Annotated in this window: 56 protein-coding genes, 1 other RNA gene and 1 pseudogene (1 of these 58 running past the window's edge); 37 read left to right on the top strand and 21 right to left on the bottom strand. The window is 66.0% G+C overall.

What is annotated here, in order from left to right; genetic code table 11:
- Positions 1-930, bottom strand: partial view of an aldo/keto reductase gene (locus tag ACGLYG10_RS09115; protein WP_073330828.1) — the 5' portion only. Its footprint begins 66 nt before the window's first position; the window shows 930 of its 996 coding nt (coding positions 1-930); it begins with the start codon at positions 928-930; the stop codon falls past the left edge of the window.
- Positions 931-1,104: 174 nt separating this feature from the next.
- Here ACGLYG10_RS09115 and ssrA point away from each other — a divergent pair.
- From ssrA to ACGLYG10_RS09100, 3 genes are all read left to right on the top strand, one after another.
- Positions 1,105-1,475: a transfer-messenger RNA gene (gene ssrA / locus ACGLYG10_RS09110) on the top strand.
- 518 nt (positions 1,476-1,993) lie between these two features.
- Positions 1,994-2,818 carry a MerR family transcriptional regulator gene (locus tag ACGLYG10_RS09105; RefSeq protein ID WP_073330825.1) on the top strand — a complete coding sequence of 275 codons (825 nt, stop codon included), beginning with the start codon at positions 1,994-1,996 and terminating at the stop codon, positions 2,816-2,818.
- 146 nt (positions 2,819-2,964) lie between these two features.
- Positions 2,965-4,026 carry a hypothetical protein gene (locus ACGLYG10_RS09100; RefSeq protein WP_139240936.1) on the top strand — a complete coding sequence of 354 codons (1,062 nt, stop codon included), beginning with the start codon at positions 2,965-2,967 and terminating at the stop codon, positions 4,024-4,026.
- Here ACGLYG10_RS09100 and ACGLYG10_RS09095 read toward each other — a convergent pair.
- Together ACGLYG10_RS09095 and ACGLYG10_RS09090 are read right to left on the bottom strand one after the other, a co-directional pair.
- On the bottom strand, positions 3,994-4,455 hold the full coding sequence (locus tag ACGLYG10_RS09095) for a hypothetical protein (RefSeq protein WP_139240935.1): 462 nt from the start codon (positions 4,453-4,455) through the stop codon (positions 3,994-3,996). The two genes, ACGLYG10_RS09100 and ACGLYG10_RS09095, sit on opposite strands and share 33 nt — an antisense overlap.
- A gap of 193 nt (positions 4,456-4,648) precedes the next feature.
- Positions 4,649-5,083 carry a hypothetical protein gene (locus tag ACGLYG10_RS09090; protein WP_139240934.1) on the bottom strand — a complete coding sequence of 145 codons (435 nt, stop codon included), beginning with the start codon at positions 5,081-5,083 and terminating at the stop codon, positions 4,649-4,651.
- A gap of 447 nt (positions 5,084-5,530) precedes the next feature.
- On the opposite strand from ACGLYG10_RS09090, the gene ACGLYG10_RS09085 reads away from it, so the two are divergent.
- Positions 5,531-5,947: a hypothetical protein gene (locus ACGLYG10_RS09085; RefSeq protein ID WP_073330814.1), complete on the top strand. Its 417-nt coding sequence runs from the start codon at positions 5,531-5,533 to the stop codon at positions 5,945-5,947.
- A gap of 91 nt (positions 5,948-6,038) precedes the next feature.
- On the opposite strand, the gene ACGLYG10_RS09080 is transcribed toward ACGLYG10_RS09085, so the two are convergent.
- Positions 6,039-6,629 carry an NAD(P)H-dependent oxidoreductase gene (locus ACGLYG10_RS09080; protein WP_073330811.1) on the bottom strand — a complete coding sequence of 197 codons (591 nt, stop codon included), beginning with the start codon at positions 6,627-6,629 and terminating at the stop codon, positions 6,039-6,041.
- 99 nt (positions 6,630-6,728) lie between these two features.
- Here ACGLYG10_RS09080 and ACGLYG10_RS09075 point away from each other — a divergent pair, with 99 nt between their 5' ends.
- Positions 6,729-7,361 (top strand): TetR/AcrR family transcriptional regulator, encoded by a 633-nt coding sequence (locus ACGLYG10_RS09075; protein WP_073330809.1) that lies wholly within the window; start codon positions 6,729-6,731, stop codon positions 7,359-7,361.
- Positions 7,362-8,188: 827 nt separating this feature from the next.
- On the opposite strand, the gene ACGLYG10_RS09070 is transcribed toward ACGLYG10_RS09075, so the two are convergent.
- Together ACGLYG10_RS09070 and ACGLYG10_RS09065 are read right to left on the bottom strand one after the other, a co-directional pair.
- Positions 8,189-8,644, bottom strand: coding sequence for a hypothetical protein (locus tag ACGLYG10_RS09070; RefSeq protein WP_073330806.1), 456 nt, complete (start codon positions 8,642-8,644; stop codon positions 8,189-8,191).
- 58 nt (positions 8,645-8,702) lie between these two features.
- Positions 8,703-9,356 (bottom strand): hypothetical protein, encoded by a 654-nt coding sequence (locus tag ACGLYG10_RS09065; RefSeq protein WP_073330804.1) that lies wholly within the window; start codon positions 9,354-9,356, stop codon positions 8,703-8,705.
- 187 nt (positions 9,357-9,543) lie between these two features.
- On the opposite strand from ACGLYG10_RS09065, the gene ACGLYG10_RS09060 reads away from it, so the two are divergent.
- Positions 9,544-10,668, top strand: coding sequence for an alpha/beta hydrolase fold domain-containing protein (locus tag ACGLYG10_RS09060; protein ID WP_073330801.1), 1,125 nt, complete (start codon positions 9,544-9,546; stop codon positions 10,666-10,668).
- A 68-nt stretch (positions 10,669-10,736) separates the two neighbouring features.
- Here the strand turns inward: ACGLYG10_RS09060 and ACGLYG10_RS09055 are convergent, their stop codons facing one another.
- A complete protein-coding gene (locus tag ACGLYG10_RS09055; RefSeq protein ID WP_073331383.1) occupies positions 10,737-11,459 on the bottom strand; it encodes a FadR/GntR family transcriptional regulator in 723 nt (240 codons plus the stop codon).
- A 202-nt stretch (positions 11,460-11,661) separates the two neighbouring features.
- Between ACGLYG10_RS09055 and ACGLYG10_RS09050 the strand changes: the two genes are divergently transcribed.
- From ACGLYG10_RS09050 to ACGLYG10_RS08970, 17 genes are all read left to right on the top strand, one after another.
- Positions 11,662-13,293 (top strand): ABC transporter substrate-binding protein, encoded by a 1,632-nt coding sequence (locus ACGLYG10_RS09050; RefSeq protein WP_073330798.1) that lies wholly within the window; start codon positions 11,662-11,664, stop codon positions 13,291-13,293.
- Positions 13,294-13,332: 39 nt separating this feature from the next.
- The gene (locus ACGLYG10_RS09045; protein WP_073330796.1) at positions 13,333-14,298 is read left to right on the top strand and encodes an ABC transporter permease; all 966 of its coding nucleotides are present in this window, start codon (positions 13,333-13,335) and stop codon (positions 14,296-14,298) included.
- Positions 14,298-16,442 carry a dipeptide/oligopeptide/nickel ABC transporter permease/ATP-binding protein gene (locus tag ACGLYG10_RS09040; protein ID WP_073330793.1) on the top strand — a complete coding sequence of 715 codons (2,145 nt, stop codon included), beginning with the start codon at positions 14,298-14,300 and terminating at the stop codon, positions 16,440-16,442. Before ACGLYG10_RS09045 ends, ACGLYG10_RS09040 begins: the two co-directional genes overlap by 1 nt.
- Entirely contained in the window at positions 16,442-17,266 is an 825-nt protein-coding gene (locus ACGLYG10_RS09035) for an ATP-binding cassette domain-containing protein (protein ID WP_073330790.1), read from the top strand. The genes ACGLYG10_RS09040 and ACGLYG10_RS09035 overlap by 1 nt, the downstream gene beginning before the upstream one ends.
- A 736-nt stretch (positions 17,267-18,002) precedes the next feature.
- The gene (locus tag ACGLYG10_RS09030) at positions 18,003-20,243 is read left to right on the top strand and encodes an exo-alpha-sialidase (protein ID WP_244542635.1); all 2,241 of its coding nucleotides are present in this window, start codon (positions 18,003-18,005) and stop codon (positions 20,241-20,243) included.
- 91 nt (positions 20,244-20,334) lie between these two features.
- Entirely contained in the window at positions 20,335-21,714 is a 1,380-nt protein-coding gene (locus ACGLYG10_RS09025; RefSeq protein ID WP_073330784.1) for an ABC transporter substrate-binding protein, read from the top strand.
- A gap of 69 nt (positions 21,715-21,783) precedes the next feature.
- On the top strand, positions 21,784-22,671 hold the full coding sequence (locus tag ACGLYG10_RS09020) for a carbohydrate ABC transporter permease (protein ID WP_073330782.1): 888 nt from the start codon (positions 21,784-21,786) through the stop codon (positions 22,669-22,671).
- A 3-nt stretch (positions 22,672-22,674) separates the two neighbouring features.
- Positions 22,675-23,511, top strand: coding sequence for a carbohydrate ABC transporter permease (locus ACGLYG10_RS09015; protein WP_073330779.1), 837 nt, complete (start codon positions 22,675-22,677; stop codon positions 23,509-23,511).
- Positions 23,512-23,667: 156 nt separating this feature from the next.
- Positions 23,668-24,585: a dihydrodipicolinate synthase family protein gene (locus ACGLYG10_RS09010; protein WP_073330776.1), complete on the top strand. Its 918-nt coding sequence runs from the start codon at positions 23,668-23,670 to the stop codon at positions 24,583-24,585.
- A 1-nt stretch (position 24,586) separates the two neighbouring features.
- Positions 24,587-25,618 carry an ROK family protein gene (locus tag ACGLYG10_RS09005; RefSeq protein WP_073330773.1) on the top strand — a complete coding sequence of 344 codons (1,032 nt, stop codon included), beginning with the start codon at positions 24,587-24,589 and terminating at the stop codon, positions 25,616-25,618.
- Between the two features lie 41 nt (positions 25,619-25,659).
- A complete protein-coding gene (locus tag ACGLYG10_RS09000) occupies positions 25,660-26,349 on the top strand; it encodes an N-acetylmannosamine-6-phosphate 2-epimerase (protein WP_073330770.1) in 690 nt (229 codons plus the stop codon).
- A gap of 196 nt (positions 26,350-26,545) precedes the next feature.
- The gene (locus tag ACGLYG10_RS08995) at positions 26,546-26,830 is read left to right on the top strand and encodes an HU family DNA-binding protein (RefSeq protein WP_073330768.1); all 285 of its coding nucleotides are present in this window, start codon (positions 26,546-26,548) and stop codon (positions 26,828-26,830) included.
- Positions 26,831-27,067: 237 nt separating this feature from the next.
- Entirely contained in the window at positions 27,068-27,880 is an 813-nt protein-coding gene (locus ACGLYG10_RS08990) for an ABC transporter ATP-binding protein (protein ID WP_073330765.1), read from the top strand.
- On the top strand, positions 27,856-29,580 hold the full coding sequence (locus ACGLYG10_RS08985) for a transporter (RefSeq protein WP_073330762.1): 1,725 nt from the start codon (positions 27,856-27,858) through the stop codon (positions 29,578-29,580). The genes ACGLYG10_RS08990 and ACGLYG10_RS08985 overlap by 25 nt, the downstream gene beginning before the upstream one ends.
- 271 nt (positions 29,581-29,851) lie before the next feature.
- Positions 29,852-30,589: a glucosamine-6-phosphate deaminase gene (gene nagB / locus ACGLYG10_RS08980; protein ID WP_073330759.1), complete on the top strand. Its 738-nt coding sequence runs from the start codon at positions 29,852-29,854 to the stop codon at positions 30,587-30,589.
- Positions 30,590-30,806: 217 nt separating this feature from the next.
- Positions 30,807-31,187, top strand: coding sequence for a DUF3039 domain-containing protein (locus ACGLYG10_RS08975; protein WP_073330756.1), 381 nt, complete (start codon positions 30,807-30,809; stop codon positions 31,185-31,187).
- A gap of 158 nt (positions 31,188-31,345) precedes the next feature.
- Positions 31,346-33,001 (top strand): DEAD/DEAH box helicase, encoded by a 1,656-nt coding sequence (locus ACGLYG10_RS08970; protein ID WP_432416225.1) that lies wholly within the window; start codon positions 31,346-31,348, stop codon positions 32,999-33,001.
- Positions 33,002-33,102: 101 nt separating this feature from the next.
- Here the strand turns inward: ACGLYG10_RS08970 and ACGLYG10_RS08965 are convergent, their stop codons facing one another.
- Positions 33,103-34,497 (bottom strand): nicotinate phosphoribosyltransferase, encoded by a 1,395-nt coding sequence (locus ACGLYG10_RS08965; RefSeq protein ID WP_073330751.1) that lies wholly within the window; start codon positions 34,495-34,497, stop codon positions 33,103-33,105.
- 76 nt (positions 34,498-34,573) lie between these two features.
- Between ACGLYG10_RS08965 and clpS the strand changes: the two genes are divergently transcribed.
- Genes clpS through ACGLYG10_RS08940 form a run of 5 tightly spaced genes read left to right on the top strand, consistent with a single transcriptional unit; the run spans position 34,574 to position 37,863 of the window.
- Positions 34,574-34,936: an ATP-dependent Clp protease adapter ClpS gene (clpS, locus tag ACGLYG10_RS08960; protein ID WP_073331380.1), complete on the top strand. Its 363-nt coding sequence runs from the start codon at positions 34,574-34,576 to the stop codon at positions 34,934-34,936.
- Positions 34,936-35,592, top strand: coding sequence for a DUF2017 family protein (locus tag ACGLYG10_RS08955; RefSeq protein ID WP_073330749.1), 657 nt, complete (start codon positions 34,936-34,938; stop codon positions 35,590-35,592). Before clpS ends, ACGLYG10_RS08955 begins: the two co-directional genes overlap by 1 nt.
- Before the next feature lie 31 nt (positions 35,593-35,623).
- Entirely contained in the window at positions 35,624-36,529 is a 906-nt protein-coding gene (murI, locus tag ACGLYG10_RS08950; RefSeq protein WP_244542654.1) for a glutamate racemase, read from the top strand.
- On the top strand, positions 36,526-37,326 hold the full coding sequence (locus tag ACGLYG10_RS08945; RefSeq protein WP_073330743.1) for an MBL fold metallo-hydrolase: 801 nt from the start codon (positions 36,526-36,528) through the stop codon (positions 37,324-37,326). The genes murI and ACGLYG10_RS08945 overlap by 4 nt, the downstream gene beginning before the upstream one ends.
- Before the next feature lie 54 nt (positions 37,327-37,380).
- On the top strand, positions 37,381-37,863 hold the full coding sequence (locus ACGLYG10_RS08940; protein WP_073331377.1) for a DUF3054 domain-containing protein: 483 nt from the start codon (positions 37,381-37,383) through the stop codon (positions 37,861-37,863).
- 45 nt (positions 37,864-37,908) lie between these two features.
- Here ACGLYG10_RS08940 and ACGLYG10_RS08935 read toward each other — a convergent pair whose 3' ends face one another.
- The 5 genes from ACGLYG10_RS08935 to ACGLYG10_RS08915 all read right to left on the bottom strand — a co-directional run bounded on the left by ACGLYG10_RS08935 (position 37,909) and on the right by ACGLYG10_RS08915 (position 42,423).
- Positions 37,909-38,226: a transcriptional regulator gene (locus ACGLYG10_RS08935; RefSeq protein WP_073330740.1), complete on the bottom strand. Its 318-nt coding sequence runs from the start codon at positions 38,224-38,226 to the stop codon at positions 37,909-37,911.
- Positions 38,219-38,665 (bottom strand): hypothetical protein, encoded by a 447-nt coding sequence (locus ACGLYG10_RS08930; RefSeq protein ID WP_139240933.1) that lies wholly within the window; start codon positions 38,663-38,665, stop codon positions 38,219-38,221. Before ACGLYG10_RS08930 ends, ACGLYG10_RS08935 begins: the two co-directional genes overlap by 8 nt.
- 834 nt (positions 38,666-39,499) lie before the next feature.
- Positions 39,500-40,210 (bottom strand): RdgB/HAM1 family non-canonical purine NTP pyrophosphatase, encoded by a 711-nt coding sequence (gene rdgB / locus ACGLYG10_RS08925; protein ID WP_073330734.1) that lies wholly within the window; start codon positions 40,208-40,210, stop codon positions 39,500-39,502.
- A 2-nt stretch (positions 40,211-40,212) separates the two neighbouring features.
- Complete coding sequence (gene rph / locus ACGLYG10_RS08920; RefSeq protein ID WP_073330731.1) at positions 40,213-41,046, bottom strand: ribonuclease PH; 834 nt, start codon at positions 41,044-41,046, stop codon at positions 40,213-40,215.
- A 411-nt stretch (positions 41,047-41,457) separates the two neighbouring features.
- A complete protein-coding gene (locus ACGLYG10_RS08915; protein ID WP_083565808.1) occupies positions 41,458-42,423 on the bottom strand; it encodes a hypothetical protein in 966 nt (321 codons plus the stop codon).
- Positions 42,424-43,050: 627 nt separating this feature from the next.
- Here ACGLYG10_RS08915 and ACGLYG10_RS08910 point away from each other — a divergent pair.
- From ACGLYG10_RS08910 to ACGLYG10_RS15970, 3 genes are all read left to right on the top strand, one after another.
- Positions 43,051-43,326, top strand: coding sequence for a helix-turn-helix domain-containing protein (locus ACGLYG10_RS08910; protein WP_244542634.1), 276 nt, complete (start codon positions 43,051-43,053; stop codon positions 43,324-43,326).
- A gap of 403 nt (positions 43,327-43,729) precedes the next feature.
- Complete coding sequence (locus tag ACGLYG10_RS15975) at positions 43,730-44,197, top strand: hypothetical protein (RefSeq protein WP_139240932.1); 468 nt, start codon at positions 43,730-43,732, stop codon at positions 44,195-44,197.
- Entirely contained in the window at positions 44,194-45,102 is a 909-nt protein-coding gene (locus ACGLYG10_RS15970; protein WP_139240931.1) for an ATP-grasp domain-containing protein, read from the top strand. Before ACGLYG10_RS15975 ends, ACGLYG10_RS15970 begins: the two co-directional genes overlap by 4 nt.
- A 22-nt stretch (positions 45,103-45,124) precedes the next feature.
- On the opposite strand, the gene ACGLYG10_RS08905 is transcribed toward ACGLYG10_RS15970, so the two are convergent.
- The gene (locus tag ACGLYG10_RS08905; RefSeq protein WP_073331368.1) at positions 45,125-45,367 is read right to left on the bottom strand and encodes a helix-turn-helix domain-containing protein; all 243 of its coding nucleotides are present in this window, start codon (positions 45,365-45,367) and stop codon (positions 45,125-45,127) included.
- Between the two features lie 112 nt (positions 45,368-45,479).
- Here ACGLYG10_RS08905 and ACGLYG10_RS08900 point away from each other — a divergent pair, with 112 nt between their 5' ends.
- Positions 45,480-45,983 carry a GNAT family N-acetyltransferase gene (locus ACGLYG10_RS08900; protein ID WP_073330728.1) on the top strand — a complete coding sequence of 168 codons (504 nt, stop codon included), beginning with the start codon at positions 45,480-45,482 and terminating at the stop codon, positions 45,981-45,983.
- Positions 45,984-46,103: 120 nt separating this feature from the next.
- Here the strand turns inward: ACGLYG10_RS08900 and ACGLYG10_RS08895 are convergent, their stop codons facing one another.
- Positions 46,104-47,150, bottom strand: a complete 1,047-nt coding sequence (locus tag ACGLYG10_RS08895; protein WP_244542633.1) for a hypothetical protein — start codon at positions 47,148-47,150, stop codon at positions 46,104-46,106.
- A 374-nt stretch (positions 47,151-47,524) separates the two neighbouring features.
- On the opposite strand from ACGLYG10_RS08895, the gene ACGLYG10_RS08890 reads away from it, so the two are divergent.
- Positions 47,525-48,028, top strand: a complete 504-nt coding sequence (locus ACGLYG10_RS08890) for a hypothetical protein (protein ID WP_139240930.1) — start codon at positions 47,525-47,527, stop codon at positions 48,026-48,028.
- A 141-nt stretch (positions 48,029-48,169) separates the two neighbouring features.
- On the opposite strand, the gene ACGLYG10_RS15965 is transcribed toward ACGLYG10_RS08890, so the two are convergent.
- On the bottom strand, positions 48,170-48,577 hold the full coding sequence (locus ACGLYG10_RS15965; RefSeq protein WP_139240929.1) for a DUF6907 domain-containing protein: 408 nt from the start codon (positions 48,575-48,577) through the stop codon (positions 48,170-48,172).
- On the opposite strand from ACGLYG10_RS15965, the gene ACGLYG10_RS08885 reads away from it, so the two are divergent.
- Positions 48,576-48,797, top strand: a complete 222-nt coding sequence (locus tag ACGLYG10_RS08885; protein WP_073330720.1) for a helix-turn-helix domain-containing protein — start codon at positions 48,576-48,578, stop codon at positions 48,795-48,797. The genes ACGLYG10_RS15965 and ACGLYG10_RS08885 overlap by 2 nt on opposite strands.
- A 66-nt stretch (positions 48,798-48,863) precedes the next feature.
- On the opposite strand, the gene ACGLYG10_RS08880 is transcribed toward ACGLYG10_RS08885, so the two are convergent.
- Entirely contained in the window at positions 48,864-49,175 is a 312-nt protein-coding gene (locus ACGLYG10_RS08880; protein WP_073330717.1) for a hypothetical protein, read from the bottom strand.
- 158 nt (positions 49,176-49,333) lie between these two features.
- Here ACGLYG10_RS08880 and ACGLYG10_RS08875 point away from each other — a divergent pair, with 158 nt between their 5' ends.
- Positions 49,334-49,606, top strand: a complete 273-nt coding sequence (locus tag ACGLYG10_RS08875) for a hypothetical protein (RefSeq protein WP_139240928.1) — start codon at positions 49,334-49,336, stop codon at positions 49,604-49,606.
- Between the two features lie 61 nt (positions 49,607-49,667).
- Here ACGLYG10_RS08875 and ACGLYG10_RS08870 read toward each other — a convergent pair whose 3' ends face one another.
- From ACGLYG10_RS08870 to ACGLYG10_RS08865, 3 genes are all read right to left on the bottom strand, one after another.
- Positions 49,668-50,405 (bottom strand): hypothetical protein, encoded by a 738-nt coding sequence (locus ACGLYG10_RS08870; protein ID WP_073330711.1) that lies wholly within the window; start codon positions 50,403-50,405, stop codon positions 49,668-49,670.
- Positions 50,398-51,810: a hypothetical protein gene (locus ACGLYG10_RS15960; protein ID WP_139240927.1), complete on the bottom strand. Its 1,413-nt coding sequence runs from the start codon at positions 51,808-51,810 to the stop codon at positions 50,398-50,400. Before ACGLYG10_RS15960 ends, ACGLYG10_RS08870 begins: the two co-directional genes overlap by 8 nt.
- A 1,274-nt stretch (positions 51,811-53,084) precedes the next feature.
- Entirely contained in the window at positions 53,085-53,549 is a 465-nt protein-coding gene (locus ACGLYG10_RS08865) for a site-specific integrase (protein WP_073330708.1), read from the bottom strand.
- Between the two features lie 159 nt (positions 53,550-53,708).
- On the opposite strand from ACGLYG10_RS08865, the gene ACGLYG10_RS08860 reads away from it, so the two are divergent.
- Together ACGLYG10_RS08860 and ACGLYG10_RS08855 are read left to right on the top strand one after the other, a co-directional pair.
- On the top strand, positions 53,709-53,903 hold the full coding sequence (locus tag ACGLYG10_RS08860) for a hypothetical protein (RefSeq protein ID WP_211483008.1): 195 nt from the start codon (positions 53,709-53,711) through the stop codon (positions 53,901-53,903).
- Between the two features lie 111 nt (positions 53,904-54,014).
- Positions 54,015-55,284: pseudogene (locus ACGLYG10_RS08855) on the top strand (IS1634 family transposase); the annotation flags it as partial.
- Between the two features lie 17 nt (positions 55,285-55,301).
- On the opposite strand, the gene ACGLYG10_RS08850 reads toward ACGLYG10_RS08855, so the two are convergent.
- Positions 55,302-55,644: IS1634 family transposase (locus ACGLYG10_RS08850; protein ID WP_432416217.1), on the bottom strand; the 343-nt coding region annotated here is incomplete at its 5' end.

The following is a 55,644-nucleotide window of genomic DNA, read 5'->3' as shown; positions in this document are numbered from 1 at the left end:
CTGCTCGCTGAGCGGGGGTAGCGCGGCGGCGGAGGCGTTGGCGCGGGCCTGCTCGGCGTTGCGCGCGCCGGGGATCACGGTGGTCACGCCCGGCTGGTCCAGGATCCAGCGCAGCGCCACCTGGGCGGGGGTGGCGCCCGCCGGGCCGAGTTCGCGGCACAGGGCGGTGAACTCCTGGGCGGCCTTGACGCCGACGTCGAAGGGTACGCCGGAGAAGGTCTCGCCGATGTCGAAGGCGGAGCCGTCGCGGTTGTAGTTGCGGTGGTCGGAGGCGGGGAAGGTGGTGTCCGCGGTGTAGCGGCCGGACAGCAGCCCGGAGGCCAGCGGCACGCGGGCGATGATTGCGGTGCTCGTGGCCTGCGCGGTGGGCAGCACCTGCTCCAGCGGCTTGCGGCGCAGGACGTTGAGGATGATCTGCACGCTGGCGCACCCGGGGCGCCGCATGGCATCCAGGGCCTGGGCGCAGGTCTCCACGCTGGCCCCGTAGGCGCGGATGCGGCCGTCCGCCACCATCTCCTCCAGCCAGTCCCAGGTGTGCTCGGCGGAGATGACCTCACTGGGCGGGCAGTGCAGCTGCACCAGGTCGATGGTATCCACGCCCAGGTTCCGCCGGGAACGGTCGTTCCAGGCCAGGAAGGCGTCGCGCGTGTAGTTCTCGGGGAGCTGCTCCACGCGCCGGCCCATCTTGGTGGCGATGGTGAGTCCGGCGTCGGGGTGGGCGGCGGCGAAGGCACCGACGAACTGCTCGGAGCGGCCGTCGCCGTAGACGTCGGCGGTGTCGATGAAGGTGACGCCGGCGTCGAGCGCCGCCTGCAGGGTGGCGGTGGCGTCATCGGCGGTGACCTCACCCCAGTCGGTGCCGAGCTGCCAGGTGCCGACGCCGACGGCGGAGATGTTGCGATCGAGGGCGGGGAGCGGGCGGGTCTCCATGACGGGCCTCCTACGAGTTTGTGCCGGTGCCGTCAGCCTAGCGGCTCCCAGTGGTCCGGCGAAACAAATCTAGTGGCGAAGGTCTCGCGGCCGCTGCAACCGGCGCTGGTATCCTTGAGTTGCTGAGGCTTCAGCGGGTTCCCGCACGGCATGCCGGGCGGGGAAAACTCAACAGGGGATGATCGGTTTCGACGACGGTCGTGGATTCAGGAGAAGCGGGTCGAGGATGCACAGTCATCTCGTCAACGCTCTGTGCGAACCAATAGGTGCCGATAACACTCGCACCGACTTCGCCCTCGCCGCCTGAGGCGAGCCTCGAAGTCCGTCAGCCCGGGGGAGCTTCCGCCCCGGTTCCTGGCGTCATCTAGGAAGCCACTGCTGGGGCCCCTCGCCATCGGGGGTCCCGGGACTTCAAGGTGGCTGAGCCCGTCGGCGTCCTTGTTCGCGTGAGACGCCGGGGCCGAGAAAAACAGCAGCGAACTGCACCCGGAGAAGTCCTGTTGCACCACCGTCGGACCGGGGTTCGATTCCCCGCATCTCCACCAAGAACCTGCTGGCGCTGACACGGTCACGCGCCAGCAGGTTCTTTGTTTTCTTGTCCGGCTTCGATCCTGCTTGTGAGAGTCGGGTCATCGGGTTATCGGTGTTGAGACGCTGCTTCACATGTGACTTGGTGTTGATCGTGGGTGCTGGAGGCGGTCTTCAGCACGACCTTGGTGACACTCCACGACCTTCGTGCCTGTTGCACGACCACCCCGGGGTCGTGCAGTACGCACCAAGGTCGTGGAACGCCGCCCGGGGTCGTGCAATCCACGGGCGGGGCAACCATTGCAGTCGCCCCAGGGATGCGGGGCGTCGCCGCCCCGCCCGTTGCAACATGCCCGAAACCGGCGGAGCCCGATCTCGACCGACCAGATCAGCCTGGCTGTGCTTGGCGTCGGCCGACGCCGGATGCACGGCGAGCTCCTCCACCCGCCGACCAGAACCGAGGTACAAGCAACGCGCTCACACCGACGACCCTGAGGGTTGACCCTGACACGGTGTGAGGGCACATGGTTGACTCATGGCCGAGACCACGAATCTCATGACGATCGGCGAGTTCAGCTCATTGACTCGCCTGTCGGTACGCATGCTGCGCCACTACGACGCTCACGGTGTGCTCGTGCCCGCCGACGTCGACCCGTGGACGGGATACCGCCGCTATGCGCCGCACCAGCTGCGCGACGCCGCGGACATCCGGAACCTGCGCGATGTCGGGTTCGGCGTCTCCGCCATCTCCGCCCTGCTCGCCGCCCGCGGCACCCCGGCATGGTCGGCCGCGCTGGAGCTCCAGCGCGAGACCGTCCTCAAGGAGACGCGCGCCGCCCAGGCTCGGCTGGCTCTCATCTCTCACCTCATCGAAGGAGAAACCAGCATGTCCATCACCGTCGAGCGCCGCACCATCGCGGCCATGACCATCGTCGCCCTGCGCGACGTCGTCCCAACCTACGCCGACGAGCATCTCCTCTGGGCCCGCATGATGCCGGAGATCGCCCGGCAGGGCATCACGCCCATCGGCCCGTGCGGAGTGATCGAGCACGACGCCGAGTTCACCGAGCGTGACGTCGACGAGGAGATCTTCCTGCCCGTCGCACCCGGAACAACGGCCGCTGCCCCGCTGCAGATCCATGAACTTCCGGCTCGAGACTGCCTCGTGGCCCACGTCGTCGGTCCGTACGACCAGCTCACCGGGGCTCACGACCGGCTGGCAACCCGAATCGCCGCCGAGGGGCTGACACCGCCGGCAGACGACTCCCTGGCGGACAAATCGTTCAACATCTACCTCACGACGCCGGACGAGGTTCCTGCCGACCAGCTCGTGACCGAGGTGTGCCTACCCCTCGGCTGAGCGTGCAGTCGTAGGGCAGTGAAGCCCCTGGAGGGATTGCGGCAATCCACCTCGCCGGTGAAGCCCGGGATGGGTGAATCATCGGCGAGGTGGATTGTCCTAGGCCGAGCCAGCGCTGCCTGGCCGGTCTGAAGTAGCCAGCTTTCGTGTCGGACATGTCCACCGGCTTCTCCGGCAACCTGGGCTTCCCGATCCCGGCGGGCTGGAACTATGACCAGTTCGCAGAGATCTCCGGCTATCGCGGCAAGTGGGACCTGGACAAGGTAGCCTACTCGGGCCGGTGGCCGGCCATTGGCAGCAGCGAATCCGGTTCCATCCAGTACCAGCGGCCCGCTGGAGCCCCCAAGGCCGAGGTCGACAAGCTGCAGAAGATCTCCGGCTTCATCCCCCTGGTCAAACAGCTTGAGGCACAGTTCAAGAACTACATCGCCGAGCACAACGCCAATGCGGGCAACAATATGTGGCTCACCCGCCCGTCTGAAGGAGTGATGTCCTACATCGGGCGCGCATACTTCAGCGAGGTGCAGTGGGTTGCGTCTGCTGGAACTGACGGGTGGCCGGGATTCGACGAGTACCTGAAGCGAAACGCCTCAAGTCTGCGCAGCCAGGTTGCCCCCTTCATCGCGCGCGATGCCCTCACCTCGGACGGCAAGGGAAGCGTGATCGACCTCGCCCACCTGGCTGCCGCGGGCTACTCCTACCTTACCGGGCAGGGAATCGCACCGCGGCACTGGACGAATTGGGGAGGGGACCTTGTCACCGGCGCATCCAATATTCACACGATCATGCAGGCCAATCCGTCGGCCGACCGCCAGGAGGCCGCCAACGGAGTCATCGGCGCCCACCACCTGAACACCGAATACCTGAGCACGCTGAACCTGCCGCTTGACGGAAGCGCCTGCTCCTTGAGTGATCTCAACAGCAACGGCGACGCAATCCGCCTTGCCGAGATGCTGACGGCCGACTCAAGCCTCTCACTGAGCGCCGCGATGACGTCCTACTACAGGACCGTGAACGGCTCGAACCGCTACTCCGCCTTCTACACCGACATCCCCCGCAGCACCTCCGTGACTACTCTGGCCGCATCCATATACAGCCTGATCCACGACTGGGCAAATTACGCCCTCGTTTACCTTAAGGCCAGAGATGTCACTAATGCGGACCTGAGGGCGGCGTCACGGGCCTTCGCGGATTTCCTGCTCGCCTGACCCCTGCTCCTCCCGCGGCGGCCGTATGACCCGGTAGATTCGGCCTACCAGTACGGTCGCCGCGGGAAACACTGCACACACCGCATACAACGCCCAGGGAGGGGTAACCGACGCATCTGCAATGGGGTTGATGGACCAGAAGTGTAGGGCGATTCCGAGCAGGTACAGTGGATACTCTCCCAGCGCCAGCAGCAGGCTCGACCACCACGTCTGGTTCACCTCGAGCTTCTTGTCGAAGTAGAGGGCGATCGAGGGAAGAACCAACGGCATGAACAACAACACCGTGTAGAGCTCGATAATGGGCGCGGGAATGGACTCGTCCCTGATCAGTGCACGGTGTCCCGATACTCCCAATACCATGCAACACGCGGCGTAGATCGCTACGACCACCCCCGAACTGAGCAATCGCCGCGCAGGTGTTCCTACCATGGTCGCTCATCCTCTCGTTCTTTCGCTATGCCGCACCGAGCGTGGCGCCGACCATGAAGTGCAGTGGTCTGGTGGCATGGGTTGCTGCGAGTCTAGCAAGCTCACCCGGTATCGGGGAGTCGTGCGAAGTTGCCGCGGGGGCCGCGCTGTTACACGCATTTAGGAGGCGTCACGGGCCTTTGCGAACTTCCTACTAGCGTGATCCTTGGGGCTCCCGCGGCGGCCGTATGACCCGATAGATACGGCCGATCATTACGGTCGCCGCGGGGAATACGGCACACACCGCGTACAACGGCCAGAGATAATCCGGGGCGTTGGTCCTGAGGATAATACATTGGAAGTGCAGAGCGATTCCGAGTAGGTACAGCGGGTATTCGGCTAGTGCCAGTAGCAGGCTGGTCCACCATGTCTGGTGCGCCTGGAGCTTCTTGTCGAAGTAGAGGGCGATTGCAGGAAGAACAAATGGCATTACGAGGAGTACCGTGTAGAGTTCGAACAGTGGGGGGAGGGAGGATTCGTCGTCGCCCATGTCGAAGTGCCCGATTATCCCAAAGACCGCGCAGCACACGATGTAGATCGCGATGACCGCCCCCGAGCTGAGCAATCGCCGTACGGGCCTTCCTGTCATGAATGCTCATCCTTTCGTGAGACCGCAGCGTTGTGTGCCCCCAAATATCAAGCGCGAGAACGCGCTGGCGTCGAATGAAGTAGATATATCAAGATCTTCCGATCTCGGAGTGGCTTTCGACGTCCATGAAGAAGTGAAGCGCTGTGCTTGCTCGTCTGGGTTATGTGAGGATTCTATTGACCTTTTTGAGAAACGTGATGGCGTCACGTAACGCCTCGGGATGGGTGCCCAGTTCGTCTGCGATCCGTTTGTCGTTCCATTGATTCTCTCCGGGAACCCGGTCGGCCTCCACGGCCTACAGGGAATCCGCTCCGGCGGCTCCTCAGAGAGTCTTCTTAGCGTACTCATAACAACGATCCTACCGTGCATTCGCGTCCATTTAACCCGCGGCGATTCGCTGATTGCCCGGTCTCCCGCTTCCACGACTACCGGGTTGGTGCGATCGCCGTGGACGTCGAGGTGTTCGACTCGGAGGAGGACTGGGAGAAGGTCCAGACGCCGATCAGCATGAAGGACTCGCCGGCAAAGAGGATGGACGAAGACCTGCCCGACGAGGTCTACATCGGCCCGCGGTTCGTCGCTAGCCCCTGGCTGTTCGCGCTCTACAGCGGTGAGGCGGGGCCGGAAGATGCCAGCCCCATCGGCATGCTTAAGGCCGTCTGCAATGAGGTGACGATCGTGACGAACCGCCTCACCGGAAATCAGTGGTATAAGGTGAACGCCGATTGCGGATTCCCCATCACGCTGGGGTTGCCTATCGACACAACACCTGCGCCGCACCCCGGGAGCGTGGTGGATGGCAAGGCGTTTCTCACGGGTACGACGGGGTTCTGGCTAGCTGACTACGAGGATCCGTACGCGTAGTGCAGCGCGCCGGCGTCGCGGGTTCTCAGGAGGCCGGGTGCGGCAGGACCTCAGACGGAGAGGACCAGGGTGGCGTCGATCGACTACCGAATTAACCGAGGTGCTTCTCGAGGTGGTTGCGGTAGGCGGCGAGATCCGCCTCGACGTCGGGGTTCTTGAAGATGTCGAAGATGCCGAACTCGGGCAGTACTTCGAAGCCGCAGAAGCGGAAGGTGCAGGTGATGTCGCTGAGCATGTCCGCCAGCGAACGCCCCTGGAGCGTCGGGTTGGAGGGCTCGTCGAACGCCTCCCGCGGTGCATTCCACGTGGTGCAGATGAGCACCTTGCGCGGTGCCATCAGGCCCCCGGAGCCATACGGCTTGGTCGGGTCCTTGCGTGTGCGGCCGTCTCCAGTCAGGAAGGTCTGATCGTGCAGGCCGACGTTGAACACCTCGTCGGTGTACTTCTTCCAGATCCACGGAGCGGAGAACCAGTTGATGGGAGTCTGCACGACGACGACATCCGCGTCGAGCATCTTCTGGGCCTCTGCGGCGGGGTCGTAGCCGTCGGCGATCTTGGTCTCGGTGACCTCGTCGCCGCGGGCCTCGAAGAACTCCTTCGCGACTGCGTGTGCGGAGGCGTTGAGTGCGCCCTCCGACCAGTTGGGGTAGGGCAGGTGAGCGTTGATCAGCAGTGCTTTCATGGGTACCTTTCCCTTCAAATAGAGGGTGTGTCGGGTCTGAGTTGGGCTCGATGGAGCGTATAACCGACAGGGTGTCGGTTGCAACTCAGGGGGAGACGCATGGGGAATGTGAGGGCCAGGACGGATGCGGAGGTTGCCGCACGCAGGGCGGAGATACTCGACGCGACAGCGGCCTTGCTGGCCGAGCAGGAGTACGAGACCGTCACCTTGGCCGCAATAGCCAAGAAGTGCTCGATCGCGCGCCCGTCCGTGTATCACTACTACGCCACGAAGGAGGAGGTCTATCTCGACCTGATGCGGCGCGAGTACGCCGCATGGGCGACAGAGATACGCGTGAGGTTCAAACGGAGGATGGGGCGAGAGGAGTTCTGCCGCGAGCTCGCCGATTCGCTGCTCGGCCGTCGGCTCATCCTGCAGCTTCTCGCCGTCAGCGACGCCTCCCTGCGCAGCAAATGCGGCGACGAAGCGATCATGGACTTCCAGCGCGACATCCATCCCTTCTTTGCCGAGCTCGCCGAGGTTCTGCGCCGGCAGTTCCCCGACGCGGCGGAGTCCGAGCGCGAGATGTTCCGGACGCAACTCACGATGTACAGCTACAGCATCTACCCACTGCTCAGCTACCCGGAGGGATTCGTGGGACAGGTCGGGCGGATGAATCTCTACGGCGAGGTTGCGCCGATTGAGGATCTGGTAAAGAAAGGCCTCATGCTCCTCAGCGCCGAACTGCCCTAGATGGGTGAGTTCGTGGGGGTGTGGTTGGTGGTCGTGTGGGGTAAGCGATCGTAGGACGGGTGTGCCTGTGGGTGGTGGGTGGGGTGTTTTCGGGGCGGTCGAGAAGTAGCTCTTGTTGACGATTGGTTCGCCTGGTCAGGCACTGCGTGTTTGCACGCAAGGGTGATCTGGGCAGGCTGGGCTGATCGCCGTTTTTCCTTGGAAACACGCGGAAGTTGCTTATCGGCCCGAATCCGGTGACATCGCTCCAGTGTGCAACGAAGGGGTCGTTGCACACTGGAGCACTGTCATGACACCCGGGCCGCGGGTGGAATCCGCACAATCACGCGGAATCCGCAACGGCGCTTGCTTCTGGAGTGTGCAGACCCACCACAGGAGCAACGAATAACACCACTGGGCAGACGGCCGCCCCGGCCGCCAGTGGGTGCGCCGGCCACGCCAACGGCCGGGTTCAGCATCGGCGCGCGAGCTGCCCCGCGCCGCACCCCCGTACCGGAGGAAATGATTCGACTCCGGGGTGTGGGCGTGGTAGGGGGCGGGGGTGTCTTGTTTGGGCAGATGTCAGGGGTCGGTGGGCGTGGGCGGGTGGATCGCTCGGGGGCAGGGGCGGGTTCGGCTCCTACTTGGACCGCGTTGCTTCACTTGGACCGCGTTTGGGCGGTTGGACCGCCTGAGAGTGCGTCTAAGGCAGTCCGACCGCGCGCACACGGCCCATCCGCGCGTAAGTGGTCCGACCAGGCACACGCTCCGAGGCAAACACTGACCCCACCGACACCCACCCCTTGAAATTAATCATCTAGTTGAGAGACTTGGTGACGAAGGCGGCGTCACGAGACTTTGCGAACTTCCTGCGCGCCTGATGTCTGCGTCTCCCGCGGCGGCCGTATGATCCGGTAGATCCGGGCGATCAATACGGTCGCCGCCGGGAACGAGGCGCACACCGCATCAATCTTCCAGTCGTACGCAGAAATGTACGCCTTGGGGTTTGCGCAATGATAGAATAGTTCGATTCCGAGCAGGTACAGTGGATACTCTACCAGCGCCAGCAGCAGGCTGGTCCACCAGGTCTGCTTCGCCTGGAGCTTCTTGTCGAAGTGGAGGGTGATTGCGGGAAGAACAAGCGGCATCACGAGGAACACTGTGTAGAGTTCGATCACGGGCGCGGGAATGGACTCGTCCCTGATTAGTGCGAGGTGCCCAGACACGCCCAAAACCACGCAGCACGCGATATAGATTGCGACGACTGCGCCCGAGCTGAGTAATCGCCGTGCAGGCGTTGGCATGAGCGCTTATCCTTTCGCGAGCGAGGTTGTGGCCTCGAGGCTGCCAGGCCGCGTGGTGTTAGCGGTTGGTGTAGGGCTGGCAGTTCTTGTCGAGCCATCGGCGTCCGATATCGAGGTCGCCGTCAATCATGGGCACCACGATGTACGAGTGCATCTCGGCGAATTCCGGCGCATAGGTGGTGATGGCGTTGAGGGTGGGGAAGGTGCTCAATTGTGCCTCGGCGCTATCCATGCGCGTGGTGTCTCCGGCGTCGGCCGCGTTCAAGTACTCGTCGATCCAGCCGCACTGCCAGTACAGGGCCTCGGATACCGCCAGGTCTCCCTCGGCCACGTGAACCACCACGCCGGTGGAGTCGGGGTCCAGCCCACTGTCCTCCAGACTGCGCCGGGCCGCCGGGTTCTCTGCGTCGGCCTCGAGGGTGAGGTCGGAGCCGTCCTGCGTCTGAACGGTGGCGCCCGCGAGTTCGGGAATGAGGTCTGCTGCTGTGGGCACCTCGACCCCGGGGGCGAAGGTCAAGTCGTCGCCCTCGAGCTCGTGATGGGCGAGCTCCTGAACTTCCGGCGCGATCGGTGCCTCAGGCGACGCCGCCGGTTCGGGTGCGGCGGTCGCGGCATCGCCGCTCTTACCGATAGCGAACGGGACAGCGAGCAGGGCGATCCCGGCCAAGACGACGACCCCGGCGGTCTGCTTCTTATTCACGTTCTTGTTCACGGCGCCTCCTCGCCTACGGGCAAGTGAACAGAACATGACCGCCTTTTTCTCGCACCCATGCGACACGCCCGCCTCGGAATTGAAGGATACGCCGCCTGGGTGCCCGTGCATGCCTTTCAACCCGGTTCTTCGAATTCGCCCGCCCAGGCGGAGCGGATCGGGGCGCCGGCACGCGTACTCTCCGCCCATGACGCCGACGACGCCGCCCCGCCCGCCCTACGAGCCCGCCACCGCGCTCGTACTCCAGCGCCTCGAGGCCGCCGGCGGACTCCCGCCCCTGAACAGCTCCACGCTGACCGACCGTCGCATCCCGATCGCCCGGCGCCGCGCCGTCTATCTGGCCGCCTGCCCGGACGCGCACCTGCACGAGGCGACCCTCACTCGCGCCGACGGCACCACCATGCCGCTGACCGTCGTCACCCCGACCGACGGCGCGGCGCAGCCGGGCGCCCCACTGCTGCTGTCCATCCACGGCGGCGGCCGGGTGATGGGCTGCCGCTTCGACGACCTGGCCGCCCCGACCGCCTGGGCGCGGCGCTTCGGCGGCATCGTCCTCGCCCCGGAGTACCGCCTGGCACCGGAGCACCCCGCACCCGCAGCGGGGGAGGACTGCCTGGCGGCACTGGCCTGGGCCGCCGAGCACGCCGCGGACTACGGGGCGGACCCGGAGCGCATCGTCGTCGTCGGGCCCAGCGGCGGCGGGGGACTGGCCGCCTGCCTGGCACTGGCCGCCCGGGACCGCGGCGGGCCCCGGGCGCTGGGCTACCTGCTCGATTACCCGATGCTGGACGACCGCACCGGGTTGCCCGGCCCCGACGGCGCGGTGCAGCCGCCGTCGGCCCGCCAGTTCCCCGACGATGGGCTGTGGCCGGCGCACTGGAACGACTGGGCCTGGGAACAGATCCTGCCCGGGCGGCGCGGCGGCCCCGAGGTGCGCGCGCACGAGGCGGCTGGCCGCGCCGTCGACCAGCCGGGCGCCCTGGCCGGGCTGCCGCCGGTGTTCCTGTCCGTCGCCGGGGCCGAGACCTTCCGGGACGAGGTGGTCGCCTTCGCCGCGGCCCTGTGGCGCGACGGCGGGGACTGCGAGCTGCACGTGTGGCCTGGCGCCACCCACGCCATGGAGTACGTCAGCGCCACCTGGCTGCGCGACGGCCTGGAGACCGCGCGACTGAGCTGGCTCACCCGGCTGCTTCAGCCCGAGGACCCCGGCGTGAACCTGGCGCGGGTGGTGGAGGAGGGGACCTTCCCGATGATCGCCGCGAATGACTGCGGTGGCGAGCCCGATGATGGGCTCGGGCGGCCGCAGCCGTAACTTCTACCGATCTCGGTACGTAACTTCTACCGATCTCGGTACGTAACTTCTACCGATCTCGGTGGGGGTCAGTCGCGGGTGAGGGCCTTCTCCAGCGGCTCGTAGTGCGCCACGATCGCCTCCCGGTAGGCGTCCACGTCCCCGGCGCGGGCCGCCTGCAGCATGGCCCGATGGGCGTTGGCGGTCTTGACGATGTCCTCCGGGCGCGGGGCATGGAGCATGGGAACCGTCAGGGTGTGAATCGCCCAGAACGCCTCCATCAGATGGGCGAACAGCTGATTGGGTACCGGCGCCAGCAGCATCTGGTGGAAGCTGCGGTCCTGGTCGGTGAAGGTCTCCCCACGCTTCGCCAGCGCCTCCATCTCATCCACGACGGCGTCGATCTCCGCGTCCTCGCGTCCCCGCCACGCCTCGGTGACGGCCTCGGCCAGGGACGTATCCAGGGTGCGGCGCACCTGAACCACCTCGCGCAGGCTACGGTAGTCGTCGCCCGGCTTGAGCAGCCCCCGGAAGACGAGGGACTCCACCATGGGGCGCATCGACACCTGGCCCACGAACATGCCGTGGCCGTGGCGCACCTCCACGATGTCCAGGGCCGCCAGCGTGCGGATGGCCTCGCGCACGGAGGAGCGGGACACGCCCAGGGTCTCGCACAGCTGCGACTCGGTCGGCAGCGGGTCGCCGGGCTGGAGGTGGGATTGCAGGATGTAGTCCTTGATGGCGTTCATGGCGCTGGTGGCCTGCGTGGTCGCCCCACTGCTGGCGGTGTAGGCCCCGCGCTTGATCTCCATGGCGGTCATGGCTCGCTCGTCCCCTCTTCGGTTCCGCTGCGCTCGCGCGCCTATCGCCTCCCGGTCAGGTGAGGCCGGGAGGGCTCTCAGGTCATCGTTACACATAATCCATCTTCCGTCCCGGGATTGATCAGATGTCCGACGCCTGCTACATTCATTCTACCGACATCAGACAACAGATGTCCGATCTCAGGAGACCTCAATGACGATCTCGACTCCCCGCGCCTCCCGCCGCGACTTCATCCGCCTGTCCTCCACGCTGGGGCTGGCAGCCGGGCTGGCCGCCGGCCTCGCCGCCTGCGGCGGTTCCGGCTCATCCTCCGATTCCGGAGCCACGGCAGTGGCGGGCGACCCTGCCGCCAACGCGGCCGCCTCCAACGCCGACGGCACCATCACCGCCGGCATCTCCTACGAGTTGGGCACCAACGGCTACGACCCCATGACCACCACTGCCGCGCTCACCGTCGCCGCCAACTGGCACACCCTGGAGGGCCTGACCGAGCTGCACCCCGCCACCCGCGAGTGCTACGCCGCCCTGGCCGCCGACCTGCCCGCGCAGGTGGATGACACCACCTATGAGGTGACTCTGCGCGACGGCGCCGTCTTCTCCGACGGCACGTCCGTCACCGCCGACGACGTGGTCTTCTCCTTCGAACGCGTCCTGGACCCGGACAACAACTCGCTGTACTCCCAGTTCATCACCTTCATCGACTCCGTGACGAAGAAGGACGACGCCACCATCACCATCACCACCAAGTACCCCTACTCGCTGGTGGCCGAACGCATCAGCGTGGTCAAGATCGTGCCCCGCGCCGCCGTCGAGGCCGACGCCGCCGCCTTCGACATGAACCCGGTCGGCACCGGCCCCTACACCATGACCGACAACGGCGCCGCCTCCCAGACCATCGTCTTCGAGCGCAACGACAACTACAACGGCCCCCACCCGGCGCTGGCCAAGTCCATGACCTGGCAGATCCTGCCCGACGACACCACCCGCACCAACGCCATCACCTCCGGCACCGTCCAGGCCATCGACGCCGTCCCCGTGGCCAACCTGGCCACCATGCAGGCGCCCATCACCGTGGCCGCCCAGCAGGGCTTCTCCCTGCTGTTCGCCATGTTCAACAACGCCACGCTCTCCGACGTCAAGGCCCGCCAGGCGATCATGTACGCCCTGGACTACGACAAGATCTGCGAGACCGGCATGGGCACGCTCGCCACCCCCGCCACCTGCTTCGTCCAGGCCGACCACCCCGCCTACAAGCAGGCCAGCACCGTCTACACCTACGACGCCGACAAGGCCAAGTCGCTGCTGGCCGAGGCCGGGGTGACCAGCATCAACCTGCTGTGCTCCGACCACGGCTGGTTCGCCTCCGTCCGCCCGATCATCCGCGAGAACCTCGAGGCCCTGGGCATCACCGTCAACTACGAGGAGAAGAAGTCCGCGGACGTCTACGCCTTCATCGACTCCGCCCAGGGCGACTGGGACGTGGTCATCGCCCCCGGCGACCCCTCCGTCTTCGGCAACGACGCGGACCTGCTCATGCGCTGGTGGTACGCCGGCGACATCTGGACCGACACCCGCCTGCACTGGAAGGGCACCGACGCCTACAACCAGGTGCAGGCCGCCCTGGACGAGGCCGTCCAGCTCGACGGCGACGCCCAGGTGGCCAAGTGGCAGGAGATCTTCGACCTGATCGCCGCAGACGTGCCGCTCTACCCAATCTTCCACCGCAAGTCGCCCACCGCCTACGACGCCGAGGCGCTGGTCGGATTCCAGCCGATCGCCCTGACCGGCCTGTCCTTCATCGACGTCGGCACCACCGCCGCCTGACCGCCCGCCTCCCCCAGTTCCGGCAAAAGGAGCACCCCAGTGTCCAACCTCCTCCGCCTGATCGGCCGCCGCCTGGTGGCGCTGCCGATCATGGTGCTGGGCGTGACACTGCTCGTATTCGTCGTCATGTCGTTCTCCTCGGCCGACCCGGCGCGCCTGGCGCTGGGGGAGGCCGCCACGGCCGACGCCCTCGAGCAGTACCGCCAGGCCCACCACCTCAACGACCCGCTGCTGCAACGCTTCTGGGACTACCTGGTGGGCCTGGCGCACGGCGACCTCGGCACCACCTTCACAGGCGTGAAGATCACCGACATGGTCGCCAGCGCCTTCCCCATCACCCTGCAGCTGACCTTCATCGGCATCTTCCTGGCCGTTATCGCCGCCACCATCCTGGGCGTGATCGCCGCCCTGTACCGGGACGCCTGGCCTGACCAGGTCATCCGCGTGATCTCCATCCTGTGCCTGGCCACCCCCTCCTTCTGGCTGGCCCTGCTGCTGATCCAGTGGTTCGGCGACATCCCCGGCGCCACCGGCACCTTCCCCTCGGTGGTCACCCAATGGGTCTCCTTCGGCGATGACCCCGGCGCCTACGCGCGGCAGATCTTCCTGCCCGCCCTGGCCGTCGCCGTCCCCAACACCGGCACCCTCACCCGCGTGGTGCGCACCGCCATGGTCGAGGAACTCGACCGCGACTACGTGCGCACCGCCATCGGCGCCGGCATCCCCAAGCACGTCGTCGTCGCCCGCAACGTGCTGCGCAATGCCCTGATCACCCCGCTGACGGTGCTGGGCCTGCGGCTCGGCTACGCCATGGGCGGCGCCGTCGTCATCGAGATGATCTTCAACATCCAGGGGATGGGACAGCTCATCTTCCAGGGCATCACCCGCAATGACGTCAACATCGTCCAGGGCGTGTCCATCACGGTCGCACTGGCCTTCATCATCATCAACATCGTCGTTGACATGCTCTACGTGCTGGTCAACCCGAGGATCAGGAGCGTCTGATGCCCCACCGCCGCACACTGGACAAGGTTGCCGCCCCCGGCCTGCGCTTCCAGGGCTGGCGCCGCCTGCCGCTGGGCTCCAAGATCGCCGTCATCGTGCTGGCCCTCATCGCCCTGATGGCCGTCTTCGCCCCGCTGGTGGCCCCCTACCATCCGGGCGCCACCGGCCTGGCCTCCGCCGAGACCATCACCCATGTGGAGGGTGTGGGCGACGTCGTCTCCTCCGACCCCGCCGTCGCCCCCTCCGCCGCCCACCTGTTCGGCACCGACGCCACCGGCCGGGACATCTTCTCCCGCGCCATCTACGGCGCCCGCGTCTCCCTGGTGGTGGGCTTGAGCGCCACCGGCATCGCCCTGGCCCTGGCCGCGGTCCTCGGCGCCATCGCCGCCACCAGCCGCAAGTGGATCGGGGAGGTGGTCATGCGCGTGCTGGACGTGCTCATGTCCTTCCCCGGCATCGCGCTCGCGGCCGTGCTGGTGCTGGCCATGTCCGCCTCCGGGCTGCCGATGGTGGCCGTGATCATCATCGCCACGGCGGTCGTCTACACCCCACAGCTCACCCGCGTGGTGCGCGCCAATATCCTCGCCCAGTTCGGCGAGGACTACGTGGCCGCCTCCAAGGTCATGGGGGCCCGCGTCCCCTGGATCCTGGCCAAGCACGTGGTGCGCAACTGCGTCGCCCCGATCATGGTCTACGCCACCGTGCTGGTGGCCGACGCCATCGTCTTCGAGGCCTCCCTGTCATTCATCGGGGCCGGCATCAAGGCCGTCAACACCCCCACCTGGGGCAACATGCTCTCCGAGGGCAAGGCCCTGCTCCTGAGCGGGCACTGGTGGCCGACCTTCTTCCCCGGGCTGATGATCCTGATCACCACCCTGTGCCTGAACATCCTCTCCGAGGGCCTGACCGACGCCATGGCCTCCCCGCGCATCCGCGCCCACGTGGACGTCGAGGCCGACGAGGAGGCCATGCAGACCCAGCAGGCCTGGGACGAGGCCGGCCACGCCGTGCGCTCCCACGCCGAGGTGACCGCGGACGCCACCCCCGGCGGGCAGAAGAGCGCCCTGACCGGCGTCGTGGAGCCCGCCGCCGAGGAGGTTCCGCTCGCCGAGCGGTTGGCCTCCCTGCGCGACGCCGAACTGGCCCGCCACGACCGGCTCGCCTACCCCACCCCGCAGGCCGCACCCGTGCTGGAGGTGGAGGACCTGTCGATCGCCTTCCCCGCCCAGCACGGGGAGGTGAACATCGTCGACGGCGTGTCCTTCTCCGTGCGCCCCGGTGAGACCATGGGGCTGGTCGGGGAGTCCGGCTGCGGGAAGTCCATCACCTCCATGGCGGTCATGGGGCTGCTGCCGTCCAGCGCGCGCATCACCGGACGGATCCGCTTCCAGGGCCGCGACCTGCTGGAGCTGAGTCCCAAGGAGCACAACGCCCTGCGCGGCCACGAGATGAGCATGATCTACCAGGACGCCCTGTCCTCCCTGAACCCCTCCATGCTCATCCGCTCCCAGATGAAGCAGCTCACCTCCCGCGGTGGCACCCGCAGCGCCGAGGAACTGCTTGAGCTGGTCGGCCTGGACCCGGCGCGCACCCTGAAGAGTTACCCGCACGAGCTGTCCGGCGGGCAGCGCCAGCGCGTGCTGATCGCCATGGCGCTCACCCGCGACCCCAGCCTGGTCATCGCCGACGAGCCCACCACGGCCCTGGACGTCACCGTCCAGAAGCAGGTCATCGACCTGCTGAACCAGCTGCGCGAGAAGCTCGGCTTCGCCATGGTCTTCGTCAGCCACGACCTGGCCCTGGTGGCCAAGGTCGCCCACCGCATCACCGTCATGTACGCCGGCCAGGTGGTCGAACAGGCCACCACCGCCGAACTGCTGACCAACCCCGTCCACGAGTACACCCGCGGCCTGCTCGGGGCGGTGCTCTCCATCGAGGCCGGATCCAAGCGCCTGCACCAGGTGCGCGGCACCGTGCCCAGCCCGCAGGAGTTCGTGGCCGGCGACCGCTTCGCCCCGCGCTCATCCCACCCCGACGTCGGCCTGAACACCCGCCCGGTGCTGAAGCCGGTGGCCGGCGCCGGCGAGCACTACTACGCCATCACGCCCGAGCTCGAGGCGATCCTCGCCAAGGAGGCCCACTGATGCCCACCGACAAGTACGCCGGCTGGAATCCCGAGACCGATCCGGTCATCGAGCTGCGCCACGCCCACGTCATTCACAAGTCCCGCACCGGGAAGCTGTTCCGCCCCGACACGGTCCACGCCGTCAACAACGTTTCCTTGAAGGTCAAGCGCGGCGAGACCCTCGGACTGGTGGGGGAGTCCGGCTGCGGGAAGTCCACCACCGCCCGCGTCATGACCGGCCTGCAACCGCTGACTCGCGGCGAGGTCTACTTCAAGGGGCGCCCCCTCGGGCACTCCGCCGCCGACCGGCGCGCCCTGGGCCGCTCGGTGTCCGTGGTCTTCCAGGACCCGGCCACCGCGCTGAACCCGCGCATGATCGTGCACGACACGCTCATCGACCCACTCAACGTCCACGGCATCGGCTCACCCGCCGAACGCGAGGCGAAGGTCCGCGACCTGCTGCACCTGGTGGGCCTGCCGCCCAGCGCCCTGGAGGTGCTGCCCCGGCAGATCTCCGGCGGCCAGCGCCAGCGCGTCGCCATCGCCCGGGCACTGGCCCTGGACCCGGACATCATCGTCGCCGATGAACCCACCAGCGCCCTGGACGTGTCCGTGCGCGCCCAGGTCCTCAACCTGCTGCAGGACCTCAAGGCCGCCCTCGGTCTGGGGCTGGTGTTCATCAGCCACGACATCAACACGGTCCGCTACGTCTCCGACCGCATCGCCGTCATGTACTTCGGCAAGATCCTGGAGATGAACACGACGGCGGAGATCTTCGCCCACCCCCAGCAGGAGTACACGCGCACGCTGCTCGGCGCCGTGCCCTCCCTGCTCGAGGCCTGACCGCTCGTCCTCGGGGCGCTCCCCGCGTAGGCGGCATCGTATGCGGCCGGATCCACTCGGGTGGATCCGGCCGCCGCCTGTGTGCCGACGGCTGCGCGCGGCGGAAAAAGCGATTTCGGTAATCTAAATGAACCCGTTCAGTTGAGGCGGCTCATACTTCGTTCCGAAACGGTAATTCTAGGAGCCGCAGCCGGTCCGAGAAACGCTTGACGAGCGTGCGAGGGTTCGCTACCTTTATCTTGTCGGCGGATCAAAGCGGATCCGCCTACGAGGTGCTCAGGCGCGAATCAGTTCGGCACGACATTTCGAGGAGGGTCTCATGCATGCTGCGTCTGCCTGGCGTATCACTACGAATGCTCGGCGTCGTCGCTCCGCTATTCGCGAGGAGCGCGGGCCCTCTCTGACGCAGTCCTGACCCGCCACCAGCCAGAGCCGTTGGTGGCGCCCGCTGAGCCGCGGGCGATCCCCTTCCACCCCGGAAACGAACTCTCCGGGTGAAGTGCGCCCCTCCCGCCCCCGAGGGCGCTGAATGAGAACGACGTCGGGCGCCGTGCTCGGCCCGTATTGACCGGATCTCAGCGATTTCCTGGAGCGTACCCGCTCGGTGTCGCCTAATACCGGAGCCATTTTCCAGGGGGTACTGCGCTTATTTTCAGAATGGAGACAGCAAATGTATGCGGCTTCTTATGATGGCGGACTGGCGGAAACGGTTGTCGGCGCGCCCACGGGAAGCATTATGTTCGACTTCCGCGCCACCGCCGATGGCAATCTCGTAGAGATCGATGGCGGCGTGCGCGGCAGGCTCTCCGCCCGGATCAAAGGCGGCTACCTTGTCTACGAGGCCGCAGTTGACGGGAACTGGGGCCTGATCGAGGCCGAGGACACCAGGGGGGTGGCCGACGGTTACTGGCACAGCGCCGTGATCACCGTGACCGCGCGCGGCACGCGCCTGTACGTCGACGGCTATCAGGCGTTCTGCGCGACGACGACGGCGTTCCTGGGTGATCTCGGCGCCGACGCGTCCGTCCGGGTCGGTGACCTCGGCACACCGGAGATCGCCGACTTCACCGTCTCGCGATCCGTGCCTAGCGCCCGGGAGGTCATTACCCGTGCGAGAGTCGCCCAGCCGGCTGTGGAGTTCGCTGCGAACCGCCTGGACGAACTCGATGTCGCTCGTTTCGCCCAGACGCGGCGGGGAGCCGTCGACCTGAGTTTTCGCGTGCGCGGTCGCATGCAGGAGGGAACCCTGTTCGCCGCCGGTGCCGCCGGCGACGAACGCCTATCGCTGCGGGTGACACCCACGGGAATCGTCTACCGCGCGGTCGCCGGAGTCGGTCGGGTCCGTGAGGCCGTCGCACAGGGCAGATGGGGTGACGGCCAGTGGCACCGTGTGGCCGTGGTCTGCGGGCACGGGGCCGTGGACATATACGTGGACGGGTACCGAGAGGCCCATGTGCCGGGCGAGTTCTTCCTCGGCGACATCAACGGCCTCGATGAGATCGTCATCGGCCAGGACTGCCATGGCGTCCGTCTGTCGGGGGAGGTGCAAAGCGCCGCGATCTTCGAGCAGGTCCTCGGCGATGAGCAGATCAAGCGGCTCCACGGCGTCGAGCCCATACAGACTGACGCGCTCTTCGACCGGGGCTTCCACGACTCCGCCTCCTACCGTATCCCCTCGCTCCTGACGCTGACCTCGGGCACCATACTCGCAGGGGCCGACCAGCGCGTATTCAACGCCAACGACGCCCCTAACGACATCAATTTCGTTGTACGCAGGTCGCTGGACGGGGGAGAGACCTGGGGGCCGCTCCAGACGGTCATCGACTGCCCCGGTACGGGGGAGGATGCCGCTTGCGTCATCGACTCCTGCATGGTTCAGGACCCGGCGACCGGCAGGATCCACGTGTTCGTCGACCACTTCCCGGGCGGCATCGGCCAGCCCAACTGCTGGGCGTCCACGGGCTTCGACTCCAAGGGCCGCAGACTGGTTCGGGACCTCGATATGGGGCGCTACTACGTGGATGCCGACGGCGCCGTGTACACGGCAGCGGGGGATCCCACCGACTTCCAGGTGGACGCCGCACTCAACATCACCCGGTCCGGGCGCCCCGCCGGAAACCTCGATCTCGCGCCAGGGACGGACCCGGAACAGTCCCTGTTCGCCATCCCGACGTCCTACCTGCAGCACGTCTACTCTGATGACGATGGCCTCACCTGGTCGGAGCCGGAGGACCTCAACCATGCGCTCAAGGAGCCGTGGATGAGATTCCTCGGCACCTGCCCGGGAAACGGAATCGTCCTGCGTCACGGTGCGAACTCCGGCCGGATCTTGATCCCGGTGTACTTCAACAACGACCACAACTGGCTCGCCATGTGCGCCACCGTCATCTACTCGGACGACCACGGTGAGACCTGGACGCTGGCTTCCAGCCCGAACGATGGGCGGCCCACCCCTGCGGGCCCCCTCGTGCCGGCCGAGTTCACCGATGAGCAGTACTCGCTGCACGAGGCCACTATCGTCGAGCGGGCCGACGGCTCCGTGCTCATGCTCATGCGCAATCAGGATCCACGCGGACGCGTGGCGACTGCGGAGTCGCCCGACGGCGGTGTCACCTGGGGTGAAATCACCTTTGATGAGAGCCTGCCGGAGATCTGGTGCCAGCCCAACGCCGTGGCACTCACCTCGCCCGCGGGGGAGGACCGGGTTGTCTTCGCCAACGCCTCCCTCATGCTCCCCTACCGCGGCTGCGGCGTGCTCCGGCTGAGCCTGGACGGGGGGCAATCGTGGGAGCGGTCCCGGACTTTCAACCCCGCGCACTACGTCTACCAGTGCATGTGCGAACTGCCCGACGGCAGGATCGGCCTCCTGTGGGAGAACGAGTGCCAGGGCCTGTACTTCTCACGCCTGCCGCTGAGCTTCTTCGGCATCCCCCTTGCCCCCGCCGAGGTGAATGAGGAGGCGCAGACCGCCGACTGACCCGTGATTTCCCTGAGCGACCGCCCCCCCCTGCGCTCGTCGCTCACCTCGTAGCACAAACAGCACACGTCCAATCCAAAGGAGAAGCAATATGTTCCTTTCCACCCCTCAGACCTACCCATACGCATTCAGCCGACGCGGATTCATGGCGGCTTCCGGCGTCGGCATGCTCGGCCTGCTCGCTGCGTGCGGCGCCTCCGGCTCCGCAGAATCCGAGGAAACCGGTCCGCTCAGCGGCACGGTGACCATGTGGTCCTCGTTCACCCAGGGCGCCCGCGCCGACTGGATGCAGCGGATGGCCGACGCCTTCCACACCGAGAACCCCGGCGTCACGGTCAACATCGAGCAGTTCTCATGGGGCGAGTTCAATACTAAGTGGACCACTGGACTCACCGCCGGTCAGGTCCCCGACATCTCGACCGCACTGCCGAACAACGTCGTGGAGATGATCAACGCCGAGGCTCTCGTACCCCTTGACGAGATCATCGACTCCATCGGCCGTGACCGCTTCCCGCAAGCCGCGCTCAAGGAGGGGCAGGCCGACGGCATCTCCTACTCCGTGCCTATCTACTCCCACGCGCAGGTGATGTGGTACCGCAAGGACTTGCTCGAGTCATACTCCCTGTCCGTTCCCGAGACCTGGGATGACCTGGCTGAGGCTGCCAAGACGATCGGCCGCTCCAACGACCTCTACGGCCTCTCCGTGCCCCTGGGCGCCGGGGACGTGCTGGGTGCCCGCTACCTCAACTTCTACGTGCGTTCAGCGGGAGAGCGCCTGCTCAAGGATGACGGCTCCGCGAACCTCACCTCCGCCGCCGCACTCGACGGAATCAAGTACTGGGTCGACCTGTACCGCACCGTCTCCCCGTCGGGCTCCCTCGACTACTCCGTACTCGACCAGGCCACGCTCTTCTATCAAGGCAAGACGGCCTTCGACTTCAATTCCGGCTTCCACATCTCCGGAGTGCAGGAGAATCGCCCCGATCTCAGCGAGTCGATCGCGGCCGCGCCACTGCCGCGCCTGAAGCGCACCGACTCGGTCAACTACCCGGCGGAGATCTCCAACATCCCGCTGGTGGTCTGGGAGGCGTCCGCGGTCAAGCGTGAGGCCAAGGCCTTCCTCGAGTACCTGTTCTCAAAGGACGAGTACATCGACTTCCTTCACGCCATCCCCGGCGGCATGCTGCCGGTCCTGACCGACATCGCCGAGGACTCGCAGTACCTGGACAATGAGACCATCACCAAGTACTCCGACTCGATCCAGGTCATTCAAGACCAGGTCGGTGTCGGCTCTGCCATTGGCATGGAGGAGGGGCCGCTCGTCCAAGCGGGCATCCTGACCAGTCAGGGCATGATCGAGAAGATGTTCCACTCTGTGATCATCGACGCCGTGGACATAGAGGCCGCGGCCAAGGACTGCGAGGACAAACTGAACAGCGCCTTCGAGGCGGCTGGTGCCCAGATCGGCTGAGCCGGCAGCCGACTCATGAAGGTGGTGGCGGGTGCATCCCACCCGCCACCACCGACGGGAGCGGAGACTATGAATCGCATCAAACAACTCAACTGGACTGGCATCGCCTTCGTAGCCCCATCGATAGTCGTGGTGCTCGCGCTGCTCATCTACCCGGTGCTCTCGAGCATCTGGTTCTCATTCACCGACAAGCATCTCCTGCGCACGAGTTACGACGTCGTCGGGCTCAAGAACTACCTGGCCGTCCTGACGTCGTCGGACTACTGGAACGCCTTCGGCGTCTCCATCAAGTGGACGGCTCTGTCGATCGTGTTCCAGCTGTTCACCGGCCTGATCCTCGCCCTCGCTCTGGACCGCGTACCGAGGGGATCGGCCCTGTTTCGGACCCTGCTGATCGTCCCCTGGGCGTTTCCCGCCATCATCACCGCCTTCGCGTGGAAGTGGATCCTCAACGACGTCTATGGCGTCGTCCCGAATCTCCTGACGGCCTCGGGGCTGACGGAGGCGAACATCGCTCTCCTGGGAAACCCGAGCTTCACGTTCTGGGTGGTGCTGGCCATCAACGTCTGGTTCGGTACACCGATGTTCATGGTGAACATCCTCTCTGCACTCAAGACGATTCCCCAGGAGCAGTACGAGGCCGCAATGGTTGACGGCGCCACGGGGTGGCAGCGCTTCCGCTTCATAACCCTGACCCACATCCGGGAGGTCATCGCCCTGTTGGTGATCCTCCGTGTGATCTGGATCTTCAACAATTTCGACATGCTGTTCCTGTTGACCGGCGGCGGGCCGGGCAACAGAACGACCACCCTGCCGATCTTCGCCTATCAGGAGGGGTGGAACCTGCGGCAGCTCGGAGTCGCCTCTACCGTCACCGTGCTTCTGCTGGTCTTCCTGCTACTGGTTGCGGTGGGCGCCTTCAAGATCATGAACCGTTGGAATCGAGAAAGGGGCTGAGCCATGCGTCGCGTTGGTCAGAGTCGGTGGGGAGTAGCAGGTGTCTATGCGCTGCTCACTGTTGCGTCATTCATTGCGGTGTTCCCGCTGCTGTGGGTCATCACCTCCTCATTCAAGACCTCCGGTGAACTGGCCCAGAACCCGCTGCAGCTGTTCTCCTCGTCTCCGACGCTGGAGCACTACCGAAAGGTCGTCACCGAGATCGGCTTCCTCAGGAACCTGAAGAACTCGCTGCTCATCGCCGGCTGCTCCACGGTCATCGCCGTCTTGGTCTCGCTGCTCGGCGCCTACGGCATTGTCCGGTTCTTCCCCCGCGTCGGGCGGCAGCTCACCAAGCTCCTCATCAGCACCTACATGTTCCCTCCGATCCTGCTGGCCATTCCGTACACCGTCACGATGGTCAAGCTCGGACTCATGAACAGCTACGTTGGCCTGGTGATCGCCTACCTGTCGTTCTCCATCCCGTACGCGATCTGGATGCTCATCGGCTTCTTCCAGACGGTTCCGATCGGGATAGAGGAGGCGGCCGCCGTCGACGGCGCCAGCAGGTTCAGAGTCTTCTGGCAGATCTCGGTCCCCATCATCATGCCGGGAATCGTCGCCACCGCCGTGTACACCTTCATCAACACCTTCAACGAGTTCCTCTACGCTCTGCTGTTCATCACGGACTCCGACAAGATGCCCGTCGCCGTTGGCCTGTATTCCTTGCAGGGATCGGAGGTACTCGACTGGGGCGCCATGATGGCCGCCTCGGTGATCGTCATCGTCCCCTCGGTGGTGTTCTTCATGCTGATCCAGAAGCACATCGCCGGCGGACTGTCGGAAGGGTCGGTGAAGTAACCGCCCCGTCGCTCGGTGCGCACGCTGCTCCGGGCCCGGCGCGCCATCCGTATCGGAGCGCTCGGATGCGGCGGTGGGTGGCGTGCGCGCTCCATATCTGGCACACTTACAACAGACATCAGACGTCCGATCAATTTTCAATGGAGAGAGCTTTACATGGACATCCGCTTCACCGGCGTCATACCGCCGGTCGTCACCCCCTTCAACCACGGCGAGATCGACCTGGACTCCCTCGGCCGCACCGTCGACTTCCTCATCTCCTCCGGCGTGCACGGCCTGTTCGTCGGCGGCTCCTCCGGCGAGGTCGCCTACCTGACCGACTCCCAGCGCGACGCCGTCATCGCCACCGTCGTCGAGCGGGCCGCCGGGCGCGTGCCCGTGCTGGCCGGCGCCATCGACACCACCGCGCACCGGGTCATCGAGCAGGCCAGGCGGGCCGAGGTGCTCGGCGTCGACGCCGTCGTCGCCACCTGCCCCTTCTACGCGATCAACGACGCCGCCGAGATCGCCGACCACTTCCGCGCCATTGCCGCCGCGCTGAACGTGCCGCTGCTGGCCTATGACGTGCCGGTGCGCCTGAACGGCAAGAAGCTGGGCCGCGACCTGCTCGTGGCCCTGGGCAAGGAGGGCGTGCTCGCCGGCGTCAAGGACTCCTCCGGCGACGACGTCGGCTTCCGCCGGCTGGTGGCCGCCAACGCCGCCGCCGGTCACCCGCTGGCCGTGCTCTCCGGTCACGAGTGCGTGGTGGACGGCACGCTGCTGCTGGGTGGGGACGGTTGCGTGCCCGGATACGGCAACGTGGACCCCGGCCGCTACGTGGCGCTGTGGGAGGCCGCCCAGGCCGGAAACTGGGCCGTGGCTCGCGACCTTCAGGACCAGCTGTGCGCGGGCTTCGAGATCGTCTACGTGCCGCGCGGCCGCTCCGGCGACGCCACCGGCATCGGCGCCTTCAAGACCGTCATGGCCGCCCAGGGCACCATCGACACCAATGACATGGCCTTCCCGGTGCGGGCCCTGGACGGCGAGGCCCGCGACGGCGTGCTGGCGATCGCCCGCGCCCAGGGGCTGATCTGAGATGCCCGCCGTCGCCGGCCCGGCCGACCGCCCGGTCGCGACCGCGGAGGACCTGATCGGCGTGGACGTGGGCGGCACCAAGATCGCCGCCGCCCGCGTCGCCCCCGACGGCGCCCTGCGCGGGGGCGTGCGGGAGGTGCCCACCCCCGCCCATGCCGGTCCGGCCGCCATGCTCGACGCCATCGCCGGCCTCATCGTGGCCGTCGCCGACGACGGCCCGGGCGCGCCGACGTCCCGGCGCCCCGGCCCGGTGGCGGCGGTCGGCATCGGCTCGGCGGGAGTGATCGACGCCGAGCGCGGCACGGTCATCTCCGCCACCGACGCCATCGCCGACTGGGCGGGCACCGACATCGCCGGCGGCGTGGCCGCGCGCCTGGAGGCAGCCGGCCTGCACGGCCCGGACGGCGGGGCGCCCGCGGTGCACGTCGACAACGACGTCAATGCCTACGCCGCCGGCGAGGCCTGGATCGGGGCCGGGGCCGGGGCCGCCTGCGCGCTGGTCGTCGCCGTCGGCACCGGCGTGGGCGGGGCGGTGGTGCTGGACGGGCGCGTCCACCACGGGGCGCACGGCCTGGCCGGGGAGCTGGGGCACATGCCCAGCGCCCTGGCGGCGGGGGAGCGGTGCAGCTGTGGGCGCCCCGGCCACCTCGAGGCCGTCGCCGCCGGCCCGCAGATCGCCCGCCGCTTCTGCGAGGCCACCGGCGCCCAGGACGTGACCGGCGCGCTCGCCGTGGAGCGCCTGGCTCGCGCCGGTGACCCCGACGCCCGCCGCCTGTACCGCGAGGCCGCCACCGCCCTGGGGCAGGCCATCGCCGGCGTCGTCACCGTCCTGGACCCCGACCGGGTCATCATCTCCGGCGGGCTGGCCCGCTCCGGGCCGCTGTGGTGGGAGCCGCTGCGCGAGACCGTGCGCCGCGAGTTGGTCGAGCCGGTAGCCACGGAGCTGCAGCTGCTGCCCGCCGCCCTGGGCACGACGGCGCCCATCGTCGGCGCCGCCCACCAGGCCGCCCAACGCCTGGCGGACGCCCGCTGAGCCCACCCACCGCAAAACACCTGCGCGAATCAGGAGGCACCATGACCACTCTTGACCCCGTACTCGAGCGTCTGCGCGGCGGACTGATCGCCTCCGCGCAGGCCTATCCCGGCGAGCCCATGCGCGATCCCCGCACCATGGACCAGGTCGCCCAGGCCTGCGTCGCCGGCGGCGCCGTCGGCATCCGCGCCCAGGGACTGGCCGACCTGGCCCTGATCACCCAGCACGTGGACGTGCCCGTCATCGGACTGTGGAAGGACGGTGCGGGCGGGGTGTTCATCACCCCGACCCTCACCCACGCGATCGCCGTGGCCGCCACCGGCGCGCAGATCGTCGCCCTGGACGGAACCCGCCGTCCACGCCCGGACGGACGCAGCCTCGCCCAGACGATCACCGCACTCAAGGCCGCCCGCCCGGGCGTGCTGGTCATGGCCGACTGCGGCAGCCTGGACGACGCCCGAGCCGCCCAGGACGCCGGCGCCGACATCCTGGGCACCACCCTGGCCGGCTACACCGGTGAGCGTCCCCCCACCACCGGGCCGGACCTGGAGCTGGTGGACCAGGTGGCGGCGATCGCGCAGGTGCCGCTGGTGGTCGAGGGACGAGTGCACACCCCCGCCCAGGCGGCAGCCGCCATGGACCACGGCGCCTTCGCCGTCGTCGTCGGTACCGCCATCACCCACCCGACGACCATCACCTCCTGGTTCGTCGACGCCGTCGCCCACCGATGACGGGACCCGTGGGGCGCGTGTGACGAGTGCGGCCGAAGTGTTTGTTGTGGGCCACAAAACGGTACGCCACGCCGAGGAAAACGCCGTCGTATCTGACAAATCGCCCCATTTATGCATAGCGTTACGGCCAGCGGCACCGCTCCAAGGTGCCCAACCGTCACCTAGACGTCCAAATCACCAACCGAGAGGCAGATACATGTCCATCAACCGCACCGAGCTCATTGCCGCCATCGCTGAGAAGGCCGGCCTGACCAAGACCGACGCCGACGCCTTCCTCGGCGCCTTCCAGGACGTCCTCGTTGAGAACGTCACCAAGGGCGAGGCCGTCAAGATCACGGGCCTGATGGGTGTCGAGCGCGTCGAGCGCGCCGCTCGTACCGGTCGCAACCCCCGCACCGGCGAGGAGATCCAGATCCCGGCCGGCTACGGCGTGAAGCTGACCGCCGGCTCCGCCCTGAAGAAGGCCGCCTCCGGCAAGTGACCCCCTAGGGAACCCGGGGCGTGCGGGCCCGCCAACGGCGGCCCGCGGAAGCCAACGGATAAGGCGCGTCGTCCTACACGGGCGGCGCGCCTTCGTTGTACCCGTTCCCTGCCACCCCTGCCCCCTCACCGAGACCCGCACTTGTTGCCTGCCGAGGCCGGTCCCTGTGACGGTCCGGGACCGGGTTCCTCCTGCCGGATGAGCCGAGGCCTGCGCCAGCCCCGATACCTTCGAGTCATGACCGCCCCGTCGCCGCTCCCGCCCCCGGGTGGGCCCGCCGTCCCCGGCCCCTGCCCCGCCCTGTTTCTCGACTCCCTGGCGAAGGCCTTCGGCCCAAAGATCGCCGTCAACCTGCTCTCCCTGGCCATTCCCGCCGGCAGCCTCTACGGCATCGTCGGCCCCAACGGGGCGGGCAAGACCACCACGCTGTCCATAGCGACCGGCCTGCTGCTACCCGATTCCGGACGCGCCCTGGTCCACGGCGTGGACGTATGGGCCGAGCCCGCCCGCGCGAAGGCCCTGCTCGGCGTGCTGCCCGACGGGTTGCGCACCTTCGACCGCCTGAGCGGCCTGGAACTGGTCACCTACTCCGGCCTGCTGCGCGGCATGCCCCGCGACGTCGTGGTTCCCCGTGCCACGCAACTGCTGCACGTGCTGGACCTGTGGGACGCCGGCACCACCCTCGTGGCCGACTACTCCGCCGGCATGCGCAAGAAGGTCCACCTGGCCTGCGCCCTGGTGCACTCGCCCAGCGTGCTCGTACTCGACGAGCCCTTCGAGGCGGTCGACCCCATCTCCGCCAAGACGATCCAGAAGATCCTCACCGACTTCGCCGCCGCCGGCGGCACCGTCGTCATCTCCAGCCACGTCATGGCCACGGTGCAGCGTCTGTGCACGCACGTGGCGATCATCGATCGGGGCCGCGTCGTCGCGGCGGGCACCACCGCCGAAGTGGCCGCGGGCGCCGACCTGGAGGACCGCTTCGCCCAGCTCGTGGGAGCGCAGGTGTCGCAGGAGGAGTTGTCATGGTTGCGACCCTCGTCCAACTGAGGTGGCGGATCACCCTCAATGCGCTGCGCAACAACATCTGGGCCACCGTCGGCCTGCTTCTGGGGGCCGCCGGCGCACTGGGGATGCTGGCGCCGCTGCTGCTAGGAGCCGTAGCGCTGGGACGCCTCGATCCCGCAACCGTCACCCTGGTGGCGGGGGCTCTTGGTGCCGTGGTTACCATCGGGTGGACGGTGGTGCCCCTGCTGTTCACGGGTGTCGACGCGACTCTGGACCCGCGCGCCATCGCGGCCTGGACGGCGCCCTCCCGGGCCTTGAGCACGGGGTTGGCGGTCGCCGGCGCCTGCGGGCTGCCCGGCATCATCACCGGGTTGGTGCTGCTCATCCCGGTCCTGACCTGGGCGGTGGCCGGGAGTGCGGGCGCCGCCATCCTCGCGCTGCTGCTCGCCCCTCCCACCCTGGCGACCTGTGTGTTGCTGGGACGCAGTGTCGTCGTGCGCGCGGGAGTCTCCTCCCGGCGCGGCCGGGACCTGCTCGCCGTCGTCGGCTTCTTCGCCGTCATGGCACTCGCACTGCTGCCCTCCCTGGTGAACAGCCTGCTGGACATGGAGCGACTGGAGTTCGGGGGCCTCGCCAGGATCGCGCGCGTGTTGGGCCTGACGCCCTTCGGCTGGGCCCTTGCGGCCCCCGGCTACCTCGCTCAAGGGCGCGTGGCGACGGCGGCGGTGCTGACCGTGGGCGCCCTGGCGCTGCCGCTGCTCCTGGCCCCGATCTGGCACCGGGTCGTGGTACGGGCCATGACGGGGCCCGCGCAAACGCGGACGCGCTCACACGCCTACCATGCGCGTGGGATCGAGGAGGCCGGCGACGGCGCCGAAGGACTCGACGTGCTGCCCTGGCAGCGCCGACTCGAGCGGGCCAGCTCCGGGCCGACGGCGGCCGTGGCCGCCCGCTGCCTGCGCTACTGGCGCTCGGACCCGCGTTACCTGGTACAGGTGGCAACCACCCTCCTACTCGTCGTGGTGTTCACCGGGATGGCCGCCACCAACTATTCCACCGTCATGAGCTCCACCGCCGAGGAGACCTCCATAACGCTCACCGGCGTCGACTTCTCCCCGGGGCAGGCGCCGGGTGTGCTATTCGTCGTCGGGCCGATCATCGCGCTGCTGTGCGGCTGGATGATTCACGACGACCTGGCCTTCGACTCCACGGCCCTGTGGACCCATGCGGCTGCCGGGCTGCCCGGCCGCTGCGACAGACTGGGCAGGGAGCTCGCGGCGGCCATGTGGCAGCTGCCCCTGCTCGCCACCCTCATACTGGTGAGCGGCTGGCTCACCGGTAACTGGCGCGAGGCGCCCGCCTACCTGGGGGCGGGTCTGGGCGTGTACGGCGTCGCCCTGGCCTGGTCGAGCCTGACCAGCGTGCTGCTGCCCTATGAGACGAACCCGCCGGGGGAGAGCCCCATGAAGTCGCGCACCTCCGGTACCGCCTTCATTGTGGCGTTGCTGCAGATGCTGGGAGTACTGGTGATCGGCGTCGTCTGCCTGCCGGTCCTGGTGCCGCTGATCGTCGTGGTGATGCAGGAGGCCTGGCGCTGGGGCTGGTTGCTGCTGGTCGGCGGGGCGCTGTGGGGCGGGGGAGCCGCCTGGTACGGAGCGGTGCTGGGCGGTCGTCTGCTGGACCAGCGCTACGCGCACGTGCTCGCCACCATCCGCTCCTGGCCCGGCCACGATGCGGTCTGACAGTCGCCGCGGGCTAAACCCGGGGAAAGCTCCAAAACGCGTACGTGTGGCGGGAAGTGGTACGTGTGGCAGAGACGTGAGTGGGAGACGTCGGTAGGACACGTGGTCTCGCGCCGGCATTGTGCATTGTGCTCCAACCTCAAGGGCCCGCCTTCCCGCAACCCGTTCCCTCACGCCGTAGCATTGACGCGCGACACGGGCTTGCCGCCCGTCGGCCTCACGGATGAGGTCGCTAGGTCCGCCGCCGGAAGCAAAACCCTAAGGAACCAATATGGAGCTCGTCATCCTCGACACGGCCGAAGAGATCGCCTCCCGCGCCGCCGACGTCATCGAATCCCTGCTCAAGGACAAGCCGAACGCCGTCCTCGGCACCGCCACCGGCTCCAGCCCCCTGCCCCTGTACGACGAGCTCACCCGCCGCTGCGCGGAAGGCCGCATCTCCTTCAAGGACGTCACCGGCTTCATGCTCGACGAGTACGTCGGCCTGCCCGAGGGACACCCCGAGCGCTACGCCACCTTCATGGAGCGCAACCTGCGCTCGCGGGTGGACATGGCCCCCGGCGCCCTGCACGGCCCCGACGCGCTCGCGGACGACCTGGAGCAGGCCTGCGCCGACTACGAGGCACAGATGGCGGCCGCCGGATACTGCGACCTGCAAATCCTGGGCATCGGCGCCGACGGACACATCGGCTTCAACGAGCCCGGCGGGCCGCTGGACTCCGCCACCCACGTCGACGTGCTCACCGAGCAGACCCGCTCGGACAACGCCCGCTTCTTCGACGGCGACATCGACGCCGTCCCCACCCACTGCCTGACCCAGGGACTCGGCACCATCATGAAGGCCCGCAAGCTGGTGCTGATCGCCACCGGCGCCAACAAGGCCGAGGCCATCGCCCACCTGGTCGAGGGCGAGATCACCCCCGACTGGCCGGCCACCGTCATGCAGAACCACCCCGACGCGCTGGTACTCGTCGACCACGCCGCCGCCGGCCTGCTCAAGCAGCACTGACCCAAGCAGCACCGACCTGTAGGAGGCGGCATCCGTCCGGCGGGTGCCGCCTCCGCCTGTCCAGGTTGCGCCTCCGCTGCCGCGGCCGCACCCGCGCTCGTCCCTTCTGTGCCTCCTGCCGGCGCGGAATCGCCGCGGTCCGGGCCGGTCCCGAAGGAGAGAGTCGCCACAGCCGCGGCCCGCGGCCGCACCTGCACGGCGGCATACACTAGGGGCCATGCGTCAGCTCACCGCCTGGCTCCAGGCCAGCACCGACCCCGCCGGCCCCGGCTCCCCCGGCACCCCGGCCGGCGAGCCCGCACAGTCCGCCGGCACCGCCGTCCTCGAACGCGAGGAGCTGAAGTCCACCGACGACGGCGACGCAGACCGCTTCGCCCACTACGTGCGCAAGGACAAGATCGCCGCCGCGGCCGCCACCGGCCGCCCCGTCGTCGCCCTGTGCGGGAAGGTGTGGACCCCCGGCCGCGATCCGTCGAAGTACCCGGTGTGCCCCACCTGCAAGGAGATCTACGAGCAGATGCGCCCCGGCGGCAACGGCGACCAGGGCGGCTCCGGCCCCAAGCGCCCGCGTTTCCCGTTCGGACGAGGCGGTCGGTGAGTCCCGCACCCCGTTCCAAGTCCCAGCACCATCCGACCCAGCCCTCCATCTTCGCCGCGGAGAACCTCTCCCCGGCCTACCCGCAGCGCGCCGCCTGGGGCACCACGCGGCCGCTGCGCGCCTGGCAGGCCGCCGCCCTCAAGCAGTACCTGGAGGCGATGCCGCGCGACTTCCTCGCCGTCGCCACCCCCGGCGCCGGCAAGACCACCTTCGCGCTGCGCATCGCCACCGAACTGCTCACCGCCGGCGACGTGCACAAGGTGACCGTCGTGTGCCCCACCGAGCACCTGAAGTATCAGTGGGCGGAGGCCGCCGCCCGGGTGGGTATCCGCATCGACCCCTCCTACGCCAACTCTCAGGGCGCGCTCGGGTCCCAGTTCGACGGCGTCGCCGTCACCTACGCACAGGTGGCCGCCAACCCCAACCTGCACCGCGCCCGCACCGACCGCACCCGCACCCTGGTGATCCTCGATGAGATCCACCACGGCGGCGACGCCCGCAGCTGGGGCGACGCCATCCGCGAGGCCTTCACCCCCGCCCGACGCCGCCTGTCCCTGACCGGCACGCCCTTCCGCTCCGACGAGTCGCCGATCCCGTTCGTCACCTACACCGAGGAGGCCGGGGGCATCAAGCGCTCCCGGGCCGACTACTCCTACGGTTACGCCGAGGCCCTGGCCGACGGCGTGGTGCGGCCGGTGATGTTCATGAGCTACTCCGGGCAGATGCACTGGCGCACCCGCGCCGGCGACGAGGTGGCCGCCCGGCTGGGCGAGCCGCTGACCAAGGACATGGATGCGCAGGCCTGGCGCACCGCCCTGGACCCGAGCGGGGAGTGGATTCCCGCCGTGCTGGCCGCCGCCGACCAGCGGCTCACCGAGGTACGCCGACAGGTACCCGACGCCGGCGGCCTGGTGATCGCCTCCGATCAGAACTCCGCCCGCGCCTACGCGAAGCAGCTGCGCGCCATCACCGGGCAGGCGCCCACCATCGCCCTGTCGGACGACTCCGGCGCCTCCAGCCGCATCGAGACCTTCGCCGCCTCCAACGACCGCTGGCTGGTGGCGGTGCGCATGGTCTCCGAAGGAGTGGACGTGCCCCGGCTGGCCGTGGGCGTGTACGCCACCTCCGCCTCCACCCCGCTGTTCTTCGCCCAGGCCGTCGGCCGTTTCGTGCGCTCACGCGCCAAGGGGGAGACCGCCAGCGTCTTCCTGCCGTCGGTCACCCCGCTGCTGGCGCTGGCCGGAGAGATGGAGGCCGCCCGCGATCACGTGCTCGGTAAGCGGGGCGCGGGGGAGGACTCCCGGTTCGGCTCCCCGGAGGACCGGCTGATCGCCGAGGCCAACAAGACCGAGAACGCCTCGGACGACCTGCTGGGCGGGTTCGAGGCGATGGATTCCACCGCCGAGTTCGACCGGGTCCTGTTCGACGGCGGCGAGTTCGGCACCGGCGCCATGGTGGGCAGCCCCGAGGAGCAGGAGTACCTGGGCCTGCCCGGCCTGCTGGAGCCCGAGCAGGTCACCGCACTGCTGCGCCAACGACAGAGCCAGCAGATCAAACAGCAGAAGCGGCAGCAGGCGGCCGAGCAACAGCGCCGCGCCAACTCCGGGGTCGACGACGCCCGCCAGCGCGCCGCCGCCCGCAAGGAGCTGTCCAAACTGGTGGGCGCCTGGGCGCGCCGCTCCGGGCAGCCCCACGGGGTGATTCACACCGAGCTGCGGCGCGTATGCGGCGGCCCGGAGGTGGCCCAGGCCACCACCGAGCAGATCAACAAGCGCATCGAGACGCTGCGCCGCTGGTTCGTCGGGCGGCGCTGAAAACCACTAGCCGGCGGCCCGGGCCCGACGCCGCCGCGAGCACGCCGTGGGGCGCGCGGCGACGGCGCCAGACCGGTCGAGCCGTCGGCTGCGGATCCGGGTCAGCCGCGCAGCGGCTGCCGCTGGTCGATGTCCACGTGGCGGGTCGGGATCGCCGGGTCGCCCTCGCTCAGCCGCCAGCCGTCGTAGGGCAGCTCGGCGCGTGCCACCTGGTGGCGTTCGGCGGCCGCCGCCAGCGCATCCGGGCCGCGGTGCTCCTCCACGATCACGCCGTCGCGTACCAGATCCACCTGCAGCGGCCGGGCCCCGGCCTGCTCCAGGGCGGCCAGCCCGGCGGCCTCGGAGCGCGCCGAGATGACCAGTTCCTCGGTGGCCGAGCCGGCGGCGTCGAGCACCCGGCCGGCCCACTTGCGTCCCCCCACGGTCGACTTGCCGCCGGTGGAGAACTTGGCGACCTCCTGCATCTGCCCGGTGGAGTCGGCGCGCTCGACGAGCTTGTACACCAGGGCCGCCGTCGGCCGCCCCGAGCCGGTGACCAGTTTGGTGCCCACGCCGTAGGAGTCCACCGGCGCGGCCCCCAGGGCGGCGATGGCGTACTCGTCCAGGTCATTGGTGACGGTGATCTTCGTCGTCGTCGCCCCCAGCGCGTCCAACTGGGCGCGCACCTTGAAGGCCTCGGCCACCAGGTCGCCGGAGTCCAGGCGCACCGCGCCGAGTTCGCCACCGCCGGCCCGGGCCGCCGCCACCGCGCGGGCGACGCCGCGCTCAATGTCATAGGTGTCCACCAGGATGGTGGTGCCCGGACCGAGGCTCGCCACCTGAGAGGCGAAGGCCTCCTCCTCGGTGTCATGCAGCAGGGTGAAGGAGTGGGCGGAAGTGCCGACCGTGGGGATGCCGTAGCGCATGCCGGCCTCCAGGTCGCTGGTGCCCACGAATCCGCCGACTATTGCCGCCCGCGCCGCGGACACGGCGGCGCGCTCGTGCGCCCGGCGCGCCCCGAACTCCACGCAGGGGCGACCGTGGGCGGCGATCGTCATGCGGGAGGCCGCTGCGGCCACGGCACAGTCGTAGTTGTAGATGGACAGGGCCAGCGTCTCCAGGATGCAGGCCTCGGCGAAGCTGCCCTCCACCGTCAGCAGCGGGGAGCCGGAGAAGTAGCACTCGCCCTCCGCGTAGCCGCGGATCGTCCCGGAGAACCGGTAGGAGCGCAGGTAGTCGATGGTGTCGTCGTCGACAATGCCGGCGGCGTGCAGGTAATCGATCTGGGCGTCGGTGAAGGTGAAACGCTCAACGGCATCCAGGAGTCGGCCGACGCCGGCGACCACGCCGAAGCGGCGTGAGGCGGGCAGAGTGCGGCCGAACAGCTCGAAGACACTGGCCCGCTCGGCGACGCCGCCATGCAGCGCGGCCTGCAGCATGGTCAGCTCGTACATGTCCGTGAGCAGCGCGGTGCTGGAAGTTGCCGGGGCGGGGACGTCCCGTAGGTTGACTGTCATGACAGCCAACCTACCGCAGGCGGGCGCACGGCGGAACCGGCCGGTCGACGCATCCGACCGCGACTACGCTGGAAACATGCAGCCCGCAGTGCCCGTCGACGCCGCCTCCGCCCCCGAGGCGCAGACGCTGTCTGACGCCCACACCGCCGCCCAGCGCCTGTGGTGCACGGTGGTGCACGACGACCCCGTCAACACGATGGACTACGTCACCTGGGTGTTCCACACCTACTTCGGCTTCCCGATCCCGCTCGCCCGTCGCCGCATGCTGCAGGTGCACACCACCGGCCGCGCCGTCGTCTCCCGCGGCGCCCGCGAACGCATGGAGGTGGACGTCACCGCCATGCACTCCTACGGCCTGCACGCCACCATCGAGCCCCTCGCCGACGACGACGCCGACTCCGGCCCGAGCGCGGGCGGCCCGGACGGAGGTGGCGCCTGATGCGCGCCTTCCACCCCGAGGCCGAGGGCTGGGCCAGCGCCCTGGAACCGTGGGAGCGCGAGTACCTGGCCGGACTGTTCAAACAGATCGCCGACCTGCTCGGCGCCGACGCCCCCGCCGCCGCGGAGCACCCCGCCCCGCGTCCGGGTGAGAGCTCGCGGGACGGCAATGTACTCGCCGCCCTCGACTTCGAGCCCGAGCCGGCCGACGCCGGAGCGCCCAGCTCGGTCCCCGCCTCCCTGGCCCCGCTGCTGGACGTGCTCCTGCCAGACGCCTCCGAGGACCCGGACGTCGCCGTCGAGGTGGCCGCCCTGACCCGCTCCCAGCTGCGGGACGATAAGCGCTCCCGCATGGAGGACGTGGTGCACGAACTGCTCGCTCCCACCGGTCCCGGCGGGGCGGTGCTGGTGCACGCCGGGCAGGAGGGCCGCTGGCTCGGCGCCCTCAACGACGCCCGCCTGGTGCTCGCCGAGCGGCTGGACATCGACTCCGCCGACGCGGCCGAACAGGTGCACGCCCTCGCCTGGGAGGAGACGCCCGCCGGCGAGGGGGAGCGGCAGCGCTGGAACCGGGCCATGGCGCTGTCCTACGACATGCTCTCCTGGTGGCAGGAATCACTGGTGGCCGTGCTATTGAACGACGATGGAGCCGCATAGTCTCGGCGCTGTGAATGATGCGGCCATCGGGATGTTCGACTCCGGCGTCGGCGGCCTGACCGTGGCCCGCGCGGTCATCGACCAGCTGCCCGGCGAACAGGTGCTCTACATCGGTGACACCGCCAACACCCCCTACGGGCCGCGCCCGGTGCAGGAGGTGCGCCGCCTGGCCCTGAGCATCATGGACGAGCTGGTCGACTCCGGCGTGAAGATGCTGGTGATCGCCTGCAACACCGCCTCCGCCGCCGTCCTGCACGACGCCCGCAGCCGCTACACCCGCGACAAGGGCGTGCCCGTGGTGGAGGTCATTCACCCGGCCGCGCGCGCCGCCGCCCGCGTCACCCGCAACGGGCGCGTCGGCCTGATCGCCACCCAGGGCACCGTCGACTCCAACGCTTACGCCGACGCCTTGGCCGCCGTTCCCGGCGTGCACCTGTTCTCCCAGGCGTGTCCGCGTTTTGTGGAGCTGGCCGAGCGCGGCATCACCACGGGCCCGGAGGTCATGGCCACGGCCGAGGAGTACCTCGCCCCCGTCAAGGCGGCGGACGTCGACACCCTCATCCTGGGCTGCACCCACTACCCGCTGCTGGCCGGTCCCATCTCCTACGTCATGGGGGAGGACGTCACCTTGGTGACCTCCAGCCAGGAGACCGCCAAGGACGTCTACCGCGAGCTCGCCCGCCGCGACCTGCTGCGCGACCCCGATGCCCCCGCCCCCCGCCACGAGTTCCGCGCCACGGGCGACCCGGACTCCTTCGCGGTGCTGGCCCGCCGCTTCCTCGGCCCCGAGGTCGGACGCGTCCGCCGCGTCGAGCCGACCCCGGCCGCCGTCGCCCCGGGACCCGAAGTTCCGCTCGCCCACGCCGGCGAGTCGGCCCCCGCCGTCGCCCCACCAGACCCCGCCCTTGTCCCCAATTCGAGCGAGGATCCCGCATGAAGCTAACCATCATCGGCTGTACCGGTTCCATGTCCGGTCCCAACGCCGTCGCCTCCTCCTACCTGGTGCAGGCCGACGACGCCGCCGGACGCACCTGGTCGGTCGTGCTCGACCTCGGCCCCGGCGCCATGGGCCAGTTGCTGCGCTATCTGGACCCGGCCGAGTTGGACGCCATAGCCATCTCCCACTGCCACGCCGACCACATGGTTGACCTGGTGGGCATGCACGTGTTCCGCCGCTGGAACCCCGCCGGACGCCTGGACCCGGTGCTCACGCTCGGCCCGGGAGAGCTGCTGCCGCGCCTGAACGGCGTCGACGGCACGCCCGCGCAGGAGACCTACGCCACCGAGTTCTCCTTCCGCACCGTCTCGGCGGGGCAGGGCGTGCAGGTCGGCCCGCTGACCATCACCCCGTTCCCGGCACTGCACCCGGTGGACGCCTTCGGCTACCGGGTGGAGGGACCCGGGCGCGACGGCAACCCCGTCACCCTGGCCTTCACCGGCGACACCGACCTGTGCGAGGGCATTGAGGCCATGGCCGACGGCGTCGACCTGCTGCTGTCCGAGGCCGCCTTCCTGGAGGGACGCGACGCCGTGCGCGGCATTCACCTGACCGGCCGGCGCGCCGGGGAGCTTGCCGCGGGCACCTCGGGGCGGGGCGGTCGCCGTCCTGCCGGTCGGCTCGTGCTCACCCACATCCAGCCCTGGACCGACCCGGACGATCCGGTGGCCGAGGCCGCCGCCGTCTACGACGGCCCGCTGGCGGCCGCCACTCCCGGCGCCTGCTGGGAGCTCTGAGCCGTGCAGGAATCGCCGCGAGACGAGCCCCGTAGTATCAGCTACACGCCGCCGGTGCCCGACGGGCCGGATCGGCCCTGGACGCGCGGGCGCCGCACCCGCTGGTGGCTGGTGGTGCTGGCCGACACGATTTCGGTTGCACTGATCGCCTGCTTCGCCGCCGCGTCGGCGCATGACCTGGCTCAGGCGCCCGGACTGCTCGTTCGCGGCGCGGCGGCCGTCGTCGTCGCCTGGGCGGTCACGTGGCTGGTGCGCCGTCCCGGCGACCACCTGGAGGTGGGCTGGCCGGACGGCGGCTGGATCATTGCGCTGACCTGGGCGGCGTGGACGGGCCTGTATGCCTGGGGTGCTGCTGTCGGCGCAATTCCCGGAGCCGGTGGGGTGGCGTCGTTCGCGGTGATGCTGGCCGCATTCCTGGTGGTTTTCTGCGGCGGCTGGCGCTGCCTGTACGGCTACGTCAAGGCGCACGACTCGTTGGTCCCCAAGGGCGTGCAGCGGCGTCTGGATGCCCAAGCCCGCCGCGACCGGCACGAGTAGCACACTGCAACCGGCACCGGTGGCGTGCCGAGGAAGTAACCGGTGTCAATCTCCGGCGATCTCTCGCAGCGCGGCGACGTGATCCTCGAATGCCTTCAGACCGCGCGGGGTGAGCGACACCCAGACGACGTCCATGGAACGGACCACGCCGTAGTCGCGGTGGCGGCGGATGTAGTCCGCCTCCTCCAGCGCCTTGAGCTGCTTGGACAGGCTGGCATCGGACAGACCAACCGCGTCACGCAGCGCGGAGAACTTCATCTCGGTACCGGTCCACACCAGGGCGCCGTCGTTCACGGCCCCGACGGACTTGAGTGTCGCGCAGATCCGCAGGCGGCTCAGCGGGTGAATCACGGGGTCAAGCACGACTGCCCTCCGGCCAGACCACGGCGGCGCAGTACCAGGCGTGAGCGGTAGCGAGCAGCACGAGCACGCCGATCAGCACCGGATGTATAGACGCCCCCCGTATGACAGCGCCTACAACCAGAACCCACGCGGTCAGGCTGTTCCGCTTCCACCACTGCCGGTCGGTGCCGATCAGATCGTCTCGGGTGCGGACCCCGGGGCGGAGGAGTTGGTTCCGCAGCAGTACATGTATGAGCACGAGTGCGGCGAGACCGCCGAGCAGCACCCAGTAGTGCTCGGTGAGTAGGGCGCCGAGCGTGGTGCCGAAGGCAATGGCGAACAACGCGACCGCCCAGGTGGCGGGATGCCATTGCGCGGCAGCGCGCTCGGTGGCGGCGACGTCGCGCAGGCGGCTGCGCGCCTCGTTGGGGGACATGGCTGACGATGGGGATGAGGACACGACTACACCTCACTTTCCGATGTGGAAAGTATTATGTTTTCCGTGTTGGAAAGCAAGGGGTGTTGTGTTGTTGGTTGAGTGGTCTTTCCGGTTTGAGAGCGGGGCGGCGCGCGCTCGGCGACGAGCACCCGTCCGGCGGGGCCGGTTCCGGCGTCCCGGCGGGCGTGACGGGTGGGCGGGGCGTGCTCACGATAAATCGCGGTGGATTGGGAGTGACAGTCCGTCTGCTCGGGTCGACGGTTCGGCACATCCGGTGACGGTTCGTATGTTCTGGTCGACGGTTCGGCACATCCGGTGACGGTTCGTATGTTCTGGTCGACGGTTCGGCACATCCGGCGACGGTTCGTGGGGTAGGGGTACGAACCGTCGTCGTTCATGCCGAACCGTTGCTGCTACCTGACGAACCGTCACCGGAACACACGAACCGTCCACCCCGCTACGCCGCCCCCATGACGCCGCGCCCTGACGGCCCGCGAGTCAGAGCCCTCCGACGCCGCACTCGGCAGTCCACCTGACCCGCGCCCGGCGGTGTGGGCCGGGCTTCAGGCACGGGGACCTGCTCCTGTGGCCCGGGGTTGGTGGGGCCCGTGTTCCCCGGCCGGCTGTGCTCCCGTGAGACGACCGCCATGTCGATTTACGACCTTGGGGTGCGAATCACGACCACCCCGGAGTCGTAAACCACACCCCAAGGTCAGAAACCAGCACTGACCAGCGCTTCGCACTCGAGGGTGCGGCCGCTCGGAACAGCGCTGCCAAATCGGAAGAACCGGTTGAGGCTCGTGTCTTGGCGCTCCACTTCGACCGACCTCGGTGCGGACGCCGGTCCCGGCAAGGCTAGGCGAGCAGGTCCCGCAGGGCGGGAGCCAGGGCGCGCAGGGCCTGGCCACGGTGGGAGATGGCGTTCTTCTCCGCCGCACTCATCTGCGCCGTCGTCCGCCCGGAACCGCCCGGGGCGTCCTCTTGAACCGGCACGAAGATCGGGTCGTAGCCGAAGCCGCCGGCGCCAACCGGCGCGTGCAGCAGCCGACCGGTCATGGAGCGCTCCACCACGGTCACTGATTCCGGCTCGCCGTCCCGGCTAGGCACTACCAGCACCGCGGCACAGGTGAAGCGCGCCGTACGATGCGGGTCGGCGACGTCGGCAAGCTGTCCCAACAGCAGTCGCAGGTTGGCCTCGTCGTCGCCGTGGCGGCCCGACCAACGGGCCGAGAAGATGCCCGGCGCCCCACCCAGCACATCCACGCACAGCCCGGAGTCGTCGGCGACCGCCGCCAGCCCGGTCGCCTGGGCCAGGGCGCGCGCCTTGAGCGTGGCATTGGCGGCGAAGGTCAGCCCGTCCTCCACCGGCTCGGGGGTGCCGAGTCCGGCCGAGGAGATGATCTGCTCGGGAGCCAGTCCGTCCACCAGCGGCGTCAGGATTGCGCGCAGTTCGGCCAACTTGCCGGGATTGTGACTGGCCAGCACCAGCCGGGCACCTACGGGCACGGCCACCGAACCGTCGGCCGACGGCGTCGCGGCCTGCGCCGGTTTGAGCTGAGGTGCCACGGTCAGCCCTCCTCGACTCCGGCCGCCGGGCCGGTCCCGGCGGGGGACTGCACCGCCTGCTCGCATGTGGACACGGTGAAGGGAACGTCGTCGGGACCGGCCAGCACGCGGGCCTGCAGTGCGGCCAGCTCGGCGTTGCCCTTGGTGGCCAGGTCGAGCAGGGTGCCGAGCTCGGTGCGGTCGAAGGGGGCGTGCTCGGCGGTTCCCTGCACCTCGATGAAGTTGCCGGCGCCGGTCTGGACCACGTTCATGTCGGTCTGGGCGCGCACATCCTCCTCATAGGGCAGGTCGAGGCAGGGGATGCCGTCGATAATCCCCACCGACACCGCCGAGACGGAGTCGGCAATGACCGGCTTGCCGGCGCGAGCCTTGACGTAGCCGCGGCGCGTGCCCCAGGCGACGGCGTCGGCCAGCGCCACGTAGGCGCCGGTGACGGCGGCGGTGCGGGTGCCGCCGTCGGCCTGGAGCACGTCGCAGTCCAGGGTGATCGTGTTCTCTCCCAGCGCGGCCACGTCCACCACGCCGCGCAGGGAGCGGCCGATCAGCCTGGAGATCTCGTGCGTGCGGCCGCCGATCTTGCCGCGTACGGATTCGCGGCCGGAGCGCTCGGAGCCGGCGCGCGGCAGCATCGCGTACTCGGCCGTCACCCAGCCCTCGCCGCCGCCCTTGCGCCAGCGCGGCACGCCCTCGACGAATGAGGCGACGCACAGCACGCGCGTGCGGCCGAACTCGACGAGGACCGAGCCTTCGCCGTTGACTTGCCAGTTGCGGGTGATGGAGATGGAGCGCAGCTCGTTGGGGGAGCGGCCGTCCTTACGGGTCTTGGTGTCAGTCACGCGCCCCAGGGTACCCGGGGGCTGGATTCGGGCCCGGGACCGGTGGACGGCCGGCACGGATGAGCGGCAGCCCGGCATTCGTCACCGCGGGGCCGGCACCGCTGGTCGAGGCCAAGTGGTGCTGGATTTCGCGCACCGTCATTCCGCCGGCGTACAGGGCGGGTGATCACTCTCATCCAGGCCACCCAGCGCGCAGCGACCCTGGCGGGCAAGGGGGATGTGGGCTCCGACGTCGGGGCAAGATGCCCGCCAGGGGTTCAGGTCCGACATGGGCGGCGCTCCTACAGGCCAGGTCCAGACCTACCTGAGAAGCCCCGCATAGGGAGCCAACGCGCTTCCCTGATGAGAAAGGCTCACTGCTTTCCAGGCCGACATCTTCCTCAGAAGCGGCTCGCTTCAACGCTCACCCGCTCAGGCGGCGTTCGTAGCCTTCTCCGTGACATGAATCTTCTTGTCGATGAGAACGGCGCAGAGCGCGAGTATGACGAAGATTGCAGTCTTACTGATCACGGCCTGAACAGGCAGATCGACGCGCCCAAGCATCTGGACAACCGTCTGAAACACCAGAACCACGCCGACGCCCAGGCAAACTCGGAGCAGAAGCCGCAGCAGCACGTACCCGGTAAACGTCCTCCTCCGAAGATGTCCGATCGTCAAGAACATGAGCGGGGCAATAATGCCCATGTCGACGACGTAGGTCACTTCCGTTGTATAAACCTCGATGAGATCGAGTGTGCCCGAGGTCAGATAGGCGCCGACGATGTCGGGCAGCCAGGCCGCAAACAAGGCTGATCCCGTAATCACCAAGAACGCGACCGCGCCCTTCGGAGTAGCGTATTCGAACGCCTCCGGCCGCTCCCGCAGAAGGCTTAGGGACAATGTGACGGTTCCAAAGAAGGATAGCGAGAGCAATGCCGTGTACAGTAGGTGCAACTCGTTGAATGTCGCTCCGAATGACATGCTAACGGCGTAATAGAGGGCGAGAGAAAAGAATGCGAGGAGGTTTATGCGACTGCCCATGTCGTCCCGCCTGCGGTAGTCGGCGACCACTTTTACAGCGAACGGTACAACAACAAGAAGCCAGGCACAATCCGTGCCGATGAAGATTGTCGCCTTGAAGTACGAGTCGTGCTCGTATACTCCGCCGCCCCACATCTGTATTGACTCGCCGTACTGGTTGAGGGTCTCATGAGGCGCTCCCGCAGGGAAGGACAGCAATCCCGCCCCGGCGATGACGACAATCAGCGCAATAGACAGGGATGCGAGCCAGGTCAGGCCGCTGCCGCCCGCACCGTGTGTTCGCCGTGGCTTCACCCACTCCGATTTCCCTGTCCCGGCCATGCGGATCCTCCCGCGAACGTAAACGTAATCGATCACCGGCCGCACCTTGCGTCTACATCGCACCGCCGGCCGTCTGCCGCGGTGATCATAATGGTCACCCCTTGAACAGTACAAGCCTCCTTGGGGAAACAGGGTACAAGCGCCTGCTTCTGCTCAAGAAAGGAGCAGTGACCGGCAGACCTGGCGGGCGGGCCCTGTCTGACTGCGACGCGGTGGCCTCGGTGGGGTCGAAGGGCGACCTCCTTCTGGCGTTGCTCTGGCCGAGGTGCTGAACTCGCTGTGCAAGGCCGAGCTGATCCTTGGGTCGCCTCTACCTCGAAACAGTCGCCACAAAACCTGTGGCTTGATACTGGACACAAAGCTCTCCCACAACGAAAAGCGCCCACCCCGCAGGGTGAGCACGCTTCGTTGGTTGAGACGACCCCTACGCCAACTTCGCATGACGAAAGTTCGTATAAGGGTGTCATGGTGCGCCTCGGCATGCTCAACACTAACAACTGGGCGCCCCTGTTGCGGTACTTGAGACGGCTCGGGGAGCCGACTGGGGAGGGCGAACGAGACCGTCTGGTCGAACCTCCAAGCAGCCCGGGCTCCAGCGAGGCGGATGCTTCCATCTCGTCTAGCCGTACTGTCCGTCGAGTCACTCACGCGAAGCACCGTCCGGTGTCCGCCCAGACACGTGACGCCATCTTCCAGCAGGCGGGCAGCGGCCTCAGCGCTCCGGAAGTGGCTAGGCGGTACGGCGTTCACGAGGGCACCGTGCGCGCCATCTGGCGCAAGCCGAACAAGCGCGAGCGCACAAGAGGCCTACACCGCTTCACCGAGGAAGACCGGCAGCGGGCGCTGGAGCTGCGCGCCGAGGGCAAGACCTTCATCGAGATCGGCCTGGAGCTAGGCTTCGAACGAAGCACGGTGCGGAAGCATCTGGCAGAGAAGTAGAGAACGTCGTCGGCCAAGACATGTTGTACCCGATGAAATCGCGACACGCTTAACGCAACTACAGGCAGGAGATCACGTCCAGACGCCGACAACCCCAGGAGCTAGAAGCAACGTCACTAGCTAATAATGTCTACTAATCCCACTTATCTATTAAATCCTCCTTATCTATCGTCGACGCCATCAAGTACGAGCATTGGAATTTGACTGTTTCTCCGATCCTCGCTCCTGGTGACGATTCAGCGTCGCCCTTGCGTTATGGCATCGAGCCGCTCTCCCAACCATCTACACTGCTACTACCCGAGTCTCCAAGCAACAGCCAAGCAACCCACCCACAAACGCCCAGCGCATAGCACGGCAACTAGTAGCACGTGCGATCGCCACTACATTGAAGGATATTACTATCATGAGCGGCACTGACGTCATAGCAGTTGCAGCATTATTGGTATCAATTGTCAGTGCCGTGTTTTCTCAGCGCCTTTACACTCGAGAGGTCAAAAGTCAGGGATACCAAATGGCAATGACCATGTTCCATGAACTGGACAGGGTGTTTATCGACCACCCATACGCTCGCCCCTACTTCTACAACGGCGAGAGGTGGGAGGAGGAGAAAAGCGGCGACAGGTACTTCAGGCTAGAGTCAATAGCCGAGATGTATCTGGATGTGAGTGAAGTTGTCCTGGATACCAAACTTGGACTAATGGCCGATGATGAGCCGTCTTGGCGTGCTTTCATTGTCGATTGTCTTGCTGCAAGTCCCATCACAGTCGAGCATCTAACCTCGGCTCCAGAATGGCACCCTAGGACATACAAGCTGTGGCGACAAGAACTATCCTCAGATACAAACCCACGAGATGGTATAATCGAAGAATGAGAGTTGCATTAATCACCACCGACTCAGACTTTCTGAACGGCGACGACGTAGAAACCGACATGGTGCGAGAGTACCTTAATGCCAATAGTCAACATTTGCACGCAGATGCGCTAATATGGCACACAAGCCCCGATCTTTCTGCATATGACGCACTAATCTTTCGTTCACCATGGGACTACCCAATCCGTCAGGCAGAGTTCTCCCGCTGGCTGTCAAGTATCCCTGCAAACTTGCGTATCTTTAATCCCATTCAGCTAGTTAACTGGAGTGCAGATAAGTTGTATCTTAAGGAGTTGGCGGCTTTCGGCATCCGCTTCAGCGAGACGTCTTTCTGCGACACTTTGGAAGGTTGCCGACGTGCCTTCGGCTGCTTTGCCGAACCATACGTGATCATCAAGCCGAACATATCAGCTGGCTCTCGCGACACTGGTCTATTCAGGGCGAACGACCCTGAAGCGCTAACGCTCTGCGAGCAAATTATCGCAAGCTCCAAGACTGTTCTTATACAAAAACCGATCGATTCCGTGCAGGACGGCGCAGAACGTGGCTTAATATACTTGAACGGCCGGTTTTCGCACGCAATTTCAAAAGGAGCCATATTGCGCCCAGGAGGAGGATATGTTGGAGGTGTGTATACAGAGAACATTCAACCTGCGACAGCAACAGACAACGAAATACAACTTGGCGACGCGGTGATGCGTGCAGTTCAACAGGTTGCCGCACGCAATATGTGGGGAGCCGACGCTGAAGTCCCGCTATACGCGCGAATAGACGTAGCCACGAGTCGCGATGGTGAAGCCCTATTGCTTGAAGCGGAGTTTTTCGAACCGCAACTATTCCTGCGTTTTGTTGATCAAGGATTCGAGCGTTTTATGGGGGCGATTGAAGAAAAGCTCGTGCGGTAACTATGCAGAGACTTACCGATCGTCAATCTGCCGTCACCTGGTCGCTTTTCTTCTCATATATCAGCTCCCCCGGATCCACCCCGATCTGTTCGGCGATGCGTTCTAGGCTTTTGAGGGTGAGGTTGCGTTCGCCTCGTTCGATGCCGCCCATGTAGGTGCGGTGGACTCCCAGGAGGTCGGCGAAGGCTTCTTGGCTCAGGCCTCGCTGGAGGCGGTAGGTACGTAGGTTGCGGCCAACGGTCTTCTGTAGGTCCCCAACAGCCATGAGCACGAGACTGAACGGCCGCTACTCGAAAGTCTACAGACTTATGAGTAGCATGTTTGCTCCGGCGCGACCCAATCCGCGCCTCACGCCGCCGGACCAGTAGGGGTGTCTGATGCCCGTCAACCTTCACGCTCTGGCAGAGCATCACATTCCCCAGGTTCTGGAAGCTTGTCACGATTGGAAGGAGCTGGCTCAGCATGGTCCGCCGTACTGGCGCCCGCGCAGTAGCGCCGAGCTCCGGCGCAAGATCGTTGACGCTGCGGGTCCACAGCTCGCCCAGGCCTACAGTTTTGTCTTGGCGGACGACAGTCAGCTCGTTGGCGAGACGTCTATCCATGCCATCGACTGGCGCAATCGTGTTGCGCAGGTTGGCATCTGCATTTGGCGCCCAGAAGACCGCAGACGTGGTTACGGGCGCGCAGGCGCGGAAGCCGCCATTTCCTGGGCGCTGGATGAGCTTGGGTTGTTGAGGCTGGAGGCCTGGATCCTGGCGACCAACAAGGCATCGCAGGAACTATTTGCCGGGCTCGACTTCGCATACGAGGGCACACTGACTGGCCGTTACCAACACGGCGGCGTGCGGCATGACGTCGTGGTCTATGGACTGACGCGCTGACCACCGCCGGCAACTTGCCAACCCGGACACTTATAAGTAGCATATGTAGTCGGGAATCTGCCAACAGCAGGAGGTGAGTGTCATGCAGGGCGGCGGCGACTGAGCGCTCGGACCATTTCATCAGGCTGCCCTGCGGCGTTGCTCGTCGCGGGGCAGCTCTGACTCTAGCGTCCAGGTCGCCGAGAAACCGCTCCTAGGCATTAGCCACCCCGGCAGATCGATCGCTACCATGCGTCCGGCAACGTTCACTGGCGACCTGGTGATCTGCACGGAGCGACTGGTGGCCACGGTGTCACTTAGCGTCAAGTGCGCGATGTCGGTATTGGTGTAGTCGATATCCAAGGACAAGCCTCTGCAAGGTTGAGAGAGTTCGAAGTAAAGACGGTGTCCCCAAGTTGGCGTCACTACCCGAAACACCTGTCGAATACGTACCGGCTCGCCGCTGCACGCTGCCGCATCAAGGCGGACGCTGTAGGTTTGGCCAGTCTTGCGGCTGCTGCGGCGTATGCTCTGCGGGCGCCCGTCGACAGTAAGCTCCAGGAACTCGTAAGAATCGCGACTGGATGCATCAACGCCAGGACGGTTCTGCATGAGCCACGGCGAGGTGGTAGGTCGGTCTAAGAGTAGCTCGCGATACTCCTCCCGATCTGACACGCATGAGAAGCGGCGCACCGAGCTACTCGGGACGGTGGTGTACTCCCATTCCACAGTAACGTCGAAGACAGGAGTACCTGCGGTACTCCTGTCTAGTGCACTAGACAGCCGAACATGAACTTCAACGTCGTACCACCGCTCGGAAGCGCGGAAGGCTTGGTCACGGATGTCTGCGTAGATCTCTCGAGCGAATTGTTCGTCGCCTAGGCGCAGTGACATGACGTTGCTAGCGATGTCGTCCAGCAACTCGGGATTGGCTACCCGCTTAAGATCGTCAGGGTGAATAGCGAAGCCCTCTACCACTGCGTCACGCATGGATGGCGCCTGCTCGCGAATGATCTGGCGGAACCGCTCAACCGTGGACTCCTCTTGGTCACGCCGAAAGGTGTACTCGAAGAGCGTTCCCAACAGTCCGGCACCGAACAGTGTTCCGCCTAGCTCGCCTAGCGGTAGCGCTTGCAACCACGACCACGGGCCGAAGTCAAGATTCGCCATCCAGCCGTTCAGTAACATGAGAAGGACGCCAGCCAGCGTTAGAGACACGGCAACCAAGGCCGCTTTTATCCGGAGTAAGCGCCGAGAGAATGACTGAGTATTTCGTTTCTTCATCTATGCTCTGATTATAGCAGCAATCATTCGACAATCCAAGTACAATACAACTCAAATAGTATTACTTCATCTCCTCTGATTCAGATCGCCGAGGACATACAGCGGCACGCGCCAGTATTTCGCCATGACACAGCGACAGCTGACGTCGATGCAGCAGTCCGTAGGGCGCAGTCTACCAACTCCAGTAATAGAAGTTGTCGTGGCTACCTACGCAAGACAAGTTGGCAGCAGATATCATTGATATTGTATTCACTCCGAGCTTGTGTTTAAATAGATGTATGACAAATGACGATCTAGCGAAGGAAATCAAAGCATTAAACGGCCGATTCGACACTTTGGCTAGTAGGGTGGACGTTTCGGCGGACAGGGTGAACACCCTGACAATTAAAGTGGACACTATAGCCGACACTGTCGACAAACTCACCCGGACGATGGCCGAAGGGTTCAAAAGCGTTGATGAGCGCTTCAAGGAGATTGACCAGAGGTTCGAGCATATCGACCGGCAGCTTGCTGACATGCGTGAGGATCGCAGGACGCTGGTGGACGTTGTCAGGGATCTTGAGCTGCGTGTGGACGAGCGCTTCAAGGACTTGCAAGCCGGGCAGAAGAGGCTCGAAGCCGGCCAGGAGGAGATTCGCAAAGAGGTCGCTGCGCTGCGCCACGATGTGCTCCTTGAGGAAGGCAGCCGCGAGACGGCCGACCACCGCCTGTATGAGGACCTAGATAAGCGACTTCGTGTGGTGGAAGCTGAGGTACTGAAGCCGGCTGGTGGTGCAGCCTAGCCTCACGGGCTGATGTGGCGCTGGGAAACTTGGCCGGGATGAGCGAATGTGACCACCGGGCGCCTCTTGTTGCTGGTGGCCATGGCAGGATCGTTGCTCACCGACCCGTGCTTCGGCGTCACTGATTAGCGCCGGGGCTGGTCAGTTGTGGTGGGTTAGGTATGAGCCCAGAGCCGCTGCCAGCCTGCGGGCGCTCTCAAGACTCAGGTCCAGGCCAGAGAACCCGTCTCCGATGTAGACCCAGGTCTCGGTATCACCGTGGTATTGGTACTGCACGACGCTTAGTTTGGCTGGCACTGCACTGCGCGCCGGCGAGCCATCACCCCGGGCGCGCTGTATCTGCACGCAGGGCACTGCCAGGGCCGGCGCCTCGTGGAGCAGGTCGTCAGGTGACTGAATCTGATGGTCTGCGGTACACCACTCCGGGCAGATGACTCCTGGGAGCTTCGGGGCTGGGTTCGCTCCCATCACTAGAGCCTCTCCATGCCCGTCGACGATACTCATAAGTCTGTAGACTTTCAAGTAGCGGCCGTTCAGTCTCGTGCTCATGGCTGTTGGGGACCTACAGAAGACCGTTGGCCGCAACCTACGTACCTACCGCCTCCAGCGAGGCCTGAGCCAAGAAGCCTTCGCCGACCTCCTGGGAGTCCACCGCACCTACATGGGCGGCATCGAACGAGGCGAACGCAACCTCACCCTCAAAAGCCTAGAACGCATCGCCGAGCAGATCGGAGTAGACCCACGAGAGCTGATGACACCACGCGACTGAGGGACGGTGCGTTGAGGCCGGAGGCGGGAGCCGTATTCCGCGAGCTGCGCAGACGGTGTGTCGCCCTCAGGCTTCGATGTCTTCGCCAGGCGCCTGTTGCTCGGCTCCGATCGCCTCCCGCAGTTCTGCTCTGGCAACCTCGTGAGCCGCAGCGCGCTCCTGAGTCCTCTGCCGATAGGCGTAGTACGCGACACCACCGAGGCTCAACACGCTGAGCACACCGCCCACCCCGAGAGCGACACCCTGAACACGTAGCCTCGTCGCCGCTCGTGACACCGCAGCCGCCTCAAGGTTGGCGATCAGCTGTTCAACACCCCCAGCTGCCTTCGCAGCGGTTGTTAGTTCACCGTACGCGCCGAGGTTCTCGATCCCAGCCATTGGACTCCTTCGTTCTCCAGACTCCAACTGTAGACCGCCGCCCAGCCACAACCAAGCTGTCGCTCTCGCTCACTGACCGCCGTCATGGACTGTGCAGCGAGCCAGCTGTGCGGCCTTGGGCGTCTACCTACAAGAACTGCGCCAACTTCGTGGCATTCATGAAGGACAGCCACGACTGGACGATCAACGTCGAGTACCGCGGCGAGCAGGTGGATCTGGACCTCCTGTTCTACAAGTGGATGCGCTGCGAGCTCGTGCACAACGGCGGCCTGCCGGTCGACCTGCCGATCGACGAGTCGTTCGCCGACCCGCGCAGCTGCTCCGTCCGAGCAGGCGGCGCACCGGACTACATGGTCCTGGTGTCTCCTGGGTGGTACTGGTTCCTGGTGGGCCATGTGCGGTCGACCGTGGAGCAAGCGGCAAACGACTGAAGACGAGCGTCACCGTGAATATGGCTCCGACCTGCCCCACCATCTGCCATAACAGACCTGGTCAGCCGTCCGTCTTCTCTTCAGCCTCAGCAACCCTCGCTTTGAGTTGCTGGATGTAATCGCGAGGAACCCGTCCCCGTGAGCGAAGTCGTTTGCCAGCCTCGATCGCCTCGACAAATTCCTCAAGTTTCGCCGGGTTTCCTCCGGTCCAGCCGTTGGCGACAGCCCAACCAGCCATGCGAGCGCCGTCGAGCTTGTAGCCGGCGTCATGCAGCGCCAACAGCACGGGCACCACCCTGTCTTTCTCGTACCCACCGGCGATCGTGTTGTTGTGGTTGATGACGCGGGTCAGGCTCTTCAACGCTTCCTCAACCACCGGATCGAGCGGATCGACGGCGACATCCCATACCGAAGTATCCCCAAGCAGCTCTGGCTGAGCTTCCGTAACCCACGCGCGCAGCTTGTCTTCGTCCCAGTACACAACGCAGAGCGCCCGAATCGAATTGCTGTTGGACTTGATGAGTTCAGCGATGTCCGTCTGATCTGCCCAGGCCATCAGCACTGGGCCGTTACGGCGGATATGGACACCGCCACGAGCGGTGACATGGTCGACATCTGAATAGCGCTCAACAAACTCTTCAAGTTTCGGGTTGTTGTGGAGGTTGCTCTTCTGGTGCGTCCAGACGGTGATGTGATCGCCGTCCTGCATGTGCGCGGCGCACCAAGCGAATCCAGCGTCCAAGCCGTCGTCATCGGGGCTCGTTACCGCAAGCGGATAGATTGGCGTAAGGTCAAACACTGCTCTCCTCAGATGTCAAACCATTTTCGGGGGTCTCTACAACCGCACGTTGTAGCGCTCGCGACTCTTCTGACTCGCGGATTGTCGAGCGATTCAACTTGGAGTACACCCAATAGGTTCCTAGGCCGATCACACTACAAGCAGCGACCAAGAACCCTACACCCGCAAGTAAACCAATTCGCCGAGCAGAATCGTCTGACGGCTTGTCGCCTCGATTCTCCAACCTACACAGGATCCATCTTCTGAAGGCGACAATGCAGCAGGCAGCGAGCACGACTACAACGAAAATAAACAAACCGTGCAGAACTTTCCTCAGGTTCAACGGCACGTACAACTTCGATGGCACGTACAACCAGGGGTCGCGAGAAAAGAAAAAGCAAGCAACGCCAACAAGAACGCCGATGGCTAATACAGTAAGACCAGTCAGCCACATGCCCCTGTTTCCTCGGCTGCGTTCGTGGCGCCACGTCTCTACTCTGCCAACTTCAAATAAGAAGAAAACGATTAGCGACCACTCAAGCAGAATAGCTGCCATTACAATCCCGCATTGGTCGACGCTCAACTCCCTACGAGTATTCCACGTTGAAGTAACCAAAGCGAATAAAACAGCGCCAAGCACACCCAACACCAGTAGCAGGCGCCTAAATCCCAGTGCAACACTGACGGACTCGTGTTCATCGTTGAGCGCCACGTATGACGCAATCAATGCCGGAAGAAGAGCCGCGATAGTCACGGCGTCTGATGCGCCTTCAGATGCACTTTCCGTCAGATATCCATAAGAAATCGTGCAAACCACAAAGAGCGACACTATCGCCCCGATTAGCGCAGGGAATGTAAATAGTGCGCGCTTGACGTTGAGGAAAAGTCTCGGTCTCGCCACCTCATAGTCGTCAACAGGCGAAGCCCTACGGTAAAACGATACCGTGTTCCCGCCGTATTGAACTGTCATGTCTTCATCGGGTGACACCGTCTCTGGACGCATACCGGGCGGCACAATAAACCTGAAATGCGTGCTGATGTCTGGATCAAGAAACTCTTCAAATCCAATTACTGGAGGACTTATACCATAAAAAGACAACCGGCGGCGGATCCTGTAAACCAGCCGTCGAAATCCGCTCGCGACACCTTCCGCATCAATTTGCTCCATCCCCCACGCTGAAAGTGTCTCGATCCATCGAATTTTCAACACGCCGCGAGGAACAGATCGAGAAGCGGGCATGCTTACGCATAGAAGGAATCCATCTGCGAACCATTTGATAAGGTCGCGAAAACTCTCATTCCTTATCCAACTATCCCATTCCGTAGTAGAGCTGTCGATGCGACCATTGCACATGGCAGCTGCATCAAGTTCGTCTAGCGCATCTGATACTGCCTGGTTATTCGCGCCCAGCAGGATATCGTACACGAGTTGTATAGTAGACTGTTTGACCTTACGTAAGGGCACGCCGATTTTGGCCAACTTGCCAAACAATATATAGCATGCAATGCGCGTGTTTTCTCTTCGAGTAGCTAGGCAGGTACCGGCCCCCCATGGTCCTTGAAGGCTAACAGAAATAAACGGCCGCCTCCCTAGACCGTCTAGAGGGACGATCATTTGGCCACGCTGCTCCTCGAGACCAAACGATTGAAGTCTGGCAAAGTCTATATCATATGAGAAGCGGCAACGGAGCGAATTGCTGTCAATCAACTCGTAGGTACGCACCCTCCTGACCAACCACTCCTTCCGGTCGTCATACGCATCAGCATAACTACGTGCGTATTCGATGAGCGACCTACGATCGGGGCATGCGCGGTTAGTCGCACCCACCGGTTGTGGAGTCTTTGCGGGACACCTACGCCTCTTCGCAAGCACTAGCGGCCCCTTACCATCAGCTACGATGCCATATCAACGTATTTAGCCTTGCTACTTGCTTGAATTGGTTAACTTAGGTATCGGCGTATTCGCTTGGCGTGGCGCGTCCCGATAGTTGGTTGCCGGGACAAACCGCTTGCGCGGATCCTTTCGGTACTTAAGCTTCTGCTTGAGTATCCTCGCACGCTTCTCTTCAAATGACTCGGTCTTGTCCTTCTTGTCTGCCCGCTGTTTCGTTGCCAACCCAGGCATTTTACACATATCCTCCTGCCAGAACAGCCTACCCGCAACACGCCCAAGTGGTTCACGGATTGCGCGTGGCCAGTTCCTTTCGTTGTTGCTTGTGTGTTCAGAGTTCTCCACAGGGACTTACCATTTAATTGTTTATACTCATAGTATACGACAATTAATAGCGGCATGTCCAGTGCCGTTGCTCGTCCAGCGCACGCAACGGCTTTAGTTGGTATGTCGCATGGTGGTTCTTCCGGTGGATACAGGGGTGACGTTTGTGGTGCAGTCCAGGCTAGGGATGCTTGCTGAAGGGGTGCAGCGGTTCTGCTGCGAGGGCTCACAACGTGTTGTGCGGACGTCCTTCGGTGACGTCCGCATGTTGTTGCCGTTCATCAGCACCCTGGCGCTGCTGGGCTTGTGACCCATGGCTACGTACACTACATGCTTCCTGGGTGGTCTGGGTGATTTCGTGAGCGAGTTGTGCCGCGAATCGGCGGTTTCGTGGGGTTTGGAGCTGGCGGCCAACTGCCTCTAGGGGCTGTGTGGCGGCGTGTCTGGCGCGGGGAGGCTCGCTTCCGGTTGCTGTCTAATCGGCCTCAGGTCTGCGGTTCGGTGTCTTGTTCTAGTCGTGCTTGGAGCTTGTTCCAGGTGACCATGCGGCGGCGGATGGTGTTCTCGGAGTACTTGCGGCGGCGGAGGAGGGCGCGGTACTGGGTGAGATCGCGTTCGGTGAGGTTGAGGACGTCCTTGTCGCGCTGGATGGCCCATTCGAAGATGTCTTGGAGGTCTGCCCAGTAGGCGCGGGCGGTGTGGTAGCCGTAGTCGAGGAGGATGTCTTCGCGTAGTTCGAAGAAGCGTTGCCAGCGCTGAGCGGTGTCGGGGCCGATGCCTGGCGGGAAGTCCATGAGGTAGTCGGGGTAGCGGCGGACGTCGGTGGCGTCGTCGGTTGGCGTGCCCGGCTCGGGTACCGGACTCGTTGGTGGGGAGTCGTTGGCGGGTTTGGCTTGTTCTGGTGCGGCTGAGGCTTCGTGGCGTGCTGGGGTGTCCGGCTGGTTCGACATGGGGCGATCGTACTCTTTCGGCGCTCTGTTTGGTGTTATCACGCTTATGCTTTGCGGCGTGATTTCAACGGTTTACCTTGGTTTGTGTCCGCATCGGCTGTTATCAGCCTGGCTGCAGGGGTCTGGCGGGTCGGGCGGACGTATCGGAGGGGATTGAGCATGTCTGGTGAGCTGGTTTCGCAGGTGCCGGAGGCGTACTCGACGGGTGTGATGCCGTTTGAGGGGCCGTCTTCGCGGGCGGTGGCGCGGGCGTCGCGGCGGGAGGTGGATTCGGTGCTGGGCCGGGCGCAGGTGGCGCATACACGTGATCAGGCGCGGGCGGTGCTGGCGTCTGGGGCGCTGAGTAACACCTGACTCGTCTCATTTTTGGTGACTCTGCGTCACGATCGGGTTTTTTCGTTGGTGTGGTGCGGTTGGGTTGGTGGTCGTGGGGCACTAATCCGGTGGGCGGTAGAGTGATGGTGTGTGAGCCCGTATGTTCGTAAGGTGCGTACCGCTTCTGGTGCTACGGCGGTGCAGATCGTGGCTAAGGAGCACGGGGTGCGCCGGATTGTGGAGCATCTGGGCTCAGCGCACAACGAGGCGGAGCTGGCGGCCCTGATTCAGGCTGGGCGGGAGAAGATCCGGGGAGGCCAGGGGGGTGCTGGACCTGGCCGGCCTGACACCGCAGGCCGCCGGCCAGGCCGCGTCGGCGGTGGTTGAGTCCAAGCGCTCGGCCCTGCTGTGGGATGTCCTGTCGGGGGCGTATGAGGCCCTGGGGCTGGATGAAGCGGTGGGTGGGGATGAAGGCTTTAAGCAGATGGTGCTTGCCCGGCTGATCGAGCCCACCAGCAAGGAGCAAGTACCCCGCGTAGTCAGTGAGCTGGGGGTGGGCAGCGTGTCGCGGGCATCCTTGTTCCGGTCCCTGGCCCGCTGCATTACTGGCGACTACCGCTCCCGTATTCAGGCCGCCTGCCTGCGGCACGTCACCGGCCGCGGCGACCTCAGTCTGTGCCTGTATGACGTGACGACCCTGTACTTCGAGGTCGAGAAGGAAGACGACCTACGCAAGGTCGGCTACTCCAAGGAGCGCAGGGTCGACCCGCAGGTCATCGTGGGGCTGCTGGTGGATCGGGCGGGCTTCCCCCTACAGATAGGCTGCTGGGAGGGCAACAAGGCCGAGACCAGCACGCTGATCCCCATGATCGAGGAGTTCCGGAAGGCGTCGGGGACCGAGCACCTGATCGTGGTCGCCGACGCCGGCATGCTCTCCGCGGCCAACCTCGAAGCACTCGATCAGGCCGGGTTGGGGTTCATCGTCGGGTCCCGCATGACCAAGGCCCCGGCGGACCTGGACGCCCACTTCGCCTGGCATGGGGACGCCTTCACCGATGGGCAGGTGATCGACACCATCACCCCACGCCGAGGCTCCACCAGCCGGGAACGCGACCAGAACGTCCGTGATGAGCCCGTCTGGAGTGCTCAGGCGTATCCCGGGTCGTGGCGCGCGGTGTGGGCCTACAGCGCGCGCCGGTTCGCCAGGGACAACAAGACCCTCACCGCGCAGGAGAACCGGGCGCGGGCGGTGGTCGCCGGCCACAGGCGCCCCAAGGCCACCAGATTCGTCACCACCCGTAAGGGCGACCAGGTCCTGGATGACAAGGCTCTAGCCAGAGCACGCCGCTTGGCGGGGCTGAAAGGATACGTGACCAACATCCCCGCCACCGTGATGCCCGCCGGTGAGGTGATCGCCTCCTCCTGAGTCCTGACAGTTTAGTGCCCTGCGGCGTTCAGGTTGTTGAGGATTTGCTGTGCGGTCTGGGTGAGCTGGGGCTGGGCGGTTATTTGGTGGCCGTTGATGGTGATGGTGACTTCCTGGAGGGGCCGCAGTTCGCGGACGAGTCGTTTGATGCTGATGCCGGTGGCGGCTTGTAGGTGGCGGGCGACGGCCAGGGATGCCATCACCGCGGTGAGATGGGCTTGAATGGCGTCGTGGGTGTGGTGGAAGACGGGCCTGGCCCGCAGGTCGTGCTTGCTCATGCGGAATGATTGCTCCACGTGCCACAGCTCGTGGTAGGAGGCGATCACCTCACCGGCGGGCATCACCGTGGCGGGG

The organism is Actinomyces glycerinitolerans (assembly GCF_900098745.1).
GTDB classification, from domain to species: Bacteria; Actinomycetota; Actinomycetes; order Actinomycetales; family Actinomycetaceae; genus Actinomyces; species Actinomyces glycerinitolerans.
This window is presented reverse-complemented; position numbering and strand designations above follow the sequence as displayed.

What these genes read in the sequence shown, in the direction of transcription:
- ACGLYG10_RS09105 (WP_073330825.1), top strand. Translation starts at nt 1,994, where the DNA reads ATGGCCGAGACCACGAATCTCATGACGATCGGCGAGTTCAGCTCATTG.
- ACGLYG10_RS09095 (WP_139240935.1), bottom strand. Translation starts at nt 4,455, where the DNA reads ATGGTAGGAACACCTGCGCGGCGATTGCTCAGTTCGGGGGTGGTCGTA.
- ACGLYG10_RS09090 (WP_139240934.1), bottom strand. Translation starts at nt 5,083, where the DNA reads ATGACAGGAAGGCCCGTACGGCGATTGCTCAGCTCGGGGGCGGTCATC.
- ACGLYG10_RS09080 (WP_073330811.1), bottom strand. Translation starts at nt 6,629, where the DNA reads ATGAAAGCACTGCTGATCAACGCTCACCTGCCCTACCCCAACTGGTCG.
- ACGLYG10_RS09075 (WP_073330809.1), top strand. Translation starts at nt 6,729, where the DNA reads ATGGGGAATGTGAGGGCCAGGACGGATGCGGAGGTTGCCGCACGCAGG.
- ACGLYG10_RS09070 (WP_073330806.1), bottom strand. Translation starts at nt 8,644, where the DNA reads ATGCCAACGCCTGCACGGCGATTACTCAGCTCGGGCGCAGTCGTCGCA.
- ACGLYG10_RS09060 (WP_073330801.1), top strand. Translation starts at nt 9,544, where the DNA reads ATGACGCCGACGACGCCGCCCCGCCCGCCCTACGAGCCCGCCACCGCG.
- ACGLYG10_RS09055 (WP_073331383.1), bottom strand. Translation starts at nt 11,459, where the DNA reads ATGGAGATCAAGCGCGGGGCCTACACCGCCAGCAGTGGGGCGACCACG.
- ACGLYG10_RS09050 (WP_073330798.1), top strand. Translation starts at nt 11,662, where the DNA reads ATGACGATCTCGACTCCCCGCGCCTCCCGCCGCGACTTCATCCGCCTG.
- ACGLYG10_RS09040 (WP_073330793.1), top strand. Translation starts at nt 14,298, where the DNA reads ATGCCCCACCGCCGCACACTGGACAAGGTTGCCGCCCCCGGCCTGCGC.
- ACGLYG10_RS09035 (WP_073330790.1), top strand. Translation starts at nt 16,442, where the DNA reads ATGCCCACCGACAAGTACGCCGGCTGGAATCCCGAGACCGATCCGGTC.
- ACGLYG10_RS09030 (WP_244542635.1), top strand. Translation starts at nt 18,003, where the DNA reads ATGTTCGACTTCCGCGCCACCGCCGATGGCAATCTCGTAGAGATCGAT.
- ACGLYG10_RS09025 (WP_073330784.1), top strand. Translation starts at nt 20,335, where the DNA reads ATGTTCCTTTCCACCCCTCAGACCTACCCATACGCATTCAGCCGACGC.
- ACGLYG10_RS09020 (WP_073330782.1), top strand. Translation starts at nt 21,784, where the DNA reads ATGAATCGCATCAAACAACTCAACTGGACTGGCATCGCCTTCGTAGCC.
- ACGLYG10_RS09015 (WP_073330779.1), top strand. Translation starts at nt 22,675, where the DNA reads ATGCGTCGCGTTGGTCAGAGTCGGTGGGGAGTAGCAGGTGTCTATGCG.
- ACGLYG10_RS09010 (WP_073330776.1), top strand. Translation starts at nt 23,668, where the DNA reads ATGGACATCCGCTTCACCGGCGTCATACCGCCGGTCGTCACCCCCTTC.
- ACGLYG10_RS09005 (WP_073330773.1), top strand. Translation starts at nt 24,587, where the DNA reads ATGCCCGCCGTCGCCGGCCCGGCCGACCGCCCGGTCGCGACCGCGGAG.
- ACGLYG10_RS09000 (WP_073330770.1), top strand. Translation starts at nt 25,660, where the DNA reads ATGACCACTCTTGACCCCGTACTCGAGCGTCTGCGCGGCGGACTGATC.
- ACGLYG10_RS08995 (WP_073330768.1), top strand. Translation starts at nt 26,546, where the DNA reads ATGTCCATCAACCGCACCGAGCTCATTGCCGCCATCGCTGAGAAGGCC.
- ACGLYG10_RS08990 (WP_073330765.1), top strand. Translation starts at nt 27,068, where the DNA reads ATGACCGCCCCGTCGCCGCTCCCGCCCCCGGGTGGGCCCGCCGTCCCC.
- ACGLYG10_RS08985 (WP_073330762.1), top strand. Translation starts at nt 27,856, where the DNA reads ATGGTTGCGACCCTCGTCCAACTGAGGTGGCGGATCACCCTCAATGCG.
- nagB (WP_073330759.1), top strand. Translation starts at nt 29,852, where the DNA reads ATGGAGCTCGTCATCCTCGACACGGCCGAAGAGATCGCCTCCCGCGCC.
- ACGLYG10_RS08975 (WP_073330756.1), top strand. Translation starts at nt 30,807, where the DNA reads ATGCGTCAGCTCACCGCCTGGCTCCAGGCCAGCACCGACCCCGCCGGC.
- ACGLYG10_RS08970 (WP_432416225.1), top strand. Translation starts at nt 31,346, where the DNA reads ATGCCGCGCGACTTCCTCGCCGTCGCCACCCCCGGCGCCGGCAAGACC.
- ACGLYG10_RS08965 (WP_073330751.1), bottom strand. Translation starts at nt 34,497, where the DNA reads ATGACAGTCAACCTACGGGACGTCCCCGCCCCGGCAACTTCCAGCACC.
- clpS (WP_073331380.1), top strand. Translation starts at nt 34,574, where the DNA reads ATGCAGCCCGCAGTGCCCGTCGACGCCGCCTCCGCCCCCGAGGCGCAG.
- ACGLYG10_RS08955 (WP_073330749.1), top strand. Translation starts at nt 34,936, where the DNA reads ATGCGCGCCTTCCACCCCGAGGCCGAGGGCTGGGCCAGCGCCCTGGAA.
- murI (WP_244542654.1), top strand. Translation starts at nt 35,624, where the DNA reads ATGTTCGACTCCGGCGTCGGCGGCCTGACCGTGGCCCGCGCGGTCATC.
- ACGLYG10_RS08945 (WP_073330743.1), top strand. Translation starts at nt 36,526, where the DNA reads ATGAAGCTAACCATCATCGGCTGTACCGGTTCCATGTCCGGTCCCAAC.
- ACGLYG10_RS15975 (WP_139240932.1), top strand. Translation starts at nt 43,730, where the DNA reads ATGAGCGGCACTGACGTCATAGCAGTTGCAGCATTATTGGTATCAATT.
- ACGLYG10_RS15970 (WP_139240931.1), top strand. Translation starts at nt 44,194, where the DNA reads ATGAGAGTTGCATTAATCACCACCGACTCAGACTTTCTGAACGGCGAC.
- ACGLYG10_RS08905 (WP_073331368.1), bottom strand. Translation starts at nt 45,367, where the DNA reads ATGGCTGTTGGGGACCTACAGAAGACCGTTGGCCGCAACCTACGTACC.
- ACGLYG10_RS08900 (WP_073330728.1), top strand. Translation starts at nt 45,480, where the DNA reads ATGCCCGTCAACCTTCACGCTCTGGCAGAGCATCACATTCCCCAGGTT.
- ACGLYG10_RS08895 (WP_244542633.1), bottom strand. Translation starts at nt 47,150, where the DNA reads ATGTTACTGAACGGCTGGATGGCGAATCTTGACTTCGGCCCGTGGTCG.
- ACGLYG10_RS08890 (WP_139240930.1), top strand. Translation starts at nt 47,525, where the DNA reads ATGACAAATGACGATCTAGCGAAGGAAATCAAAGCATTAAACGGCCGA.
- ACGLYG10_RS08885 (WP_073330720.1), top strand. Translation starts at nt 48,576, where the DNA reads ATGGCTGTTGGGGACCTACAGAAGACCGTTGGCCGCAACCTACGTACC.
- ACGLYG10_RS15965 (WP_139240929.1), bottom strand. Translation starts at nt 48,577, where the DNA reads ATGAGCACGAGACTGAACGGCCGCTACTTGAAAGTCTACAGACTTATG.
- ACGLYG10_RS08880 (WP_073330717.1), bottom strand. Translation starts at nt 49,175, where the DNA reads ATGGCTGGGATCGAGAACCTCGGCGCGTACGGTGAACTAACAACCGCT.
- ACGLYG10_RS08875 (WP_139240928.1), top strand. Translation starts at nt 49,334, where the DNA reads ATGAAGGACAGCCACGACTGGACGATCAACGTCGAGTACCGCGGCGAG.
- ACGLYG10_RS08865 (WP_073330708.1), bottom strand. Translation starts at nt 53,549, where the DNA reads ATGTCGAACCAGCCGGACACCCCAGCACGCCACGAAGCCTCAGCCGCA.
- ACGLYG10_RS08860 (WP_211483008.1), top strand. Translation starts at nt 53,709, where the DNA reads ATGTCTGGTGAGCTGGTTTCGCAGGTGCCGGAGGCGTACTCGACGGGT.